52 protein-coding genes and 1 tRNA gene (1 of these 53 cut by a window edge) are annotated in these 57,671 nt (G+C 72.0%); 19 read left to right on the top strand and 34 right to left on the bottom strand.

The window, feature by feature from the left end; genetic code table 11:
- Positions 1-183 carry the beginning of a glycosyltransferase family 4 protein gene (locus tag ACH0A8_RS06130; RefSeq protein ID WP_406906822.1) on the bottom strand. Its footprint begins 837 nt before the window's first position, so only the first 183 of its 1,020 coding nucleotides appear in the window; the start codon lies at positions 181-183; its stop codon lies beyond the left edge, outside the window.
- Positions 184-283: 100 nt separating this feature from the next.
- Between ACH0A8_RS06130 and ACH0A8_RS06125 the strand changes: the two genes are divergently transcribed.
- Positions 284-2,329, top strand: a complete 2,046-nt coding sequence (locus ACH0A8_RS06125; RefSeq protein ID WP_406906821.1) for a glycosyltransferase — start codon at positions 284-286, stop codon at positions 2,327-2,329.
- A gap of 283 nt (positions 2,330-2,612) precedes the next feature.
- Here the strand turns inward: ACH0A8_RS06125 and galE are convergent, their stop codons facing one another.
- Positions 2,613-3,596 carry a UDP-glucose 4-epimerase GalE gene (gene galE, locus ACH0A8_RS06120; RefSeq protein WP_406906820.1) on the bottom strand — a complete coding sequence of 328 codons (984 nt, stop codon included), beginning with the start codon at positions 3,594-3,596 and terminating at the stop codon, positions 2,613-2,615.
- A 101-nt stretch (positions 3,597-3,697) separates the two neighbouring features.
- On the opposite strand from galE, the gene ACH0A8_RS06115 reads away from it, so the two are divergent.
- The 3 genes from ACH0A8_RS06115 (at position 3,698) to ACH0A8_RS06105 (ending at position 6,679) form a co-directional block, all read left to right on the top strand.
- A complete protein-coding gene (locus ACH0A8_RS06115) occupies positions 3,698-4,339 on the top strand; it encodes a sugar transferase (protein WP_406906819.1) in 642 nt (213 codons plus the stop codon).
- Positions 4,340-4,419: 80 nt separating this feature from the next.
- Positions 4,420-5,691, top strand: a complete 1,272-nt coding sequence (locus ACH0A8_RS06110; RefSeq protein ID WP_406906818.1) for a hypothetical protein — start codon at positions 4,420-4,422, stop codon at positions 5,689-5,691.
- Positions 5,692-5,710: 19 nt separating this feature from the next.
- A complete protein-coding gene (locus tag ACH0A8_RS06105) occupies positions 5,711-6,679 on the top strand; it encodes a beta-1,6-N-acetylglucosaminyltransferase (protein WP_311205414.1) in 969 nt (322 codons plus the stop codon).
- Between the two features lie 322 nt (positions 6,680-7,001).
- On the opposite strand, the gene ACH0A8_RS06100 is transcribed toward ACH0A8_RS06105, so the two are convergent.
- A complete protein-coding gene (locus tag ACH0A8_RS06100; RefSeq protein WP_406906817.1) occupies positions 7,002-8,252 on the bottom strand; it encodes a hypothetical protein in 1,251 nt (416 codons plus the stop codon).
- Between the two features lie 499 nt (positions 8,253-8,751).
- Here ACH0A8_RS06100 and ACH0A8_RS06095 point away from each other — a divergent pair, with 499 nt between their 5' ends.
- Together ACH0A8_RS06095 and ACH0A8_RS06090 are read left to right on the top strand one after the other, a co-directional pair.
- Positions 8,752-9,783 carry an alcohol dehydrogenase catalytic domain-containing protein gene (locus ACH0A8_RS06095; protein WP_406906816.1) on the top strand — a complete coding sequence of 344 codons (1,032 nt, stop codon included), beginning with the start codon at positions 8,752-8,754 and terminating at the stop codon, positions 9,781-9,783.
- Positions 9,784-9,848: 65 nt separating this feature from the next.
- A complete protein-coding gene (locus ACH0A8_RS06090) occupies positions 9,849-10,217 on the top strand; it encodes a cupin domain-containing protein (RefSeq protein ID WP_066654334.1) in 369 nt (122 codons plus the stop codon).
- A 314-nt stretch (positions 10,218-10,531) separates the two neighbouring features.
- Here ACH0A8_RS06090 and ACH0A8_RS06085 read toward each other — a convergent pair whose 3' ends face one another.
- From ACH0A8_RS06085 to ACH0A8_RS06070, 4 genes are all read right to left on the bottom strand, one after another.
- The gene (locus ACH0A8_RS06085; protein ID WP_158407754.1) at positions 10,532-10,696 is read right to left on the bottom strand and encodes a hypothetical protein; all 165 of its coding nucleotides are present in this window, start codon (positions 10,694-10,696) and stop codon (positions 10,532-10,534) included.
- Positions 10,697-10,815: 119 nt separating this feature from the next.
- A complete protein-coding gene (locus ACH0A8_RS06080; RefSeq protein ID WP_066654336.1) occupies positions 10,816-11,127 on the bottom strand; it encodes a DUF4190 domain-containing protein in 312 nt (103 codons plus the stop codon).
- Between the two features lie 115 nt (positions 11,128-11,242).
- The gene (locus ACH0A8_RS06075) at positions 11,243-11,698 is read right to left on the bottom strand and encodes an NUDIX hydrolase (RefSeq protein WP_406906815.1); all 456 of its coding nucleotides are present in this window, start codon (positions 11,696-11,698) and stop codon (positions 11,243-11,245) included.
- A gap of 39 nt (positions 11,699-11,737) precedes the next feature.
- Positions 11,738-12,499 (bottom strand): SDR family oxidoreductase, encoded by a 762-nt coding sequence (locus ACH0A8_RS06070; RefSeq protein ID WP_406906814.1) that lies wholly within the window; start codon positions 12,497-12,499, stop codon positions 11,738-11,740.
- Between the two features lie 188 nt (positions 12,500-12,687).
- On the opposite strand from ACH0A8_RS06070, the gene ACH0A8_RS06065 reads away from it, so the two are divergent.
- Positions 12,688-13,158, top strand: a complete 471-nt coding sequence (locus tag ACH0A8_RS06065) for an NfeD family protein (protein ID WP_066654342.1) — start codon at positions 12,688-12,690, stop codon at positions 13,156-13,158.
- Entirely contained in the window at positions 13,155-14,309 is a 1,155-nt protein-coding gene (locus ACH0A8_RS06060; protein WP_066654344.1) for an SPFH domain-containing protein, read from the top strand. The genes ACH0A8_RS06065 and ACH0A8_RS06060 overlap by 4 nt, the downstream gene beginning before the upstream one ends.
- Positions 14,310-14,378: 69 nt before the next feature.
- On the opposite strand, the gene ACH0A8_RS06055 is transcribed toward ACH0A8_RS06060, so the two are convergent.
- The 9 genes from ACH0A8_RS06055 to ACH0A8_RS06015 all read right to left on the bottom strand — a co-directional run bounded on the left by ACH0A8_RS06055 (position 14,379) and on the right by ACH0A8_RS06015 (position 24,853).
- The gene (locus tag ACH0A8_RS06055; RefSeq protein WP_058727838.1) at positions 14,379-14,729 is read right to left on the bottom strand and encodes an RNA polymerase-binding protein RbpA; all 351 of its coding nucleotides are present in this window, start codon (positions 14,727-14,729) and stop codon (positions 14,379-14,381) included.
- 104 nt (positions 14,730-14,833) lie between these two features.
- Positions 14,834-16,510, bottom strand: coding sequence for an apolipoprotein N-acyltransferase (lnt, locus tag ACH0A8_RS06050; RefSeq protein ID WP_406906813.1), 1,677 nt, complete (start codon positions 16,508-16,510; stop codon positions 14,834-14,836).
- A gap of 11 nt (positions 16,511-16,521) precedes the next feature.
- Positions 16,522-18,963, bottom strand: a complete 2,442-nt coding sequence (locus tag ACH0A8_RS06045) for an RNA helicase (protein ID WP_066654346.1) — start codon at positions 18,961-18,963, stop codon at positions 16,522-16,524.
- Positions 18,963-19,715: a twin-arginine translocase subunit TatC gene (gene tatC / locus ACH0A8_RS06040; RefSeq protein WP_066654351.1), complete on the bottom strand. Its 753-nt coding sequence runs from the start codon at positions 19,713-19,715 to the stop codon at positions 18,963-18,965. The genes ACH0A8_RS06045 and tatC overlap by 1 nt, the downstream gene beginning before the upstream one ends.
- Before the next feature lie 208 nt (positions 19,716-19,923).
- Positions 19,924-20,895 carry a helix-turn-helix transcriptional regulator gene (locus tag ACH0A8_RS06035; protein ID WP_406906812.1) on the bottom strand — a complete coding sequence of 324 codons (972 nt, stop codon included), beginning with the start codon at positions 20,893-20,895 and terminating at the stop codon, positions 19,924-19,926.
- The gene (locus ACH0A8_RS06030) at positions 20,888-21,976 is read right to left on the bottom strand and encodes a helix-turn-helix transcriptional regulator (RefSeq protein WP_400429105.1); all 1,089 of its coding nucleotides are present in this window, start codon (positions 21,974-21,976) and stop codon (positions 20,888-20,890) included. The genes ACH0A8_RS06035 and ACH0A8_RS06030 overlap by 8 nt, the downstream gene beginning before the upstream one ends.
- A gap of 72 nt (positions 21,977-22,048) precedes the next feature.
- The gene (locus tag ACH0A8_RS06025; protein ID WP_251160211.1) at positions 22,049-22,975 is read right to left on the bottom strand and encodes an FKBP-type peptidyl-prolyl cis-trans isomerase; all 927 of its coding nucleotides are present in this window, start codon (positions 22,973-22,975) and stop codon (positions 22,049-22,051) included.
- A gap of 40 nt (positions 22,976-23,015) precedes the next feature.
- Complete coding sequence (locus ACH0A8_RS06020) at positions 23,016-24,146, bottom strand: tRNA (adenine-N1)-methyltransferase (protein ID WP_066654362.1); 1,131 nt, start codon at positions 24,144-24,146, stop codon at positions 23,016-23,018.
- Positions 24,143-24,853, bottom strand: a complete 711-nt coding sequence (locus tag ACH0A8_RS06015; RefSeq protein ID WP_271827136.1) for an HAD family phosphatase — start codon at positions 24,851-24,853, stop codon at positions 24,143-24,145. The genes ACH0A8_RS06020 and ACH0A8_RS06015 overlap by 4 nt, the downstream gene beginning before the upstream one ends.
- Before the next feature lie 158 nt (positions 24,854-25,011).
- Between ACH0A8_RS06015 and ACH0A8_RS06010 the strand changes: the two genes are divergently transcribed.
- Complete coding sequence (locus tag ACH0A8_RS06010; RefSeq protein WP_406906811.1) at positions 25,012-25,947, top strand: proteasome assembly chaperone family protein; 936 nt, start codon at positions 25,012-25,014, stop codon at positions 25,945-25,947.
- Between the two features lie 190 nt (positions 25,948-26,137).
- Here ACH0A8_RS06010 and mshC read toward each other — a convergent pair whose 3' ends face one another.
- From mshC to ACH0A8_RS05995, 3 genes are all read right to left on the bottom strand, one after another.
- The gene (gene mshC, locus ACH0A8_RS06005) at positions 26,138-27,382 is read right to left on the bottom strand and encodes a cysteine--1-D-myo-inosityl 2-amino-2-deoxy-alpha-D-glucopyranoside ligase (protein ID WP_209682547.1); all 1,245 of its coding nucleotides are present in this window, start codon (positions 27,380-27,382) and stop codon (positions 26,138-26,140) included.
- A complete protein-coding gene (locus tag ACH0A8_RS06000) occupies positions 27,379-28,209 on the bottom strand; it encodes an undecaprenyl-diphosphate phosphatase (RefSeq protein ID WP_406906810.1) in 831 nt (276 codons plus the stop codon). Before ACH0A8_RS06000 ends, mshC begins: the two co-directional genes overlap by 4 nt.
- Before the next feature lie 61 nt (positions 28,210-28,270).
- Positions 28,271-29,587, bottom strand: coding sequence for a M20/M25/M40 family metallo-hydrolase (locus ACH0A8_RS05995; protein WP_406906809.1), 1,317 nt, complete (start codon positions 29,585-29,587; stop codon positions 28,271-28,273).
- 187 nt (positions 29,588-29,774) lie between these two features.
- On the opposite strand from ACH0A8_RS05995, the gene ACH0A8_RS05990 reads away from it, so the two are divergent.
- Positions 29,775-29,860, top strand: a tRNA-Leu gene (locus ACH0A8_RS05990).
- A gap of 176 nt (positions 29,861-30,036) precedes the next feature.
- Here the strand turns inward: ACH0A8_RS05990 and ACH0A8_RS05985 are convergent.
- From ACH0A8_RS05985 to ACH0A8_RS05955, 7 genes are all read right to left on the bottom strand, one after another.
- Complete coding sequence (locus tag ACH0A8_RS05985) at positions 30,037-30,618, bottom strand: hypothetical protein (protein WP_400429096.1); 582 nt, start codon at positions 30,616-30,618, stop codon at positions 30,037-30,039.
- A gap of 11 nt (positions 30,619-30,629) precedes the next feature.
- On the bottom strand, positions 30,630-31,769 hold the full coding sequence (locus ACH0A8_RS05980; protein WP_406906808.1) for a zinc-dependent alcohol dehydrogenase: 1,140 nt from the start codon (positions 31,767-31,769) through the stop codon (positions 30,630-30,632).
- A 178-nt stretch (positions 31,770-31,947) separates the two neighbouring features.
- Positions 31,948-33,276: an NAD(P)/FAD-dependent oxidoreductase gene (locus ACH0A8_RS05975; protein WP_271826711.1), complete on the bottom strand. Its 1,329-nt coding sequence runs from the start codon at positions 33,274-33,276 to the stop codon at positions 31,948-31,950.
- A gap of 87 nt (positions 33,277-33,363) precedes the next feature.
- On the bottom strand, positions 33,364-33,573 hold the full coding sequence (locus ACH0A8_RS05970; protein ID WP_406906807.1) for a hypothetical protein: 210 nt from the start codon (positions 33,571-33,573) through the stop codon (positions 33,364-33,366).
- The gene (locus ACH0A8_RS05965) at positions 33,570-35,369 is read right to left on the bottom strand and encodes a DEAD/DEAH box helicase (protein ID WP_066658243.1); all 1,800 of its coding nucleotides are present in this window, start codon (positions 35,367-35,369) and stop codon (positions 33,570-33,572) included. The genes ACH0A8_RS05970 and ACH0A8_RS05965 overlap by 4 nt, the downstream gene beginning before the upstream one ends.
- A 164-nt stretch (positions 35,370-35,533) precedes the next feature.
- Entirely contained in the window at positions 35,534-36,784 is a 1,251-nt protein-coding gene (gene dinB, locus ACH0A8_RS05960; RefSeq protein ID WP_066654375.1) for a DNA polymerase IV, read from the bottom strand.
- 46 nt (positions 36,785-36,830) lie between these two features.
- Positions 36,831-37,988, bottom strand: coding sequence for an acyl-CoA dehydrogenase family protein (locus tag ACH0A8_RS05955; protein WP_209682533.1), 1,158 nt, complete (start codon positions 37,986-37,988; stop codon positions 36,831-36,833).
- A gap of 23 nt (positions 37,989-38,011) precedes the next feature.
- Between ACH0A8_RS05955 and ACH0A8_RS05950 the strand changes: the two genes are divergently transcribed.
- Complete coding sequence (locus tag ACH0A8_RS05950) at positions 38,012-38,803, top strand: SGNH/GDSL hydrolase family protein (RefSeq protein ID WP_209682530.1); 792 nt, start codon at positions 38,012-38,014, stop codon at positions 38,801-38,803.
- Between the two features lie 73 nt (positions 38,804-38,876).
- Here ACH0A8_RS05950 and ACH0A8_RS05945 read toward each other — a convergent pair whose 3' ends face one another.
- Positions 38,877-40,274, bottom strand: coding sequence for a serine hydrolase domain-containing protein (locus ACH0A8_RS05945; protein WP_406906806.1), 1,398 nt, complete (start codon positions 40,272-40,274; stop codon positions 38,877-38,879).
- A 10-nt stretch (positions 40,275-40,284) separates the two neighbouring features.
- On the bottom strand, positions 40,285-41,616 hold the full coding sequence (locus ACH0A8_RS05940) for a D-alanyl-D-alanine carboxypeptidase family protein (RefSeq protein WP_406906805.1): 1,332 nt from the start codon (positions 41,614-41,616) through the stop codon (positions 40,285-40,287).
- A 140-nt stretch (positions 41,617-41,756) separates the two neighbouring features.
- Between ACH0A8_RS05940 and ACH0A8_RS05935 the strand changes: the two genes are divergently transcribed.
- Both ACH0A8_RS05935 and ACH0A8_RS05930 read left to right on the top strand, forming a co-directional pair.
- Positions 41,757-42,995, top strand: a complete 1,239-nt coding sequence (locus tag ACH0A8_RS05935; protein ID WP_406906804.1) for an acetamidase/formamidase family protein — start codon at positions 41,757-41,759, stop codon at positions 42,993-42,995.
- A complete protein-coding gene (locus ACH0A8_RS05930) occupies positions 42,992-44,566 on the top strand; it encodes an AtzH-like domain-containing protein (RefSeq protein ID WP_406906803.1) in 1,575 nt (524 codons plus the stop codon). The genes ACH0A8_RS05935 and ACH0A8_RS05930 overlap by 4 nt, the downstream gene beginning before the upstream one ends.
- 36 nt (positions 44,567-44,602) lie before the next feature.
- On the opposite strand, the gene ACH0A8_RS05925 is transcribed toward ACH0A8_RS05930, so the two are convergent.
- Positions 44,603-45,430 carry an RNA methyltransferase gene (locus ACH0A8_RS05925; protein WP_271826714.1) on the bottom strand — a complete coding sequence of 276 codons (828 nt, stop codon included), beginning with the start codon at positions 45,428-45,430 and terminating at the stop codon, positions 44,603-44,605.
- Positions 45,431-45,504: 74 nt separating this feature from the next.
- Here ACH0A8_RS05925 and ACH0A8_RS05920 point away from each other — a divergent pair, with 74 nt between their 5' ends.
- The 3 genes from ACH0A8_RS05920 (at position 45,505) to ACH0A8_RS05910 (ending at position 47,969) form a co-directional block, all read left to right on the top strand.
- On the top strand, positions 45,505-46,443 hold the full coding sequence (locus ACH0A8_RS05920) for a Sir2 family NAD-dependent protein deacetylase (RefSeq protein WP_406906833.1): 939 nt from the start codon (positions 45,505-45,507) through the stop codon (positions 46,441-46,443).
- On the top strand, positions 46,440-47,075 hold the full coding sequence (locus ACH0A8_RS05915; RefSeq protein WP_066654386.1) for a histidine phosphatase family protein: 636 nt from the start codon (positions 46,440-46,442) through the stop codon (positions 47,073-47,075). The genes ACH0A8_RS05920 and ACH0A8_RS05915 overlap by 4 nt, the downstream gene beginning before the upstream one ends.
- A 168-nt stretch (positions 47,076-47,243) precedes the next feature.
- Positions 47,244-47,969, top strand: a complete 726-nt coding sequence (locus ACH0A8_RS05910) for a hypothetical protein (protein WP_406906802.1) — start codon at positions 47,244-47,246, stop codon at positions 47,967-47,969.
- Positions 47,970-48,016: 47 nt separating this feature from the next.
- Here the strand turns inward: ACH0A8_RS05910 and ACH0A8_RS05905 are convergent, their stop codons facing one another.
- The gene (locus tag ACH0A8_RS05905; RefSeq protein WP_406906832.1) at positions 48,017-49,090 is read right to left on the bottom strand and encodes a glycosyltransferase family 4 protein; all 1,074 of its coding nucleotides are present in this window, start codon (positions 49,088-49,090) and stop codon (positions 48,017-48,019) included.
- 5 nt (positions 49,091-49,095) lie between these two features.
- Positions 49,096-50,109: an alpha/beta fold hydrolase gene (locus tag ACH0A8_RS05900; protein ID WP_406906801.1), complete on the bottom strand. Its 1,014-nt coding sequence runs from the start codon at positions 50,107-50,109 to the stop codon at positions 49,096-49,098.
- Between the two features lie 215 nt (positions 50,110-50,324).
- Here ACH0A8_RS05900 and treS point away from each other — a divergent pair, with 215 nt between their 5' ends.
- Both treS and ACH0A8_RS05890 read left to right on the top strand, forming a co-directional pair.
- Entirely contained in the window at positions 50,325-52,037 is a 1,713-nt protein-coding gene (gene treS, locus ACH0A8_RS05895) for a maltose alpha-D-glucosyltransferase (protein ID WP_066654389.1), read from the top strand.
- Between the two features lie 382 nt (positions 52,038-52,419).
- Positions 52,420-53,118, top strand: a complete 699-nt coding sequence (locus tag ACH0A8_RS05890; protein ID WP_066658248.1) for a 3'-5' exonuclease — start codon at positions 52,420-52,422, stop codon at positions 53,116-53,118.
- A 773-nt stretch (positions 53,119-53,891) separates the two neighbouring features.
- On the opposite strand, the gene ACH0A8_RS05885 is transcribed toward ACH0A8_RS05890, so the two are convergent.
- The 3 genes from ACH0A8_RS05885 to glgA form a co-directional block, all read right to left on the bottom strand.
- Entirely contained in the window at positions 53,892-54,140 is a 249-nt protein-coding gene (locus tag ACH0A8_RS05885) for a type B 50S ribosomal protein L31 (protein WP_022905175.1), read from the bottom strand.
- 136 nt (positions 54,141-54,276) lie between these two features.
- Positions 54,277-55,059: an ABC transporter ATP-binding protein gene (locus ACH0A8_RS05880; RefSeq protein ID WP_406906800.1), complete on the bottom strand. Its 783-nt coding sequence runs from the start codon at positions 55,057-55,059 to the stop codon at positions 54,277-54,279.
- Between the two features lie 9 nt (positions 55,060-55,068).
- Complete coding sequence (glgA, locus tag ACH0A8_RS05875) at positions 55,069-56,268, bottom strand: glycogen synthase (RefSeq protein ID WP_406906799.1); 1,200 nt, start codon at positions 56,266-56,268, stop codon at positions 55,069-55,071.
- A 47-nt stretch (positions 56,269-56,315) separates the two neighbouring features.
- On the opposite strand from glgA, the gene glgC reads away from it, so the two are divergent.
- A complete protein-coding gene (glgC, locus tag ACH0A8_RS05870; RefSeq protein ID WP_066654395.1) occupies positions 56,316-57,557 on the top strand; it encodes a glucose-1-phosphate adenylyltransferase in 1,242 nt (413 codons plus the stop codon).
- Positions 57,558-57,671 lie beyond the last annotated feature (114 nt).

Here is a 57,671-nt window from a genome sequence, read left to right as displayed (position 1 = left end):
GTGGTTGAGGTGCACGATGTCGTAGCTTCCCCAGTCCCCGCGGATCGACGGTCCGGCGGTCGTCACGTCGACACCACGTGCGAGCAGGCCGTCCGCGAGCAGGCTGTCCGGCGTCTCCGCCATGTGCGTGGCGCGGTACTCGTCGCTCTGGGCGAAGATGCCGGACAGCATGAGGATCTTCATGGGTGCCTTCCTGGTGGTTGCGCAGTTCCGGTGGGCCCCGAGCATGCGGCGAGTAGCGCAGCTCCCTGGCGCCGGAGCCATCGTAATGTAATATACGAACATGTGCAATGTTGAGGCTCGCGATCAGCCCGAGGACGACCCCCTCCAGCCGGGTCGGCCCGAGGTCTCGGTGGTCATCCCCACGGTCCGGCTGGACGCGGACTTCGTCGCGGCGGTCCGGTCGGTGCAGGTGCAGACGCTCTCGGAGTTCGAGATCGTCGTGGTCCTGGACGGGATCGACGACACCGAGGGCGTCGTGCCCGACGACCCGCGCATCCGGTGTGTCGTCCTCGGATCACGTTCCGGCACGTCGGCGGCACTCAACGCGGGGATCGCCGCTGCGAGCAGTGACCTCATCGCACGACTGGACGCTGACGACCTCGCCGTGCCTGACCGGCTCGCCCAGCAGGTCGCATCGTTCCGGTCACGCCCCGATCTCGTGCTCCTCGGCTCGGCAGGCACGATCATCGACGCAGCAGGCGAGGAGCGCGGTCCCCTGGACGTCCCGCTCGGCGAGGTGTCGAGCGTCCTGCTCCGGCGCAACGCGTTCGTGCACTCGAGCACGATGTTCACTCGGTGGGCCTTCGACGCTGCCGGCGGGTACGACCCCCGCTGCACGCGCATGCAGGACTACGACCTGTGGCTCCGGATGGCCCGACTCGGTCCGGTGGTCAACGCACCCGACCGGCTGGTCCGCTACCGGGTCCACGACGGGCAACACAGCCGTCGGACTCCGGCCCACGGTCCCGCGGTCTCGGCGGTGCTCGAGTCTCGCCGGCAGCTCGCGCGCCACCTCGGACGACGCAGGATCGCCCAGCTCGTCGCCGATCGGACCTGGCTGGCTGCGCAGGTGGTCAGGGCGAGCGGACTGCGTCGCCCGCGTCATCTCGCACGCGTCCGGCGTGCCGTGCGCGACATCCGTCCTGCCGCGCGGCAGGAGCGGGATGGCGTCATCGTCATGACCACGATCGACGTGAGTCTCGACCACCACATGCGTGGTGCGCTGGCGGACCTGAGGCGATCGGGCTTCGGCCCGATCTGCCTGGTGTCGCGCGACACTGGGCGGCTCGGGGCCGTTGCAGAACGCGAAGGCGTCGCATCCGTGGCCGTCCCGATGGAGCGGGAGATCATGCCGGTCGCCGACCTGCGCGCGCTGGCCAGGTTGATCGCGTTGCACGCCCGTCTCCGACCCGCGCTCGTGGTCTACGGCACTCCCAAGGCCGCGCTCCTGGGCGCGATCGCCTCGACCGTGACCCGGGTCCCCGCTCGCGTGCACGTCCTGCACGGACTCCGCCTCGAGACCGTCCACGGGCTCCGCCGCCGCATCCTGCTCGAGAGCGAGCGTCTGACGATGCTCCTGTCGCACTCGAGCATCGCGGTGAGCGCCAGCCTGCGGAAGCGGTGCTCCGAGCTCGGCCTGCCGTCGTCCCGACCCCGTGTCCTCGGTCCCGGGGGCTTCGTCGGGCTGGACCTCCGGCGCCACCAGAGGGCAGCGCGTGCGGACCGACGCCGGGCGACGAGAGTGGCCATCGGGGCATCGCCGTCACTCCCGTTGATCGGCTTCGCGGGACGGGTGACGGCGGACAAGGGCATCGTCGAGTTGCTCGACGCCGTGGCGGCGGTCCGCGCCCGCGGGACAGCTGTGCAACTGGCCGTCGTCGGTGAGGACGAGGGCATCAGCGACCTCCCCGCCAGGACCCGCCGACTCCTGCGTGAACCTTGGGTGCTCCTGCACGGTCACGTGCCGGACGCCACCGAACACATCGCAGCGTTCGACGTGCTGTGCCTCCCGAGTCATCGAGAGGGTCTCCCGACCGTCGTCCTCGAGGCCATGGCAGCGGGGGTCCCGGTCGTGGCGAGTGCAGCCACGGGTGTCGTCGACCTCGTCGAGCACGAGCGCACGGGCCTCCTCGTCCCGGTGGGGGACTCCGATCGCCTCGCCGCGGCCCTGGAGCGGGTACTCCACGACGCTCCCCTCCGACAGCACCTCGTCAGCGGGGCCGCCGAGTCCGTGCAGGCGTTCTCGGAAGGACGGGTCTGGCGGCGCCACCGCGTCCACTACCGGGCTGTGATGCGGGCGGTCCGCTCGACGCGGGCCCGGCACTGAGCAGGTCGAGGTCCGGCGGGGGAGGGGAGCGGCGACGAACACGTGGTCGCCGCGCGCCGGTGTGCTCCGGGATCGCCGTCCCGAGCAGGGTCGCAGCGCCGTTCGTCGGGGACGGGGGCGTCTGACGCCGGGTGCGCGGAGGCCTCCTGGTCGAGCCGAGCCGGAGCGGCCGGGTCGATCAGGAGGCCTCGTGGAGTCGGGCCCTGGCGGCGTGGACGACCGCGTGGTGGGATGCGGGATCGGTCCTCATGCGTGGATCCCCGGACCGGACGCGGCCGTCTCCTCAGGCGGCCAGGGTGTGACGAGCGATCGCCGCACGCCACGCAGATCCGGCGATGTCGTCGAGCGTCCTCGATGCCCTCCAGCCGAGCACGACGTTCGCGTGCGAAGGATCGGCGACCACGCTCGCCGGGTCGCCCGGACGCCGAGGAGCGTCCAGGGTGCGGATCTCGATCCCCGAGCAGACTCGTACCGCGTCGACGACGTCCAGCACGGAGCTCCCGGTCCCGGTCCCGAGGTTGAACACCCGCGCGCCGATCGGGGAACCCGACCGGACGTGGTCGAGTGCGGCGATGTGCGCTTCCGCCAGGTCGAGCACGTGGATGAAGTCCCGGACGCAGGTGCCGTCACTCGTCGGCCAGTCGGTCCCGAAGACCGTCACCGGCTGCGCTGCCAGCGCAGCCTCGACGACGATCGGCACGAGGTTCGTCGCGACGGTGTCGGCGAGGTCGGGCCAACCGGTGCCGGCCACGTTGAAGTACCGGAGGTCGGCCGCGCGGAGGCCCCACGCCGCTGCTGCGTTCTGCGTCATCCACTCGCCGATCAGCTTGGACTGCCCGTACGGGTTCACCGGACGGCAGGGCACCTGCTCGTCGATCACCGCCGGACCCGTCGTCTCGCCGTACACGGCTGCTGAGGACGAGAAGACCAGCTCTCGCACGCCCACCGCCTCCATCGCGGAGAGCAGGTTGGTCATCCCACCGACGTTGCAGCCGAAGTACCGGGTGGGGAAGGTCACCGACTCACCGACCTGCTTCCGCGCAGCGAAGTGCATGACCGAGGTCACACCGTGGTCGGACAGGACCTGACGCAAGGCGCCCTCGGCATCCTCGCCGGCGAGGTCGAGGTGGACGAACGGGACGTCGGGGACCCGAGCGAGACTCCCTGTGGAGAGATCGTCCACGATGACCACCCGCTCCCGTCGTTCGGCGAGCAGACGGACCACGTGGGAGCCGATGTACCCGGCACCTCCGGTCACGAGGGTCACGGGACCATTGCAGATCGTCATACATCTAGTATGTCACGCGTGTAATCTGTTGTGGTACCAACCCTCGCTCTTCTGGAGCGCACGCCTCGTCAGGGAGACTCATGCACACCGCACACCGCCCGTCACACCTCCGTGCGAAGCGCGTCGTCGACGTCGTGCTCGCACTGGTCCTCATCGTGCTCACCGCCCCGCTGATGGTGACCGTGGCCGTCCTGGTCGCCGTTCGTCTGGGTCGCCCGGTCATCTTCCGTCAGTGTCGCCCTGGGCGAGGAGGCCGCCCCTTCGAGGTGCTGAAGTTCCGTTCGATGCTCGAGCCCGACCCCGCGCGTGGCCTCGTCTCGGACGCCGACCGCCTCACCGGCTTCGGGATCGCCCTACGCTCGACCAGCCTCGACGAGCTCCCGAGCCTCGTCAACATCCTCCGCGGGGAGATGAGCTTCGTCGGCCCCCGGCCCCTGATGTCCGACCAGATCGCAGCCACGCCCGACGAGGAGCGACGACGGCACGCGGTGCGACCGGGGCTCACCGGTCTCGCTCAGGTCAGCGGTCGGAACAACCTGTCCAAGCGTGAGCGCCTCCGCCTCGACCTCGAGTACGTCGAGCGGCGGTCCGCTCTGCTCGATGTGCAGATCCTCTTCCGGACCCTGGTCGTGGTCCTGCGCCGAGACGGGGTCACCGCTCCCGGTTACGTGAGCGGGATCGAGCAGCGAGTGAGTACCGATCGCATCCCGACGGCTGCGTGACGAGCGTGGGCGGCAGGTGCGCGGCCCGACCCGTGTCGACCGAGCGTCGACTCGAGTCCGCTCCGCGGGGGAGCGGTGGAGTGCAGCATGCGCCGAGCAGGCTCCGCCCGCCACGGCAGGGCGGGAGGCTCACGCAACTCCTGGTCGTCACGGCACCGACCATCGTCGGTCGCGCCGGCAACTTCCTCGCACTGGTGGTCCTCGGCACACTCGTCACCGCGGAGGAGTACGGCCAGCTGGTCGTCCTGCAGACGGTGCTCCTCGGCATCAGCAGCATCCTCGTCTCGTCGTCGTCGCTCTCGCTGAACGCGGCAACGGCGCGGATCCGTGGCGTGCGAGACCTCCCCGTGACCGCGCTCTACCGGGCGGCACTCCGGGGTCGGCGACGAGTGATCGTGACGGTCAGCCTCGCTGCTGCCGTCCTCGTGCCGATCGGTCACGGCGTCCTCGGCGGTGCGGTGCCGTCGATCCCCGGATCAGTCGCGGTGGCGGCGGTCTCCGCGACGAGTGGGTTCCTGCTGATGGGTGACGCGGTCGTCGCCGTCGTCACAGGGAGTGGACGGTACGTCGTGGGATCGTGCGTCGAGGCCGGTCGCGCAGTCGCCGGCGGTGTGGGAACGCTCATCGGTACCGTCACGCTCGGCCCGGTCGGGGGTGTCGCCGGGATGATCCTCCCCGACGCACTGCTCGTCGGCGTCATCCTCCTGGTCGGGCTCCGCCGGCGCCACCCTGGCGTGCCGGACCTGCGGACAGGATCTGCCAACGAAGGCACCGGCGCAGGTGTGCTGTCGAACGCGCTGGGCCAGGTGACCCAGTGGCTCCTGCTCTTCGGGGTGCAGACCACGGGAGGGCCAGCAGCGGTCGGCGTGTACGGAGCAGCCAACCGTTTCGCGTCCCTCGTCACGATCTTGCCACTCTCCTTCGGCAAGACCGTCCTCGGGCAGCTCGCTGGTGACGAAGGTGGCCACAGCCGCTGGACGTCACGGGCGTTCATGATCGTGCTCTCCGTGCTGTCCCTCGCGACCGCGGTACTGGCCTTCGCGATCATGCTCGTCGGCTTCCCCGCGCTCGCCCACGTCTACGAGGACCTCGAGCGCATCACCGCCCTCCTCCTGGCTGCCTCGGTGCTCCGCGCACTCCTCATGGGGGCCGGGTACATCTGCGTCGCCCGGCGTCGCTGGACGACCTGGGTCCTCGCGGACCTGACGTCCATGGCGATCACTGTCGTCGGTCTCGTGGTCGTGTGGACGCTGGGCACCGGGCTCGGCTCCGTCATCGTGGTCTACGGGCTCGCCAACGCGGCTGGCCTCGCGGTGCGGATCGTCGGCAGCAGCAATCGACGGAGATCATGACAACTGATATTCTGTACACATGATCTGCTACCTCGTCCAGGCGCATCACCAGCCCGAGCACCACCGGCGGCTCGTCGAGACGCTGACGGCCGACGGTGACGTCGTCCTGACGCACGTCGACGCGAAAGCAGACCAGGCGGCCTTCACGACGGGCGAGGGGTCAGCGTTCACCGAGACGCGAACGGCCGTCTCCTGGCGCGGATTCAGTCAGATCACAGCGACGCTGACACTGCTCGAGGAGGGGCGGCGGCGCCATCCGGAAGCCACGCACTACTGGTTCATCAGCGGTGACAGCTACCCGCTCCGTTCGCCGCGCAGGTTGCGCGAGATGGTCGAGGAGCACCCGGACCGGCAGTGGATCAACCTCCTCCCGTTCCCCGCGCCGGAGATGGGGAAGCCGGAGTCACGCCTGTCCGGCTTGTGGATCGAGCACGATCCACGACGACGCAAGGTCCTGTCGCTCGCCCTGCGACTGCTCTTCAGGACCGTCCGGCTGCCGTACCGCGACGCGCTCGGCGGTCTGCGACCGTTGTGCGGCAGTCAGTGGTTCACGCTGACCGCGCCCGCGGTGGACGCTGTCCTCGAGCAGGCACGGATGAGAACCTCCTTCCGACGTCTCTGCAGGCGGACCAACTGCCCGGACGAGCACTTCTTCCACACCCTGCTCGGCGCAACCGAGTACGTCGCACGAACCGCCCCCGCGGGCATGTACGCCGACTTCGAATCGCCCTCGGGTCCGTGGCCGAACGTGGTCACGGCCGATCACCTCCGACGCCTGCGCGACCAGGATCCCGGCGACGTCCGGGAGCGGTACGGATCCGGCGGGTACTACTTCGCAAGGAAGTTCACGGACGAGAACAGCGAACTCCTCACCGCTGCGGTGCGGCAGCAACTGTGGCCGCAGCCGATCCTGGACGCGCAGCGGAACCCGGCGGTCGATCGGCACCTCGGGCTCGAACAGACCTCGCCGACGCACTCGAGAGCGTAGGTCTCCGGGCCACCGGCATCGCCGTCCCGCTCCGTACCCGTACCCGTACCCGTACCCGTACGTCATCAGACGGTTCGATGGTACCGCCCTGCAGACCGATGCGTTCTGACCGGGCGGCTTCGCGCCGATGCAGGCTGCCGACCGGCGTGGCGCTCGCTCGGGTCTTCGCCCAGCGATGAGCACTGCGAGATCCCTCCGCTCAGCAGAGCGAGCATCGGTCAGCGTGGACCTCACGCCGTCCGGCACCGGGCTTCATGCATGACGACCGTGGTGTGGCATCGTCATCCCTCGGCGAGACTCATCGACCTCCGGATGACGTAGCTCAGCTCGCAGCCGGGTGAGGAACCCCTCGCCGGAAGATGCGCGACACGGCGAGCACCACGAGGGCGGGGGCGGCGAAGTAGAGGAAGTTCTGGACGATGGAGTAGGACCCGACGCAGCCGGCTTGCGTCACCCAGAACGCGACGATCGCAGCGGCGAAGGCGGCCGGGAACGAACGCGCGCGGAGACGACCGATGTCTGCGAACGAGATCAGCATGCCCGCAACGACACCGACGAGGACGATCCCCGGCCACCCGAAGGACAGGAACGACTCGAACCAGACGGGGACGAGCTGGTCCTTCCCGATGTAGCTGTGGTACACCGCGTGGTTGTACAACGCGACGCCGGACTGCTCTCGCCATGCGTCGGGATATTTCGGGAGCGGGCTCAGCAACGAGTTGATGAAGGACGCACCCCCGAACGCGTCGGTTGCGGCAGCCCACGGCAGGGCGCCGGCGAGCTGCATCGGGCTCGCCGCGTAGACGAGGACCGACTGCAGCGCTGGGACGACTCCGATCTCGGGCGCATCCAACCCCGTTCGCTCCAGGGCGAGCGTCGAACGGAAGGTCCCGACGAAGAAGAAGAACAGCCCGATCGCGACCAGCACCAGGGCGAGTGGACCGATACGCAGTGCGCGACGAGATCGGTCCGTCGCCGCAAGAGCAGGCGCGAGGCACGCGAAGAGGATCGCAGCCCGGTTCAACCCGAACGAGCCCAGGGCGAAGACCGCAGCGATCGCGAGCGGCGGGATCGTCCTCCGCCACCCGGAACCAGCGCGGTACCGATCCCGGAGCACCATCGCGACCCCGACGACCAGGAGTGGTCGGAGCGACGCACTCACGAACACCAGCGGGCCGTTCTCGAGCGGTCGCTCGAAGAAGTCGCCGGTGACGAAGTCCAGGACCGCGTCGATCGACGGGAAGCGCATGACCGTCCCGACGAGCCCGAGCACGACGAGGACGGAAGCCGGGACCGGACCGGTGACGAGCGGTTGGGGGACCAGACTCCTCGACGAGGACGAAGCCGAGCGGTCAGAGGACGACCGAGAACGCGTACCGGCCACCCCGCACAGCCCTCGCGTCGTCACGACGAACGCCGCGAAGAGCACGCCGAGCCACAACACCGTCGTCGCGTCGCCGACTGATCCGGGGCGCCAGAAGAAGTTGGAACCGGATCCGAACCACTGGATGATCGTCGGCGCGACGCATCCCCGGAGGACTTCCCATCCGAGGAACAGCGTGAGGCTGTCCACGCGGAGCCCGTTCGCAATCGCCCTCGAGAGTGCCATCCCGACGATGAGGACCAGGCACTCCACGAGCACCGGGAGGACGAATCCACCGAACGGCCCCCCTCGGAGGACCGCGTGGGCGAGGGAGAGGACCGTCGCCGGGAGTGCCGCGCCGAGCAGTGCCCGGTGGACGGTTCGGCGAGTCGCATCAGCCGTGCGGAGCTCCGCTTCGGCGTTGCTGCTGCCCGTCTCCAAGGTCACATCCCGAGCGGTCATGCCCACCACCGCCGGGTGTACGGGGCTGCGATGGCACGAGGGCCCGAGCGGCCAGGCACGGTGGAGGACTCCAGGTCGGAGCGTGCGTGCACACCAGCCAAGGAAGATCGGTACGGCACGAGCGACTCCCGGTTCGAGTACGGTTGGTCAACATACAGAATGTTAGCATATCTCCCTCGAGGGCGATCGGAGAGCGCGCGGCGGGGCTCGCTCCGACCTCCGCCGGTGGCTCTGCCAGGATGACGGGATGCGCGCAGTACAGTACGACCGCTTCGGTTCCATGCCCGTCATCGTCGAGCTCCCGACGCCGGAGGCACCCGTCGACGGCGTCGTCGTCACCGTCCGTGCGACCGGGGTGTGCCGGAGCGACTGGCACGCGTGGAAGGGCCACGACGACTCGGTGTCGTTGCCGCACGTGCCGGGCCACGAGTTCTCGGGGACCGTGTCGGCCGTCGGCGACGACGTCATCGGCTTCGCCGTCGGCGACCGGGTGACCGCGCCGTTCGTCTTCGCCTGCGGTACGTGCGAGCAGTGCCGCGACGGGGCCACGCAGGTGTGCACCCGGCAGCAGCAGCCCGGGTTCACGCTGCCGGGCTCGTACGCCGAGGCGGTGGTGGTGCCGCATGCCGACGTGAACCTCGTGGCGCTGCCCGACGAGGTCGGCTTCGCCGAGGCGGCGGGGCTCGGCTGCCGGTTCGGCACCGCGTACCACGCGCTGCACGCACGGGGGCGGGTCGCCGCAGGGGAGTGGGTCGCCGTCTTCGGCTGCGGCGGTGTCGGACTGTCCACCGTGCTGGTCGCCGTGGCAGCGGGCGCACGCGTGGTCGCCGTCGACGTCTCGCCGGCAGCGCTCGAGCGGGCGGCGGCACTCGGCGCGACCACGCTGCCGATGGGCGAGGACGTGGCGGCGACGGTGCACGGGGTGACCGGAGGGGGCGCGCACGTGTCGGTGGACGCCTACGGCAGCCGGGCGACCTCGCTCGCCGCGGTGGGCTCGCTCCGTCCGCGCGGTCGGCACGTGCAGGTCGGCCTGTTGCTCGACGACGAGGCCGTGCCGGTCATCCCGATGGGCAGGGTCATCGCCGACGAGCTCGAGCTGCTCGGGAGTCACGGGATCGCGGTGGGGGAGTACGCCGCGATGCTCGACGACGTGGTCGCCGGTCGGCTCCGTCCCGCCGAGTCGATCGGACGGACGATCGGGTTCGGCGACCTGCCCGATGCGCTCGAGGCGATGGACCGGCCGGCGACCGGGTCGGGGATGACCGTGGCGGTGTTCTGAGACGCCGCCGTCCCGGTCGTCCGCGACCTGCGGACAGCCGGTGTGTCATCTGACATACGGCGGACATGACGTGGGGAAGCGGAACGGGCGTCGAGCTCGCGGAGCTCGCAGTGATCGACGACTGTCGGCTGACGGTGCCACCGCGCGTCGACCGGGCGGACGGAGTCGTCCGCTCCTTCGTGGCGCGGATCCCACCGGGGGCGTCGACGGGGTGGCACCGGCACGACGCCTGGCAGACGGGGATCGTCGCCCGGGGGCGACTGCGACACCGGACGGCCGACGTCGTGCAGTACCACGAACCCGGTCAGGTGCTCGTCGAGGCACCCTTCGTCGACCACGAGGCGACGAACGTGTCCGACGAGGAACTGGTGCTCGTGTTCGTCGCGGCGCAGGTCGACGACTGCCCGCTGGTCACGCCGAGACCTGCGCCCTGACGCAGGGCGGGGCGATCAGGGGAGCCGCACAGACGGGAGTCCGCCCGTCTCGAGTCACCTGAGTTGACATAATATGCATTATCGGCGCTCAGTGCTGAACAGCCAGGCAGCCGATGAACTCGCGTCCACGCACCGTTCTCGTCGCACGCCGCGCCGCCGTTCGCCCGCCGTGGGTGCACGACATGCCGCTCACGATCGACGTGAACGGCATGTCGTGCGACCTGGGCGTCGTGACCGGCGGCGCATCGTGGCCGGCTCCGCGGTGGCGTTGCGGGTCCGGCGGACCTGCGCGGTCGGCGGCGACGGCCGGGTCGTCAGTGCTCGGGCGTCTCGTCGCCGGTGGGCACGTCGTCGGCGTCGATCTCGAGGGCGGCCTGCTCGCTGCCGTCCTCCTCGACCTCGGAACGGTCGGTGTCCGGCTGCTCCGGCTGCTCGGCCTGGGTGGTCTCTTCTGCGGGGTCCGGCTGGCTGTACGTCATGGCGGGGACGCTACTCGGCACGGCCTGTGTCGGTCCGGGCGGTGCGGTCGTCGACGGTGACCGGACAGACGGACGGGAGGCGCGCCGCGGTGCCGCCACGCGCCTCCCGTCCGGTGGTGCTACTGGTTCTGCAGCATCTGCGTCGCCAGCACGGCGCCGAAGATCATGAAGATGATCGCGATGACGATGCCGATGACGCTCAGGACGATGCCGGCGAGGACCATGCCGCGGTTCAGGCCCCGGCGACGCGCGACGAAGCCGAGGATCAGGCCCACGATGCCGGCGATCAGACCGATGATCGAGAACAGGAAGCCGAAGACGACGGCGACGATGCCGAGCACCAGCGACCCGATGGCGAGGCCGTTGCCGCCGTTCGTCGCGGGTGCCGCGCCGGGCGTGTTCGGTGCCGGCGGGAAACCGTTCGTGGACATGGGAGCTCCTCGTGTCAGGGCCGCTGGCACGGGTTGCGTGCGGCCGTCAGCGCACACGGTAGGCGCTTCCTGCGAAGTGCGTTCACATCAGCTGTACGCACCCGGTGCTGCCGGATCAGACGGCACGGTGCCGCCGGACCAGGTCCGGAAGCTCCGCCGGCTCGAAGGGCTCGTCGGTGGCGTCGAGCTCCTCGGCGGTCCACCACCGCGAAGCGAGGATGTCGACGCGCTCGTCGTCGGTCCACTCGGCGTCGGACAGCTCGAACCCTGGCGTCCGGACGACGTAGAACTCGCTGTGGCCGCGGTCGTGGTCGGCCAGGTCCCACTCGACCGTGAAGTCCCAGCTCCACACGGGGTCGCCCGGATCGTCGACGACGACGCCGGTCTCCTCACGGAGCTCGCGGACGGCGGCGTCGCGGTGCGACTCCCCCGGGTCCACGCCGCCACCGGGGGTGATCCACCGGTGCGCGTGGTCGGACGACGGCGACCGCGTGTCCATGAGGAACACGCGGCCGTCCGGGTCGAGCAGGAGGATGCGGGAGGTCAGACGGAGGCCGGGCTTCGCTGTCATCCGCCCGAGGCTACCCGTCGCGCCGTCCCCCGCCCCGTGTCAGACCGTGAAGCCGCTCGTGTCACCGACGAGCTTCGTGTGGTCGGCCGGGATCGGCTCGACGGCGGCCAGGGCGATCTCGGCCGCGAACTCGGACACGCTGTAGAGCTTCCCGACCTCCTGGCGCCGACCCTCGATCGCACCGGGGTTCAGGCGGTTGAGCAGCGTCGCCGTGATGGTGCCCTCGATCATGTCGCCGGAGACGGTCACGAACTCGATGCCGGCGGCCTCGAGCTGCGGGATGAGCTCGCGCAGCGCGAGTTCGCCGGCGCGCTTGCTCTTGGCGACGGGGACGTACTCGTCCATCGTCTCGGCGGTCTCGACGAAGTGGGCCTGGTGGCTCGTCACGAAGACGACACGCGAGCCGGCCGGCATGTGCGGCACGGCGGTCTGCAGCATGTCGACCTGTGCGTCGCGGTTCAGGCGGAGTGCGTAGTCCTCCCCCAGGTCGGCCTCCATGCCGCCGGAGGCGTTGAGCACGAGCAGGTCGATCCCGCCCCACTCGGCCACGACGCGGTCGACCATCGCCTGGACGGAGTCGTGGTCGGTCAGGTCGGCAGCCACGGCGATCGCGGAACCGCCGGCAGCGACGACCTTCTCGACGATCTGCTCGGCGCGCCGGGCCTTGTTGCGGTAGTTCACGACGACCTTCGCGCCGGCCTCGGCCAGGTAGCCGACGGTGTCGGCGCCGATACCGCGCGACGACCCCGTGACGAGGGCGCGCTTGTCGGCGAGGGATCCGGGGGCGAGGGGGTTCGTCACAGGCGTGTTCTCCAGGTCGCTGCTGTGGCCGGTCGGCCGCCGACGAGCCTACCAACCACGCGGCCCGCGCCGGGCGAGCGTCAGTCGCACCCGCGCGGACCCGAGCGTGACTTGATATGTTGAACGGAGTTGGACCGGCCGTCGCGACGCTGCACGCCGGAGCGCGCGATGCAAGGGAGGGAGATCGCGTGAACATCGACTGGATCCAGACCGTCGTCTGGATCGGACTGACACTGCTGCTGGGCGTGGTCGAGATCTTCACGCTCGACTTCATCTTCCTGATGCTCGCCGCGGGCGCGGCCGGGGGTCTGATCGCAGCGCTGGTCGGCGCGCCGTGGTGGCTCTCCGCGATCATCGCGGCCGTCGTCGCACTCGTGCTGCTCTCGCTCGTCCGCCCCCGGCTGCTCGTGGCGCTCGGCCGGAACGCCGACCCCCACCGCACCAACATCGAGGGGCTGATCGGCCTGCGCGGCACCGTCGCGGTGGCCTTCACGTCGTCGTCCCCCGGGCAGGTCCGTCTCGCGAACGGCGAGACCTGGAGCGCCCGGCTCGCCGCAGGCTCCCCCGACCGCACACCACCGCTCGGCACCCCCGTGGTCGTCGAGTCCATCGAGGGGTCGACCGCGGTCGTCCGCCTCGGAGAAAGGGCCACCTCGTGACCATCTCAGCCGGGACGATCGCCCTGATCGTCCTCGTCCTCGTCGTCGTGATCTTCGTGATCGTCGTCCTGTCCCGCGCGATCCGGATCGTGCCCCAGGCGACGGCCGGAATCGTCGAACGACTCGGCAAGTACCACAAGACGCTCAGCCCCGGACTCAACATCCTGGTGCCCTTCATCGACCGGCTCCGCCCGCTCATCGACATGCGCGAGCAGGTCGTGTCCTTCCCGCCGCAGCCGGTGATCACCGAGGACAACCTGGTGGTCTCGATCGACACCGTCGTCTACTTCCAGGTGACCGACGCACGCGCCGCCACCTACGAGATCGCGAACTACCTGGGTGCGGTCGAGCAGCTCACCACCACGACGCTCCGCAACGTCGTGGGTGGCCTCAACCTCGAAGAGGCACTGACCAGCCGCGACAACATCAACGGCCAGCTCCGGGTCGTCCTCGACGAGGCGACCGGCAAGTGGGGCATCCGGGTCGGTCGTGTCGAGCTCAAGGCGATCGAGCCGCCCGTGTCGATCCAGGACGCCATGGAGCAGCAGCTCCGCGCCGAACGGAGCCGTCGAGCCGCGATCCTGCAGGCCGAGGGCACCAAGCAGTCGGCGATCCTCGAGGCCGAGGGCCAACGGCAGGCCGCGATCCTCGCCGCCGAGGGTGACGCGAAGGCCCAGGTGCTCCGCGCCGAGGGTGAGGCGCAGGCCATCGCGACCGTCTTCGACGCGATCCACACCGGTGACCCGGACGACAAGCTGTTGTCCTATCAGTACCTGCAGACCCTGCCGAAGATCGCCGAGGGCACCGCGAACAAGCTCTGGATGATCCCGAGCGAGTTCACCGAGGCGCTGTCCGGCATCGCCAAGGGCTTCACCGGCGGGCGGACCGGCAGCGGTCCGGTCGCGGGAGCCGGTGGGGGCACGGACTTCCTGTCGCGCATCTCGAAGCTCGCGAACGAGAGCCTGGCGAACACCGCGACCGCGGACGGCGCGGCGGCGGCGAACCCCCGACCGGACGCCACCGCGGCCGACATCGTCCCGGACGCGGCGCTCGACGAGCGGCTCGAGGAGTCGAACCGCAGTGTCGACGCGCGCCTCGCCGCGGCCGACGAGGCCTCGCAGACCGCGCTCGGGGACGACCGCCAGCCGTAGGTCCCGCCGCACACGACGACGCCCGCCCCGGATCTCCCGGGGCGGGCGTCGTCGTGTCGGGGGTGGTGCTCAGGCGCCGCGACGTGCACGCAGGAACGCGAGACGCTCCTCCAGGAGCTCCTCGAGTTCCTCGCGCGAGCGACGCTCGAGCAGCATGTCCCAGTGGGTCCTCGGCGCCTTGACGTCCTCGGCAGCGACCTCGACGGGGATCCCGTCGTCGCCGAGCAGCCGTCCTTCGCGCCCCGTCCGGGGTTCCGACCACGTCTGCGGTACGTCCGCCTCGGCGGAGAAGACGACGTCGAACGTCTCCCCCGACTCGGTCTGGTAGACCGCGCGCTTCCGGTCGGAGAGCTCGACGCCCTCCTCGCTCTGGAGACTCTGGCTCCCGAGCCGCATCCCGCGGAGACTCCGATCAGCCATGTGTGTGCTCCTCTCGCTCGTCTGCCCTCCTCAACACTGTCCCACGCGGGATGCATCCCGACTGGGCGCATTCACAGAGCGTTCCCAGTGGGAGGTGGCGGTGTTCAGGAATCGCGGCGGAGCGACCGTGTCGATCGACGGCCCCACGGTGCGCACGCGAGCAGGGCGAGGAGGGCCCCGAGCGACACCAGGAGGGTGACCGACCCGGAGACGATCGTGGCGGGGGTCGTCCCGGTGCCGAGCGGCACGTCCGTGACCATCGAGGTCGCCGTGTACTCGGGGACGCGGTCGATGGTCCGCCCCGACGGGTCGATGACCTGGGACGCACCGACCGTCGAGATGTTGACGAGCGAGCGACCGGTCTCGACCGCCCGGAGCCGGGCGATCTCGAGCTGCTGCAGGTTCTCGTCGGTCCCGGAGAAGTCGGCGTTGTTCGTCTGCGCGAGGATGACCTGCGCTCCCCCGCGAGCCATGTCGGACGTGAGTCCGTCGTCGACGATGTCGAAGCAGACCGCGATCCCCGCCCTGATGCCGGCGACATCGAGCACGTTCGGCCTGGTGCCCGGCGTGTAGTCGCGCTGCAGCAGCCCGATGAGCGACGGCGCGAGCTTCGAGAAGAACCAGCGGTCGGGCACGTACTCGCCGAAGGGGACCGGACGTTTCTTGTCGTAGGACGACTGCCAGCCGTCGGCGGTCCACACGAACGACGTGTTGTGCAGGACGCCGGACGGTGTCTGCGTGATCGCCCCGGCGACCAGCGGCGCCCCGACCGTGTCGACCACGGAGTCGAGGGCGCCTGCGACGGCCGGGAAGCGCCGCGGGTCGGCCTCGGCGGCAGCCTCGGGCCAGACGACCAGGTCGACGCCACGCGCCTCGACGTCGGTCGCGGCGACCTGCGCGGCCAGGACCTCGCCCGGCTGGGCGCGGTCGAAGTACCCGGCCGGACCGTTGCCCTGCACCGCCTCGACGCGGATGCTGCCGTCGATGCGGGTGGGCCAGGCGGGCACGGCCAGGACCACGGCGACCAGGAGCCCGGCGGTGGCCACGCGCGTGGACGCGGCGACGCCCGAGCCGGGTGTGCGAGGCACGACGAGCGCGAGCGACAGCACGACCGCGACGCAGTAGACGACGACGAACGTCACGCCGAGCACGCCCACGTACGCCGCGAGGTGCGTGAAGGGTCCCTGTGACTGGGACAGCCCGACCCGGCCCCACGCGAAGCCCTCGTACGGCCAGCTGCCGGAGAACCACTCGCGTCCGGTCCAGAGTCCGGCGACGACGGCCGGGAGGCCCCACACCCGCCAGGCGGTCGACGGCAGGACGCGCGCGATCCAGCGGTACGCGAGGGCGATCGCCACGCTGCCGAGGGCGAAGTACGCGGCCTCGAACAGCGCGAGCGCCAGCCACGGGACCGGACCGAGGTACCGCCCGGCCCAGGAGATCGCGGGCAGCCAGAAGGCCGCGCCGGCCACGTACCCGAGCCAGGCTGCACGTCGGGCGCGCTGCCCCATCGCGGCGAGCAGCATGCAGGCCATCGCCGGGTAGGCGAGGAACCACCAGCCCGGGGACGGGAACGACAGGGCGAAGAGCAGGCCGCCGACGACCGCGAGCGGGAACGCGAGGCGCAGCGGCAGCGCGGCGAACTCGTCGCGCCGCCCGTCCGGCAGGATCCCGGTCCCGGTCGGGGACACCGTCGACGCCCGCGAGGCGGCGCGGACGACGCGGCGTCCCGTGGTGGAAGCGCCGGTCTGCGGGCGCGTGGCCGCGTCGGGGACGTGCACCGGGCCTCCCGTCAGACCGTCGCGTAGGCGACGATGCCGCGGCGCACCGCGTCCGTCGCCCGTCGCGCGGTCTGGGCGAGCTCCTCGTCGCCGGCGTTCCGGACCTGGTCCAGCAGGTCGATGACCTGCTTCGACCAGCGCACGAAGTCGCCAGCGGGCATGTCCAGGGTCCGGAGCACGTCGTCGAGCGCGGAGCCGGACGCCCAGCGGAACATGCCGACCGACATCGCCGGGGTCGGCGGCTGCGAACCGGCGAGCCGCGCATCGCGCTCGATGTCGTCGAGCCGCGCCCAGATGGTCAGCGTCTCGTCGAGCGCCGGCCGGAAGGCTCCGCGGGGCAGGGCGTGCTCGGTCCCCGGGGCGTCCTCGCGCCGGGGCTGGTACACGATGGTGGCGGCCATGGCGGCGAGCTGCGCCGGGGTCAGTTCCTTCCAGACGCCGGCCTCGAGGCACTCGGCCACGAGCAGGTCGCGCTCACCGTAGATCCGCTGCAGGCGACGTCCGCCCGCGGCGACGGTCGCTTCGTCGTCCCCGGTGGCGACCAGGTAGCCGAGCTGCAGGAGCACGTCGGTGACCCGGTCGAACGTCGTCGCGACGGCACCCGTGCGGGAGCGGATCTGCTGGACGAGCTTGTCGTTGGCGCGCTTGAGCTTGTACCAGCGCTCGGCCCAGCGGGCGTGCGCCTCGCGGTCCGGGCACGCGTGGCAGGGGTGGCGCTGCATCTGCCGACGGACCTCGGTGATCGCCGCCTGGCGCTCCTGCCGGGCGCCGTGCGAGGCCTCGCGACCGCCGGGGACGTTCGTGCGCTCGAGGTCCGACAGGCGACGGCGGAGCGCGGCGTACTCGGTGAAGTCGCCGAGGTGGCACTGCATCGCGCGCTGGTAGCCGTCGAGGGACTCCTGCTGCGACCGGACCTTGCGTGCGAGGTCGACGACGGAACGGTCCGCCTGGAACTGCGCGAACGAGGTCTCGAGGACCTCGCGCGTCCGCTGCCGACCGAACTGCTCGATGAGGTTCACGGCCATGTTGTACGTGGGCTTGAACGAGGAGTTGAGCGGGTACGTGCGACGGCTCGCCAGCGACGCGACGGCCTGCGGGTCGAGGCCGTCCGACCACTGGATGACCGAGTGGCCCTCGACGTCGATGCCACGGCGTCCGGCACGACCGGTGAGCTGTGTGTACTCCCCCGGCGTGATCGGCACCCGGGCCTCGCCGTTGAACTTCTCGAGCTTCTCGAGCACGACCGTCCGGGCCGGCATGTTCACGCCGAGCGCCAGGGTCTCGGTCGCGAACACGACCTTGAGGAGCTTGCGCTGGAACAGGTCCTCGACGACCTCCTTGAACGCGGGCAGCAGGCCGGCGTGGTGTGCGGCCACACCGCGCTCGAGACCCTCGAGCCACTCCCAGTAACCGAGCACCGCGAGGTCCTCGTCGAGCAGGGTCCGGCAGTGGTACTCGGCCGTCTCGCGGATCTCGTTGCGCTCGTCGGCGGTCGTCAGCGAGATGCCGGACCGGAGGACCTGACGGACGCCCTGGTCGCAGCCGTTGCGGCTGAACACGAAGAAGATCGCCGGCAGGAGCATCCGCTCGTCGAGCACCTTCGCGATCTGCTCGCGGTACATCTTCTCGGTACGAGGGCCCCGGCGCTCGGGGTAGCCCCCGCGCCCGCGACGACCACGGTGGCCGCCGCCGTGCCGCTCGCTGCGCGAGGCGCCACCGACGAGTCGGAGCAGCTCCGGGTTCACCCGGTTCGTGGCCGCGGCACCGCTCGAGTCGAACAGGTCGACCATCTTCGAGCCGACGAGCACGTGCTGCTCGAGCGGGACCGGCCGGTCCTCGGACACGATGACGTCGGTGTCGCCGCGGACGGTCTGCAGCCAGTCGCCGAACTCCTCGGCATTGGACACCGTCGCGCTGAGGGAGACGAGCCGGACCTCGGTCGGCAGGTGCAGGATCACCTCTTCCCACACCGCTCCCCGGAACCGGTCCGCCAGGTAGTGGACCTCGTCGAGGACGACCCACGCCAGGTCGTCGAGCAGGTCGGAGTCCGCGTAGATCATGTTGCGGAGCACCTCGGTCGTCATCACGACGACACGGGCCCGCGGGTTGACGTTCGTGTCGCCGGTGAGGAGCCCGACCTCGGACTCGCCGTAGTCGGCGACGAGCTCGTTGTACTTCTGGTTGCTCAGCGCCTTCATCGGCGTCGTGTAGAAGACCTTCGCGGTGGGCTGCCGCATCGCGAGCCAGATCGCGAACTCGGCGACGATCGTCTTGCCGGCACCGGTCGGTGCGGCGACGAGGACGCTCCGGCCCTGGTCGAGTGCGTCGCAGCCGGCGACCTGGAACGGGTCGAGGTCGAAGCGCAGGTCGGAACGGAACAGCTCGAGGTTGCGCGAGCGGTTCCGGACCTTCGCCGCCTGGTAGCGCTCGGCGGCAGTGGGTCCGGCGGTCATCAGCGTGCGTACTCCTCGTCGAGCTTCGCCTGCTGCTTCGCCAGCCTGCGGTCGTGGAGCCAGGTCACGAGACACGCTGCTGCGTAGAGCACCGTCATCGGGATCGCCAGCAGGAACATCGAGATGACGTCGGCCGACGGGGTCACGATCGCGCAGAACACCAGGATGCACACGATCGCGACGCGCCACGACCTGATGATCGAGCTGGCCGACAGCACCCCGACGAAGTTCAGCAGCACGAGGAACACCGGCAGCACGAACGCGATGCCCACGGCGACGATGAGCTTGATGACGAAGTCGTAGTACGCCTTGGCGTCGACGATCGACGTGTCCTGCGCCGACACGAAGCTGCCCAGGATCCCGACGATGTGCGGCAGGACGTACCAGCCGAACCAGCAGCCCGCGAAGAACAGCGGGATCGCGGTGCCCAGGAACCCGAACACGTACTGCTTCTCGCGCCGCACCAGCGCCGGGACGATGAACGCCCAGACCTGGTAGAGCCAGACGGGGCTCGAGATGACGACACCGATCGTGATCGCGATCTGCAGTCGCAGGTCGAACGCGCCGGTGATCTGGGGGAAGTTCAGCTCAGCCGTGTGGCCGCCGACCTCGGCCAACTGGGTGACCGGCTGCCGCAGGGCATCGAGCACGAACGGGGTGAGGAACCACCCGCCGACCGCGCAGAGCGCGACCGCGACGACGGCCTTGAAGAGACGGTTCCGCAGCTCGATCAGGTGCTGCCCGAGCGACATGCGACCCTCGGTGTCCTTCTCCGGACGGCCTGGTCGCCTCGCTCGCCCGCTCGCGGTCGTCGAAGCCATGGCCCGATCCTACGGGACCGGGGCCGACAGTCGGGCCGTCGGCGGCGGACCCACAGGCGGACGACCGGACGGGAGGCGCACGGCGGCCCCGCCCCGTGCCTCCCGTCCGTCAGGGTGAGCGGCGGGCGCGGTGCGCGCGCTACTCGGCGGACAGGGCTGCTTCGGCGAACGCGCGGACGGCGGCACGGGCCGCCGGCGGGTCGAGGACGACCGCGCGGCCCGGCAGGCCGGCCACCAGCCGGACGACCCCGTCGAAGCCGTTCGATGCCGCGAGCCGGATGCGGACGCGGCCGTCTGCGTCCTCGGCGTCGGCGGTGTCCGCCAGGAAGTCCGCGACGAGGGGCAGCGCCGAGCAGTCGAGCTCCACCGTGACGATGACGTCGCCGCCGGACTGCTGGAAGAGCGTGTCCGGGATCACGACGTCGCCGATGGTCTTCTCGGCCGGGCGGTCGTCCACGCGCACGCTCGTCATCCGGTCGAGCCGGAAGGTCCGGAGCGCCTGCCGGTCGAGGTCCCAGGCACGCAGGTACCAGTCGGTGTCGATCGACTCGACGCGGAGCGGGTCGACACGGCGGGTCCCGCCGCGGGTGCGCGGCCCGGCGTACTCGAACGCCAGACCACGACCGTCGGCGACGGCACGGCGGATGGTGGCGAGCGCCGCGTCGTGCAGGTCCTGACCGACCGCGACGTTCGACGCCGCTCCCCCGGCACCGCGGGAGAGCTTCGCCATGAGGGACCGGATCGCGTCCCGGTCGGCGGCCTCGGGCAGCGCGGACAGGTACTGCAGGCCGGCGATCAGCGCCGAGGCCTCACGCGCCGACAGCCGGGGCGAGTCGTCGATCGCCACGAGGTTCGTCAGCACGATCATGTCGTTCTGCTCGAAGTCGTCCCAGGCGATGTCGAACAGGTCACCGTGCTGGTACTGCATCGTCTCGCCGGGCACCCCGGACACCGCGATGAGCTCGACCGCACGGCGGATGCGCTGCTCGGGGACGCCGAAGTGCCGTGCGGCCTCGGCCACGGACACGCGCTCGTGGTCGATGAGGTACGGCACGAGGACGAGCAGGAACGCGAGCTTGTCCTGTGCCTGGAGCGGTTGCTGGTCAGGCACGGGTACCTCCGGCGTCGGCGGTCTGGTCGGCGGCGGCGGTCTGGTCTGCGTCGGCTCGGCCGGCCTCCGCGTGGTCGGCGACGAGGGCGCGCAGGCGGGCGACCACGAGCTCGCGGACCGCGGCGGGCTCGAGCACCCGGACCTCGGGACCGAAGGCCGCCAGTTCCTCGGCGAGGATCTGCGGGTCGACGTGGTGCACGACGAGCACGCCGTCGTCGTCGACCTCGGTGCCGCGTCGACGCTGGAGCCGGCGCTCGGCATCGGAACCGGGCACGACCGCGATCCGCGCCGTCCGTTCGGCCCACACCCGGTCCAGCTCGGTCAGGGCACGTTCGGCGGCGCCGGCGGGAGCGGGGTGCTGCCCGACCTGGTGCACGCTCACCGGCCCGACGATCCGCGAGAGCAGGTAGTTCTTCGTGCCGCCGGTGGAGAACTCGTGCGCTGCGAGCATCCAGCGACCGCCGTGCTGCACGAGCGCGAGCGGTGCGAGGTCACGTCGGCGGGGCGCGTGCTCGCCCGGCGTGATGTAGTCGAAGCGCACGGCGGCGCCACGGTCGAGCGCTGAACGCAGGGGTTCGAACGCGGTGTCACGGGCGCGGAGCCGGGGCGAGTAGGCGGCCATGCCGGCGACGCCCTGCGCCGTGGTCGTCCCTCCGTCGTCGGCACCGGCGGACCGGACCTTCAGCAGCGCCCGTCGTGAGTCGGTGGACAGTGCACCCTCGCGCCAGGCCATCGCCGCGAGCGACAGCAGCGCGGACTCGTCCGGGGTGAAGCGGACGTCGAGCGGCAGGTCGTACTCGCCCTTCGGGATGCGGTACCGGAGCGTCTGGTTGTTGCCGGCGGCACCGGGCGTCTCGATCGTCTCGAGCGGGATGCCGAGGTCGCGGACGTCGTCCTTGTCGCGCTCGAACTGCCGCTCGAGCGACGCGTTGTCCCCACCGGACGTGTACCGCTGCCGGTAGCCCTGCACGTTGGCCAGGATCTCCGCCTTGGTCAGCCCGGCCTCGGTCGAGAGCAGCGCGAGCACCAGGCTGAAGAGCCGCTCCTCGGCGGGGACGCGGGGGGCTCGGGTGGCTGGCACGAGCCCGATCCTACGGCAGCGCGGGTGCACCGGAGTGCACCCGCGCGCGGTCGGTGGACGGACCGTCGAGGGTCAGGCGGGCATCTTCCCGAGCACGTCGATGACGTACGCGGTGGTGCCGTCCTGCTGGTGCACGATCGCCAGGACCTGGTCGCCGACACGGTGGCCGAGGACGGCGTTCCGCACGCCGTCGATGACCTGGCCCTTCGCGAGCGGGATCGCCTGTGCGCCCGATCCGTCGGTCCAGCTCGAGCCGACGACGGACGAGTCGCCGTTGCTGCCGGCCCACGAGACGGCCGTGTACTTGATGACCGCGGTGTCCTTCGCGGTGAGCTCCGCCCCAGACCCCTTGCGGAGCAGGTGCAGCGCGTCGTCCTTCGGGGCGCTCCACGACGGGATCGTGATGCCGGGCGCACCCGACGGCGCGAGGACGACGGCGGGCATGCCGTCGCCGGCGAGCTGCGGCGTGCCGGTCGCCCGGGCGTCGAAGGCCTGCTTGACGTCCATGACCGCGATCACGGCGTCCTCGGCCTTGCGCGACGTGCCGGATCCGGCGGTCGCGCTCCCGCTCAGCTCGCTCTTCGGCAGGGCGACGGCGAGCCGGTCGCCCACGTGGGCGCACTCGAGCGCGGTGCCCAGGGGGCCGTAGTTCGCAGCGCCCGCGGTGATCGGGGCGGTCTGCCCGGAGTACCCGCTGGTCTGCGCGACCTGACCGGTGCTGCCGTCGACGAGGGTGTACTCGACGAGGACCGGCGTCCCCTCCTCGATCTGGCGGCCGTCGCCGGAGCGCAGGACCGACACCTGCGTGCCCGTCGTGGTCAGCCCGGACGGCACCGACACCTTCGGCTCCTTGCCGAACGCACCGGACGCCGTCACCGCTGCCGACGCGGCACCGGGAGCCGGGCAGGAGGACGCGGCCGTACCGGCCCCGCTGGCGGCGCACCCCGTCAGGGACGCGGCGAGGCCGATGGTGACCAGGAGTGCGGGGATGGTGCGCACGGACCCTCTTTCCGTTCGGTGCTGGACGGGCATGCGTAGCCTAGCGGTCGCCGTCGGCGGCATCGTGCGAGGCATCCGGGGTGCCTTCGGCGCCGCCGTGCGCGATCCCCTGCGCGTCCGTCCCGGCCTCGGCAGCGGCGACCCTGCGCGCCTGGGCCGCTGCCTGACGGGCGACCTTCCGGAGCTTCTTGTCGCTGGCGGACCGCTCGCCGACGGCGCCGGGGGTCCAGGCCTCGACGTCCTCGTCCGAGAACTCGGCCTTGCCTGCACGACGCTTCAGGTTCGGCAGCACGACGCCGTCGGCGAGGCGTCGGGCGGTCACGAGGAACCCGGTGTGGCCGACCATCCGGTGGTCCGGACGGACGGCGAGACCCTCCACGTGCCAGGTGCGCACGAGGGTCTCGCTCGACTGCGGGTCCGTGAAGCGCCCGGTGTCCCGCAGCGCCTCGGCCGTGCGGGACAGCTGCGTGACCGTCGCCACGTAGCAGACGACGAGCCCGCCGGGGACGAGCGCGTCCGCCGCGGCGTCGACGCACTCCCACGGCGCGAGCATGTCGAGGACCACGCGGTCGATGCTCTGCGGTCCGGTGGCGCCGGGGAGCTCCTCGACGAGGTCGCCGACGGTCACCGACCAGTTGTCCGGCACGGCGCCGAGGAACGTGCCGACGTTGCCGCGCGCGATGGCGGCGAACTCCTCGCGGCGCTCGAACGACTGCAGCCGGCCGGTCGGGCCGATCGCCCGGAGGAGGAAGAGCGAGAGTGCTCCCGAGCCGACGCCGGCCTCGACGACCCGGGCGCCCGGGAAGACGTCCGCGAAGGCGACGATCTGGGCGGCGTCCTTCGGGTAGACGATGGCCGCGCCCCGGGGCATCGACATCACGTAGTCGTTGAGGAGCGGCCGGAGCGCGAGGTACTCGTCGCCGGTGCTCGCCCGGATCACGGAGCCGTCGGGCTGCCCGATCACGTCGTCGTGCCGGAGCACGCCGCGGTGGGTGTGGTACTCGCCGGCGGTCTCGAGCGAGAGCGTCGTGAGCTTGCCCTTCGGGCCGGTGAGCTGCACGCGGTCACCGGCGCGGAACGGACCGCGCGGCGGGGTGTGCGGGGCGCCACCGGCGGTGTGCGGCAGGGCGACGACGTCGTCCTGCGAGGGCTGCTGGGTCTGCTCGGTCATCGGCTCGCCGTCTCGGTACGGGCCGCGAGGGCCGGGCTGGTCAGTTCGACGAGGCGGTCGACGTCCACGTCCGCCAGCGTCGTCAGGTGCACGTCGCCACCGGCGATCTCGGACAGCGGCACGATGTGCTCGACCGCGACGGTGACGGCGCCGGAGGCCACGGCCGAGGCGACCCCAGTGGCCGAGTCCTCGATCGCGATGCACGCGGTGGGGTCGACCCCGAGCTGCGCCGCCGCGGCCAGGTAGGCGTCCGGGTGGGGCTTCGGACGGTCGACGTCGTCGCCGGCGACGACCACGCGGAAGCCACGGGCCCCGAGGGCGTCGGCGGTGACGAGCGCCATCGTGCGGCGGGACATCGTCACCAGCGCGGTCGGGATGCCGCGGTCGTGCAGCTCCTCGACGAGTTCGCGGGCGCCGGGACGCCAGGGGAGCTCACCGCCCTGCAGGCGCTGCGTCACGTAGTCGGTCATCCACAGGACGATCTCCTCGACGTCCATGTCGACGCCCCGGTCGCGGAGGATCTCACCCGACCGCTCGAGCCCGCTCCCGACCAGGGAGAGGCCGTCCTCGTGGGTCCACTCGGCGCCGTACCGGTCGGTCAGCTCGACCTGGGACTGCTGCCAGATCGGTTCGGTGTCGATGATCGTGCCGTCCATGTCCCACAGCACGGCTGCGGGGAGGACGCGTTCGGGGTGCTGGGCGGTCACGGGCGACGAGTCTACCGGGGCACCGACCGGCGCCGCGGTTCCGCTCGGGGCGGACGGAGGGGTGCCGCGGGCGGCTCCGGCATATCCTGGGTGATCGACCGTGTCCGGCCGCGCGCGATCACCGTGCGCGCCCCGCTCCACCACCAGGAGGCCCCTCCGTGCCACAGCACTCCCCCTTCAGCGACGGCCGACTGCTCGTCGTCGCCTTCGAGGGCTGGAACGACGCCGGCGAGGCTGCGAGCGGCCTCGCCCGCCGGATCGTCGACGCGCTGGAACTCGACGAGCTGCGCGAGATCGACGGCGAGCGGTACGTCGACTACCAGTTCAACCGGCCGGAGGTCGGCACCGCGGAGGACGGTTCCCGAGTCATCCGCTGGCCCCGCATCGTCCTGCACGGGCCCGGCGCCGAGGGGCGTCCGGTCATCGGCGCGGCCGGTTCCGAGACCGAACGCGACGTGTTCGTCCTGGTCGGGCCGGAGCCGTCCCGGACCTGGCGGGGGTTCTGTGCGGAGGTCATCGACCTCGCCGACGTGTACTCGATCGACGCGGTGGTGTTCGTCGGCGCGATGCTGGCGGACGTCCCGCACACCCGACCGATCTCGGTGTTCGTGTCGAGCGAGAACGCCGGTGTCCGTGCGGCGTTCGACGTCGACCGGTCGACGTACGAGGGACCGACCGGCATCCTCGGCGTGCTCTCCGACGCGATGGACACCGCGGGGCTCACCACGCTCTCCCTGTGGGCCTCGGTCCCCCACTACGTGCACAACTCGCCGTCGCCGAAGGCCACCCTGTCCCTCCTCGACAAGATCGAGGAGCTCGCCGACGTCACGGTCCCGCGGGGCAGCCTGCTCGACGAGGCCACCGAGTGGGAGGAGGGCATCGACGCCCTCGCCGCCGACGACGAGGACATGGCGAGCTACATCGGCCAGCTCGAGCAGGCCCGCGACACGGTCGACTCCCCCGAGGCGTCGGGGGACGCGATCGCGCAGGAGTTCGAGCAGTACCTCCGCCGGCGCGAGCGCAAGGACGGCAAGGACGGCGGCACTGCCGGCGGCGAGGGTCCGTGGCGGCCCCCGCAGCCGCCGCAGCAGTAGTCGCGACCACGGGACGGACGGGAGGCGCGGTGCCGGCTGGCACCGCGCCTCCCGTCCGTCCCGTCGTCGGCACGCGCTCCGGTCGCACGACGTGCCGCTCACCTCTGGGGTGAGCGGCACGTCGTGCGACCGCGACGGCCACCGGCGGCACGTCGCGCGACCGGGAGAGCGCCTGCCCGAGCCCCCGGTCTCAGGCCAGGCGGATGCCGAGCAGGGCGTCGACGAGGTCGACGAGCTCCGGTGTCGCGCGGGTCCCCGCGGCGATCGCGGTGTCGACCGCGGCGACCGCACCCGGTGTGTCGAGGTCGTCGGCGACACGCGCGCGGATGCGGGCGATCGCGTCGGCGGCGTCGTCCTCGTGACCCGGAGCGTCACCGGACGCCCAGGCGTCCCACGTCGCGAGCCGTGTGGTCGCGCTCGTCAGTTCGCCGTCGAACCACTCCCAGTCGTCCGAGTACCGGTGCGACAGCAGCGCGAGCCGGACGGCCCTCGGGTCGGCGCCGTCGTCGAGCAGGCCGCGCACGGTGACGAGGTTGCCGAGCGACTTCGAGATCTTCGACCCCTGGTAGGCGATCATCCCGGTGTGCACGAAGGCGTTGGCGAGCGGCTGGTGCGCGAGTGCGGCGGCGTGCCCGGCGCTCATCTCGTGGTGCGGGAAGACGAGGTCGCTGCCGCCGCCCTGCACGCTGATCGGCAGGCCGAGCTTGTCGCCCGCGATCACGCTGCACTCGATGTGCCAGCCGGGTCGTCCCGGGCCCAGCTCGGTGTCCCAGCTCGGCTCCCCGGCGCGCTCGGCACGCCAGAGCAGCGGGTCGAGCGGGTCGCGCTTGCCGGCGCGGTCCGGGTCCCCGCCCCGCTCAGCCGACAGCACGAGCATCGTCTCGCGGTCCAGGCGGCTCTCGTCGCCGAGCGTCCACGCCTCGGTGGGGCGGTTCACGTCGAAGTAGACGTCGTCGCCCTCGGAGTCGTCGGTCGGCACGTCGTAGGCGTACCCGGTCTCCTGCAGGTACGCGACGGCCTCGGCGATGCGCTCGACCTCGTCGGTCACCGCGACGAAGTCGTCCGGCGGCAGGACGCGGAGTGCCTCCATGTCGCGGCGGAACAGGTCGATCTGCGAGGCGGCGAGCTCGCGCCAGTCGATGCCGTCCCGCTCGGCGCGCTCGAGCAGCGGGTCGTCGACGTCGGTGGTGTTCTGCGCGTACTCGACCTCGAGCCCCGCGTCCCGCCAGGCGCGACCGAGCGTGTCGAACGCCAGGTAGGTCGCCGCGTGGCCGAGGTGGGTGGCGTCGTACGGCGTGATGCCGCACACGTAGAGCGTCGCGCCCTCCGCGCCGTGGGTCGGGTCCACGGGCCGCCCGGCCGCGGTGTCGTGCACCACGGGTCGGGGCGCGTCACCGGGGACGGACGGGACGGACGGGACCTGCCAGGCCCTCACGGCTGGATCACTCCGAGCGACAGCAACACGATGAGCACGATACCGAGTGCGATCCGGTAGACCACGAAGGGCATGAAGCTGCGCTTCGAGATGTAGTTCATGAACGCGGCGATGACGACGAACCCGACGACGAACGCGACGACGGTCGCCACCAGCGTGTCGACGAGACCGAAGGGCGCGCCGTGGTCGCCGAGGCTCGTCGCGGCCTCGTAGAAGCCGGACAGGAAGACCGCGGGGACGGCGAGCAGGAACGCGAAGCGCGCCGCGGCCGGTCGGGTGTAGCCGAGGGCGAGTCCCATCGACACCGTGGCGCCGGAGCGCGAGACGCCCGGGACGAGCGCCAGCATCTGGGCGACGCCGATGAGCAGGCCGTTCCGGAACGTCATCTGCTCGATCGGACGGACCTTGCGCCCGACGACGTCGAGCACGCCGAGCACGACGCCGAAGACGATGAGCACGATCGCCACGATCCAGAGCGACCGGAACGTGGTCTCGATGGAGTCCTTGAGCAGGAGTCCGGCGACCCCGATCGGGATCGTGCCGAGGATGACCAGCCAGCCGAGGCGGACGTCCGGGTCGCCCTGCGGCACGTCGCGCCGGAACACCGAGCGGAACCACCGCCCGACGATCCGGGTGATGTCCTTCCAGAAGTAGATCAGTACGGCCGTCTCGGTGCCGAGCTGCGTCACCGCGGTGAACGCGGCACCCGGGTCCTTCGCATCGGGCAGGAAGAGCCCGACGATGCGCAGGTGCGCGCTGGAGGACACGGGCAGGAACTCGGTGAGTCCCTGCACGAAGCCGAGGAAGATCGCCTCGAAGATGTGCATCGAGCGGGGCCTTTCGTGCCGGTCGTCGCGGGTCGCCGCCGAGGGGCGACCCGGCAATGTATCAGTACGTGGCGAGCAGGTCGCCGAGGACGCGCCGCCCGAAGGCGAGGGCGTCGAGGGGCACGCGCTCGTCGACGCCGTGGAACATCGCCGGGAAGTCGACGTCCTCCGGCAGCTGCAGCGGGACGAACCCGTACCCGGCGATCCCGAGCCGCGACATCGCCTTGTTGTCGGTGCCGCCGGACAGCAGGTAGGGCAGCACGGGCGCCCCGGGGTCGTGGCGCTCGAGCGTCCCGCGCACGGCGTCGACGAGGGGTCCGCCGAAGTCCTGCTCGAGGCCGACGTCCCGGTGCGTCATCACGACCTCGACGTCGTCGCCCGCGAGTTCCCGGACCCGCTCGAGCACGGTCTCCTCGTCGCCCGGCAGGCAGCGGAGGTCGACGAGGGCCTCGGCAGCGTCCGGGATCACGTTGTGCTTGTACCCGGCGCGGAGGACCGTCGGGTTGGTCGTCGTGTGCAGCGCCGCGTGGATGAAGCGCGAGGCGGACCCGGTCGCGAGGGCGACCTCGTCCGGCCCGGTCGTCACGGGGTCGACGCCGAGGAGCCGCGCGATCTCGCGGACCATCGCCTCGGTGGTGCCGGAGAGCCGGACCGGCCACTCCTCCGCTCCGATGCGCGCCACCGCGGCGGCCACCTTGGTCACCGCGTTGTCCCGCATCACGTGCGAGCCGTGCGCCGCGGTGCCCCGCGCGGCGAGCTTGATCCACATCAGGGCCTTCTCGCCGGTCTGCAGCAGGTAGGCCCGCTGCCCGCCGAGGGTCACCGAGTACCCGCCGACCTCGCTGATCGCCTCGGTCGCGCCGGCGAAGACCTCCGGGTGCGTGTCGACGACGTGGTGGGCGCCGAGCACCCCGCCCGCCTCCTCGTCCGCGAAGAACCCGATGACGAGGTCACGCTCGGGTGCGCCCTGACCTTCGACCACGTCGCGCAACGCCGTCAGCATCATCGCGTCCATGTTCTTCATGTCGACCGCGCCGCGGCCCCAGAGCATGCCGTCGCGCACCTCGCCGCCGAACGGGTCCACCGTCCAGTTCGCGGGGTCGGCCGGCACCACGTCGAGGTGCCCGTGCACGACGAGACCCGGCTTGTCGGCGTTCCGCCCCGCCACACGGGCGACGACGCTCACCCGGCCCGGCTCCGACTCGAAGAGCTGCGGCGCGAAGCCCAGGTCGCGCAGCTCCGCCTCCACGTACTGCGCCGCCTCGGTCTCGCCGACCGACCTGCCCTCGCCCCAGTTCGTGGTGTCGATGCGGATGAGGTCCCGCGCGATGGCGGCGGTGGCCTCGAGGTCCGGCTCGGTCGGCTGGGCGTCGCTCATGCCACCAACGCTACCGGCAGCCCGCGACGCACCCGCGTACGCCCCCTGCTCGCCCGTCGTTCCGAAGGACTCGCCCGGGATGCGCGCCCGTGTTCATCGTGCGTTCAGAGCCGTGCTAGTGTCTTCTCTCGGCAGGAACGCCGGGAAAACAGCCCGGAACGACAGCCGAACAAGTGCAGAACACCCTGTCCGGGTGGCGGAATTGGTAGACGCGCTAGCTTGAGGTGCTAGTGCCCGTATTAGGGCGTGGGGGTTCAAGTCCCCCCTCGGACACAAGAAGAGAAGAGCCCCCTGGCCTGTCGGCCAGGGGGCTCTTCTCGTCCGTGCTCGCCCGGCGAGCATCGCGGGCCCGATGACCCGATGCACGCGCATCGTGCGACATCACCGCTGTCGAACGACGAGCGCGGTGTCGCAGGAGGCGCGCGGCGCGAGGGCCTCCGCCCCGCGTCTCAGTGACGCCGCAGGCGACGCACGACCAGCACCAGGCCGCCGAGGGCGGCGAGCCAGCCCCAGTTCGCCACGACCGGGTCGAGCAGCTGGTGGCGCCCGTCCCGTCGCGAGGAGCCCAGACGCGTCGAGACGGGCCGGTTGCCGAGCTCGGCGCGCCACCCGGTCTCGTGCACGACCCGGTCCGGTCGGCCGCGGAGCGCGTCCGTCACCCGGTGGGTGGCCACGTCGATCCGGTCGCCCAGCACGAGGAGCAGCCAGTGCGCCAGCCGGCCCTCGCTGAAGCGTCGGTAGGCGAACCGCTTCACGACCCCGGCGAGCCCGGACAGCGGTTGCGCCGTCCCGAACACGGGCGTGACGTGGGCGTGCTCGATCGACCGCTCGCGGCCCTCGCCGCCGGGCTGTGGCTCGGGGACGTCCCAGTGGGCACACGAGGCGAGTCCGACCTCGCGGGAGAGCTTCGGCACCGACGGACGGTCGGCCGGGTCGAGGTCGCTCCCCCACCCGGGGATGCGCTCACGGAGCTCCGCCGACGAGGGCACACGTCGGGGCGGGTCGGCGATGTAGGGCGTGTGGTCGGTCACGGGTGTCTCCTTCACGGCACGATCACCGTCTTGATGCAGTCGTCGAGCTTCGACGAGAACAGGTGGTAGGCCTCGTCGATGTGCTCGAGCGGGACCCGGTGCGTGATGATGTCGCTCGGACGGAAGTGTCCGGCCTGGATGTGCTCGAGCAGCCGGGGCCACTGGCGCTTGACCGGCGCCTGGTTCGTGTGGATCGTCAGGCCCTTGTTCATGGCGTCGGCGAACTTCACCGCGCTCGGGATCGGTCCGTACGCGCCGACGGCGGAGATCGTCCCGCCCTTGCGCACACCGTCGATCGCCCAGTTGAGCGCGGTCGGTGACCCGCCCTGCAGCTTGAGCTTCGACGCCGTGACCTGCTGGGTGAAGTTGCCGTCCGCCTCGGCACCGACGGCGTCGATCACGCTGTCCGCTCCGAGGAAGTCGGTCTGCTGCTTCATCTCGAGCACGACGTCGTCGACCTCGGCGAAGTTGATGGTCTCGGCGTGCGCGAAGGTGCGCGCCTTCTCGAGCCGGTACTCCAGCTGGTCGATGACGATCACGCGGCCGGCACCCATGAACCACGCCGACCGAGCAGCGAACAGCCCGACCGGGCCGGCGCCCAGCACCACCACGGTGTCGCCCTCGCGGATCGAGGCGAGCTGTGCGCCGAAGTAGCCCGTGCTCAGGGCATCGGTCATCAGGAGGGCGTCCTCGGCGTCCAGCCCCTCCGGGATGACGGACGGGCCGACGTCGGCGAACGGTACGCGGACGCGCTCCGCCTGCCCGCCGTCGTAGCCGCCCGTGGTGTGCGAGTACCCGTAGATGCCGCCGACGGCCGTCGCGTTCGGGTTCACGTTGTGGCAGTTCGAGAACAGCCCCCTCGCGCAGAACCAGCAGGAGCCGCAGTAGACGTTGAAGGGCACCATCACGCGGTCGCCGACGGCGAGTGACGCCACCGACGAACCGACCTCCTCGACCACGCCGATGAACTCGTGGCCGAAGGTGTGCCCGACGCGGGTGTCGGGCATCATGCCGTGGTACAGGTGCAGGTCGGAACCGCAGATCGCGGCCCGTTCGACCCGGACGACGGCGTCGTTCGGGTGCTCGATCCGAGGATCGGGCTTCTCCTCGACACGGACCCGGTACGGTCCGCGGTAGGTCATGGCACGCATGGGCGCTCCTCTCGTTCGTGGAGCCCACGCTCGCCTCGGTGCCGTGCGAGGCGATCCAGGACCGCGCGATCTGAGCAGAACGACCGGGACCGTCGACGACGGACCGGCGAACGGACGGAAGGCGCGGTGCCGACCGGCACCGCGCCTCCCGTCCGTCACGTGGTGACGTCGACCTGTGTCAGCTCTTCGAGGCCTCGACGAAGTTGCGTCGCGGGTCGGTCTCCTTGATGAGGCTGGTCGCGTCGCGACCGGACACCGCGCCGGTGATCCAACCGATGACGATGCGGACCTTCCGGTTCAGCGTCGGCATCGCGTACACGTGGTACGAGCGGTGCGCGAGCCAGGCGAGCAGGTTCGTCATCTTGACGCCCTTGATGTTGCCGGCGCCCTTGCCGACGCCGTACGACGCGACGGTGCCGATGGAGGGGTGGCGGTACTCCTCGAGCGGCTTGCCGGTGATCGAGGCAACCACGTTGTCCGCGGCGACGACGGCCTGACGCACGGCGTTCTGGGCGTTCGGCGGGTAGTAGGCCGGCTGCTTCTCAGCGGTCAGGTCGGGGACCTGCGCGACGTCGCCGAGACCCCAGACGCCCGGGACGACCTCGTGGGTGTCCTCGGCCTCGACCTGGAGCTTCGCGTTCGCAGCGAGGTGACCCTTCGGACCACGCGGCAGGTCCGTGGCGTCGAGGAGCGGGTTCGGCTTGACGCCGGCGGTCCAGACGAGCAGCCCGGTGGCGAACTCGTCGCCGTCGGAGAGCTTGATGACCCCGCCCTCGGCGCTCGGCATGGTGGTCTTCAGACGGACGTCGATGCCGCGGGCACGGAGCGACTCGAGGGTCCACTTCGAGAGCTCCGGGCCCACCTCGGGCGCGACGCGGTCGAGCGCGTCGATGAGCACCCAGCGCGGCTGCTCACCGGCGAGCGACGGGTAGGTCTTGATGGCGGCCTGCGAGACGTCGAAGAGCTCACCGATCGCCTCGACGCCGGTGTAGCCACCGCCGACGAAGATGCTCGTCAGCAGACGGCGACGCTCGTCCTCGTCACGGGTGGCAGCGGCCTTCGCGATGTTGTCGAGGAGCTTCGCGCGGACGTAGGCGGCCTCCTCCACGGTCTTGAAGCCGACGCCGTACTCCTCGAGCCCGGGGGTCGGGAACGTGCGGGTCACCGAGCCGAGCGCGACGACGAGCTGGTCGTAGCCGAGCGTGCGGTCGTCGCCGCCGGCCGTGGCGATGGACACGGTCTTGTCCTTCGACGAGATGCCGGTGACCTTGCCCTGGATGACGCGGGTCTTCTTCAGCGCGCGACGGAGCTCGAAGGTGACGTCCTTCGGGGCGATGTGCCCGCCCGCGACCTCCGGCAGGAACGGCAGGTACGTGTAGTACGTGTTCTGGTCCACCAGCGTGATCCGCATCGGCACGGTCGCGGCGTGCTTCTGGAGCTGCTTGACCGTGGTGTAGCCGGCGGAGCCGCCGCCGAGGACGAGGACGTGAGGGATGGAGTCTGCCATGCACCCGGTCTACCGGAAGAACCCCTGTGACGTCACCAAGCCGCGCCGCCCGGTCCGTGCACCGCAGCCGGATCGGTCGCCGGGCGATCACCGTCCGGGTGGACGGTCCTGCAGGCGCCACCAGGCGGTCTCGGCCAGCTCGGGGCCGGTGTGGACGCCGTACGGGGTGCGACGGCACTCGGTGAGCGAGAACCGGCGCAGGCGGTACCCGCCGCCGAAGCGGTCGATGATCGCCTCGGGCGAGGACTCCGGCGTGCGCTTCACCAGCCACGTGCGGTCGTCGACGGGCTCGATCACCGTCGGTTGCCGATCCGCGAGCGCAGCACGTCGATCCGCTTCTGGATCTGTTCGATGCTCGCCTGCGCCACGGCCGGCCCACCGCTGATCCGACGGAGCTCGGCGTGGATGGCCCCGTGCGGTTCGTTCGCGTGCCGGGACCAGATCGAGACGAGCCGTGCGAGCTCGGTCCGCTGCTCCTTGATGGTCTGGTACATCGGGCGCGACTCGTCGGGCTTGGGCTTGGGGAGGCCGTCCTTCGCCGCGCGGCCCTTCGACCGCTTCGCCTGGGATGCCTGACGGGCCCGCAGGAGATCGCGCACCTGGTCGGGCTCGAGGAGCCCCGGGATGCCGATGAAGTCGAGTTCCTCGAGCGAGCCGACCTCTCCCCCGGTGCCGAACTCGCCGCCGTCGTAGAGCACCCGGTCGAACGACGCCTGCGAGTCGAGCGCCTCGAACGGCTGCACCTCGAGCAGGCTCTCCGACGCCCGGTCCTCCTTGTTGGCCTCGGCGACCATGGCGTCCTCGGGGTTGTACATCCCGTCGTCGCTGTCCTTCGGCCGGTCGAGGGCGTGGTCGCGCTCGAGCTCGAGCGACGCCGCGAGGGCCATCAGCCCGGGCACGCTCGGCAGGAACACGCTCGCGGTCTCGCCGCGGCGGCGGGCCCGGACGAAGCGCCCGATCACCTGCGCGAAGAACAGCGGCGTGCTCGCGCTCGTGGCGTACACGCCGACGCAGAGCCGGGGTACGTCGACGCCCTCGGACACCATGCGGACGGCGACCATCCAGCGCGAGGTGTCCTCGGCGTACGCCTGGATCCGGCTCGATCCGGCGGCCTCGTCGGAGAGCACCACGGTCGGCCGCTCGCCGGTGATCTGCTGCAGGATGCGGGCGTAGGCGCGCGCGGTCGTGGTGTCGGTCGCGATCACCAGGCCGCCGGCGTCCGGCACGCCGCGACGGACCTCGGTCAGCCGCTTGTCGGCGGCCGACAGCACGGCGGGCATCCACTCGCCCTCCGGCGAGAGCGCGGTCCGCCACGCCTGTGCGGTGATGTCCTTCGTGACCTGCTCGCCGAGGGACGCCGACATCTCGTCGCCCATGCGCGTCTTCCAGCGCATCTGCCCGGCGTAGGCCATGAACAGCACCGGGCGGACGACGCCGTCCTTGAGCGCGCGGCCGTACCCGTAGTTGTAGTCGGAGATCGAGGTCCGGATGCCCTGCTCGTCGGGGGCGTACTGCACGAACGGGATCGGGGCCGTGTCCGACCGGAACGGGGTGCCGGAGAGGGACAGCCGACGGGTCGCCTTCGTGAAGGCCTCGCGGATGCCGTCGCCCCAGGTGAGTGCGTCGCCGCCGTGGTGGACCTCGTCGAGGATCACCAGCGTGCGACCGCCCTCGGTGATCTTCTGGTGGACCTCGGGGTTCATGCCGACCTGCGCGTAGGTGATCGCCACGCCCTGGTAGTGCCGCCCGAACATCCCGTCGCCGTTCTTGAACATCGGGTCGATCCGGATGCCCACGCGGTCGGCAGAGTCCGCCCACTGCCGCTTGAGGTGCTCCGTCGGGGCCACGACGACGATGCGGTCGACGGTGCCGCGGGCGAGGAGCTCCGTGGCGAGGCGGAGCGCGAACGTGGTCTTGCCGGCGCCGGGGGTCGCGGCGGCGAGGAAGTCGCGCGGCTCGGTCTCGAAGTACTTCGTGAGCGCCTCGACCTGCCACGCACGGAGCTTCGACGCGGTTCCCCACGCAGCCCGCTCCGGGAAGGCCGGTGACAGGTGCTCGGCGGCCGCGTTGCCGGCGTTCTCCGCCTGGACCACGGCCTCGTCGTGGGGTCGAGCAGCGCCCGGCGCGGCCGGTTCACCACCGACCGCGGACTGCTCCCGCGTCGCCCGGTCGTCGCCGTCCGGGGCGTCGCCCCACAGCGTCGCGGGCTGCTGCTGGTCGTCGTACTCCGCTGCGCTCACTTCACGCGATCCTACCGTCAGGCCGGGTCCTGCCGGGCGTGCGGCGGACGCTGCTCGGGCGTGCCGCGCACGAGCGAGGCGGGCCGGAGCACGCCGGCACCGAAGCGTGCGGCGACCGCGTCGACCGTCGTCTCGGTCTCCCGCCACGGCGCGTCGTCGTCCCACAGCGCGTTGCTCGCCGCTGCCGGGACGAGGTTCTCGCCGCGCACGCCGATCAGACGGATCCGGTTGCCGGGCCGGTGCAGGACGTCGTAGAGCTCGACCGCCTCGTGGTGGAGCCGCTTCGCCACGTCGGTCGGTTCGGCGAGCGTCCGGGACCGGGTGAGGGTGCTGAAGTCGGTGTACCGCACCTTGAGCGCGACCGTGCGGGCCTGCACGTCGGCGCGGCGCAGGCGCACGGCGACCTTGTCGGCCAGGCGCAGGAGCTCGCGGGCGACGTCGTCACGCTCGGTCAGGTCACGTCCGAAGGTGACCTCGTGCCCGATCGACTTCTCGCTGACGCCGGTGTCCACCACGCGCGGGTCGCGGCCCCAGGACAGGTCGTGCAGACGCTGTCCGCCGGCGGGTCCGAGTGCGGCGACGAGTGACGGCAGCGGCGTGTGGGCGAGGTCCCCGACCGTGCGGATGCCACGGCGCTCGAGCTTCTCCTGCGTCGTGCCGCCGACGCCCCAGAGCGCCGCGACCGGTTGGGGGTGCAGGAAGGCCACGGTGTGCGCGGCCGGCACGACGAGGAGCCCGTCCGGCTTGGACCGGCTCGACGCGAGCTTGGCGACGAACTTGGTGGAGGCCGCGCCCACCGAGCAGTGGAGACCCGTCTCGGCGAGGACCGCGGCGCGGATGGCGGTGCCGATCTGCCACGGGGTGCCGTAGAGCCGGAGCGCACCGGCGACGTCGAGGAACGCCTCGTCGATCCCGAGCTTCTCGACCTTCGGGGTGAACTGCCCGAAGACGCGCATCACCGCGGCCGACTTCGCCGCGTACTTCTCGAAGTGCGGCTCGACGATGACGGCGTTCGGGCACCGGCGCTTCGCCACGGCCATCGGCATCGCCGAGTTCACGCCGTAGCGACGGGCCTCGTACGTGGCGGCGGTGACGACGGAGCGGTCCGAGTCGTGTCCGACGATGACGGGGAGCCCGCGCAGGTCGGGACGGTCCAGCAGTTCGACGGAGGCGAAGAAGGCGTCCATGTCGACGTGCAGGACCGTCGCCGTCACGTCGTCGACCGGACGCTCGGAGACGAGCCGGTTGCGTCCGTCCTGCTTGCTCACCCGGCGATGATGCCACGCACCACCGACACCCGAGCCGGGCTCCGGCTCAGGCGAGCGGCCCGAGCTCCGCGGCGGCGATCGTCCGCGCCGCCGCGTCCCGCGTCGACGGGTGGTACTGCCCCGCACGGACGTCCCGCGCGAGCCGGGCGAGTTCCGACGACGCCCGGAACGCCGAGCCGCCGGCGAGCCGCAGCGCCTCGTCCACGACGTGCTGCGCCGCGTCCACCGTCCGCGCCTTGGTGCCGACGAGCAGCGGGAACCAGCGGGGGCCGAGGTCGTCCAGCTCGTCGACCGACCGGGCCAGGGCGGACACCTGCAGGGCGACCGCGTCGACCGCGCCGCGCAGGTCGGCGACCGCACGGCGGACGTCGGGGTCCTGCGACCGCGGGACGCCGTCGCGCCCGCGTCGACCGGACACCGCTGCGACGGCCAGTCCGAGCGCCCGTTCGGCGATCCCGACGTACACCGACGCCACGAGCAGCTCGAACGCCGCGAACACCCCGAAGACGAGCGGGTCCTGCGTCGGACCGACGGGGAGCACCCGGACGATCCGCGACGCCGGCACGTGCACGCCGTGCAGCAGCGTCGTCCGGCTCTGGGTCGCGCGCATCCCGAGCGTGTCCCAGTCGTCGAGGTGCTCGACGTCGCCGTCGGACCGCAGCACGAAGCCGTGCACGAGCCGTGGCTCCGGACCACTGGTGTCCTTGCCGAACACGCTGAGGACGTCCCACGCCGGGGCGAGCGAGGTGGACACCTTCGTGCCGGTGAAGCGGTAGCCGCCGTCGCCGTCCGGCTCCGCCGTCGTCGACGAGTCGAACAGCACGGCGTCGTTGCCCGGTTCGCTCACCCCGAAGGCGAGCAGGTGGTCGTCCGCCGCGTGGTCGGTGACGGTCTGGAGGAACGACCCGCCCCGCGCCGTGACGGCGCGCGCCGCCTGCACCCACACCTGGTGCATCCCGAGCCCGAGCGCGGTCGCCGGCGCGGCCTGCGCGAGCCGCCGCTGCAGGGTGCTCGTCGCGGCGAGGCCGAGCCCAGCGCCGCCCTGCTCGACCGGGACGCCGATGCGCAGCCAGCCGGCCGCGCGCAGCTCCTCGAGGTCCTCGGCGCAGAACGCGTTCTCGGCGTCGTACCGCGGCGCGCGGGCGGCGATCCGCTCCAGCAGGTCCTGCGACAGCGTCCACCCGGGTTCGTCGGCCAACGTCATGCCACGAGACTACGGTCGGAGGCGTGTCAGCTCGTCATGCGTGGTCCAGGTACGTCGCGATCGGTGACTCGTTCACCGAGGGGATCGGTGACCCGGACCCCACCGTCCCCGGCGGCAACCGTGGGTGGGCCGACCGCGTGGCCGAGGTCCTCGCCGGACGGGCGGACGGGTTCGCGTACGCCAACCTGGCGATCCGCGGGCGCCTGCTCGGGCAGATCGTCGACGAGCAGGTCGAGCCGGCCCTCGCGCTCCGCCCCGACCTCGTGACGGTGTCCGCGGGCGGCAACGACATCATCCGCCCCGGTTCGGACCCCGACGAGCTCGCCGAACGGTTCGACGGCATGGTCGGGCGACTGCGGAGCGACGGCGCCACCGTGGTACTCTTCACCGGCCCCGACGTCGGCATGACACCCGTGCTCGGCATGGTCCGCGGCAAGACGGCGATCTACAACGAGAACCTGCACGCGATCGCGCTCAAGCACGGTGCCCTCGTCGCCGACATGTGGGCGCTCCGGGTCCTCCGCGACCCCCGGATGTGGGCGCCGGACCGCCTGCACCACTCCCCGACCGGCCACGCGACCGTCGCCGCGGCCGTGCTCGACGCCCTCGGGGTCGAGCACGGGCTCGACCCGGTGACGCCGGAGCCGCTCGAGGCCAGACCGTGGCGCGAGGCCCGCGTCGAGGACCTCGGGTGGGCGCGCGAGTACCTCGTCCCCTGGGTCGTGCGGCGCATCCGGCACACGTCGTCCGGCGACGGCATCAGCGCGAAGCGGCCCGACCTGCAGCCCGTCGAGGTGACGTCCGACACGCCCTGACCCGGGATGCACCCTCGGTCGGAGGCCGCACCCCGGTGTGCGCAGCGCGGTGTCCGCCAGGGGGCGCGATCGGTCAGTCGACCGGGCGGCGCAGCGTGAGCGGCCCGTCGTGCAGCGGCTGCGTGGTCCACTCCCCCGTCGCCGTCCCCGCGGTCGGGTCGAGCCGGAGCCGGGCGGCGTGCGGGGTCTCGACGAAGCGGACGACGACCTCGACGGTGCCGTCGGGTCCGGTCGCACCGCTCGCGGCGAGCGGCCCCTCGACCGACCACGCGCCCTGACCGACCGGGACCGACAGCAGCCCGCCGTCGACGTCGACCGTGAGTCGCCAGCCCTCGGCGTCGGACTCCAACCGGAGCCCCTCGAGCACGCCGTCGGACTCGTAGGACCCGGCCACTGCGTCGGCCAGGCGACCGCCCTGCACCGGGGGCAGCCCGAGGGAGGCGAGCCGTGCCTCCAGACCGGGGTCCGCGTCGACACCGGCGGCCGTGCCCGCAGCGCCCCCGTCGCCGTCCTGCGGCGCGATCGCCGGCAGCAGGTGCTGCCAGGCCGCGTCGAGCACCGCCTGCATGTCGAGCGACTGCCCGGTCAGGGCGAGCACGACGTCCTGCTCCGGCAGCACGACGCAGAACTGGCCGTACGCGCCGTCGCCGCGGAAGCCGTGGCGGGCCATCCAGAACTGGAAGCCGTAGCCCTGCCGCCAGTCCGCGTTCTCCTCGTGGGGGTTGTCGACCTGCGTGCTCGTGGCGGCGTCGACCCAGTCCTCGTCGAGGATGCGCTGCCCGTCCCACACGCCCCGCTGCAGGTACAGCTGGCCGAGCGCTGCGACGGCGGCCGTCGGCGCGTACGCACCGCTGAACCCGAGCTCGGCGCCCGTGTCGTCGCGCTTCCACGCGAGGTCGTCGATGCCGAGCGGGTCGAGCAGGCGCGGGCGCAGGTAGTCGACGAGGGACTCGCCGCTCGCCCGGCGGACGATCGCGGCGAGCGTGTACGTGCACGGCTGGTTGTACGCGAAGACCGTGCCGGGTTCCTCGTCCGGCGGGGTGAGGAGGAACCCGCGGACCAGGTCCTCCGGGTCGGTGGCCTCGGCCCGCTGCAGGGTCTCCTCGCGGTGCCCGGACGCCATCGCGAGCAGGTGTCGGACCCGGATCCGGCGACTGCGCTCGTCGGTGACGTCCGCGTCGAGCTCCGGGAAGCACGACAGCACCGTGGCGTCGAGGTCGACGAGCCCCTCACGGACGGCGATGCCGACGGCAGCGGCGGTGAAGCTCTTGCTGAGCGAGTAGAGCAGGTGGACGCGGTCCGCGGCGTAGGGGGCCCACCATCCCTCGGCGGCCACCCGGCCGTGTCGCAGCAGCACGATGCTGTGCGGCTCGACGTCCGGTGTCGACTCGAGGGCGTCGAGGAACGCGGTGATCCCGCGTGCGTCGATGCCGAGGGCGGACGGGGTGCTGCGCGGGAACGTCGTCGTCACGCTCGAGAGCCTACGCGGCGAGCCCCCAGCGCTGCGGTGGCGACGCGGGGTCGAGCGACGTGGCGGCCGCGCGCGGGGCTGCGCCGGCGACGGCTGCCGACGGACTGGTCTCGACGCCGCGGAACGGGTTCGTCCAGCGCCACCAGAGCCCCGGGTCCTCGATGGAGCGCTCGAGCTCGAGCGGCACGGTCACGGGGTCGTGGTGCTCGATCGAGAACCGTACGGAGCCGACCCGCTCGCCCCGCTCGCCGAGCGTGACGCTGTCGAGCCGGGTGCGTGCGGTGACCGTCGTGTCGCCCCAGACCAGGACCTCGGCGGCATCGGCGGCCACCGCGTCGGCGTCGTCCCGCCAGGGCGTCGAGTAGGTGCCGAAGGTCTGGCCGGCGTGCGTGAGCGTGACCGTCTGGAAGTTGTCGGCCACCGAGCGGAGCAGGCGGCGGACGTCGACGTCGAGTGACGGGTGGTCCCTGCCGCCGAGCATGACACCGACGACGGTGACCTGCCGGCCCCCGCGCTGGTACGTGGCGGCGAACAGCAGGCAGGCCCCCGCCTCGTCGAGCGTGCCGGTCTTGATGCCCTCGATGCCGTCCATCCCGAGGAGCTTGTTCGAGTTCTCGATCTCGCCCGCCCCGGGCACGGTCACCTGCTCCGTCCCGACGATCTCCTTCACGACGGGGTCAGCCAGTGCGAGCTGTCCGAGCCGCACCAGGTCGGTCGCCGTCGAGCGGTTCGCGGGGTCGAGGCCGGTCGGCTCGTGGATCGTCGTGTCGTCCAACCCGTGCTCGTCCAGCCAGGCCGAGGCGGCGCGCTCGTAGCCGTCCATCGACCCGAAGGCCCAGAGCGCGAGTGCACCGGCGTAGTTGTTCGCCGACTTCATCAGCATGACCTGCATGGTCTGGTGCTCGGACAGCCGCAGGCCGTCCGGCATCGGCGCCACCTCGCCGTTCTGCGCCAGGTACTCGGCGTAGAGCGCCTGCATCTGCGCGTCGAAGCGGATCGTCGGGCCGGACTCCCCGCGGTCGAGCGGTCTCGCATCGAGCACGACCAGGGCCGTCACGACCTTGGTGATGCTCGCGATCGATCGGGCCTTGGTGTCCCCGCTGGTGCGCAGGCTCTCCGGGAACCCGGTGGCCTGGACCGCGGTCGCCCCGTAGCCCGGGAACCGCAGGTCCGGCAGGGTCGAGGTCGGGGCGGAGTACTTCGTCGTGGTGGCGCTCGCCGGCGCGAACGGCACGACGGCGACGGCCACCAGGTACCCGACGGCGAGCAGGAGCACCGCGACGACGCCGATCGTCACGGGCCTCCTGACGGCGGAGCGGGGGCTGCGGACGACACGGGGCACGGGAACCGAGGGTACCGGGCAGTCCCGGGGTGCCGGCCGACAGCGAGCCGCCGGTCGTCCCCCGACCGTCGTGTGACGAACACGTAAAACATCGCGCTCCGGGATCCGTGCGTCGCCCGGCAGCCCCTAGCGTGCTGGACATGCACCACGGAACCACCCCGGGCGCCACGCGTGGCGGCCGCACCACCGCCCCGTCCACCGGCCCGGCCACCGACCCGGCCGAGGGCAAGACGACCGCACCGGGCCCGGCTCCGGCCGCCGCTCCGGCTCCGGCTCCGGTGCTCCAGCCCGGCACCGGCCCGGTCCGGTCGTCGCGGTACCTGCCGGCCGAGGCCGACCGGGTGCTCTGGGGACGGCTCCCGAACGGCGACGACCGCCCGGTCGTGACGCTCGCTCCCGGTGACGACCTGACGATCGACACCGTGAGCCACGAGGGGCTCCTGCCGGACCAGGGCAGTGACCCCGTCGCCTTCTTCGGCCGCCACGGCGTCGCGCCGGAGCACGTGCTCGCCGACGCGGTCGCGATCGCCCGGACCGGTCGCCGCGACCCGGAGCAGGACGGCCCGCACGTGGTCACCGGACCGATCGCCGTCGACGGTGCCGAGCCGGGCGACGTCCTGACCATGACCGTGCTCGAGACGCTCCCCCGCGTGCCGTACGGCGTGGTGTCGAACCGGCACGGCCGCGGAGCCCTGCACGGCGAGTACCCGGTCGACGGGCGCACCGTCAGCGTCTTCGCCGACGTGGTGCCCGCCCACGACGCGCCCGGCGACGACGGACCCGGCGACGACCGGCTCCTCGGACGCATCCCGCTCACCGAGCGCGGCGACCGGTACGCCCGGTTCCCGCTCGCGCCCTTCCTCGGCATCATGGGCGTCGCGACCCCCGGCGAGCGGCTGCACTCGGTCCCGCCCGGACGTCACGGCGGCAACATCGACGTCAACCTGCTGCAGGCCGGTGCGCAGCTCCACCTGCCGGTCCTCGTGCCGGGTGCCCTGGCCTACGTCGGCGACCCGCACTTCGCGCAGGGGGACGGCGAGGTCGCGCTCACCGCCATGGAGGCCTCCCTCCGTGCGACGGTGCGCTTCGACGTCACGCCGGCCGCCGAGGCAGCGCAGCAGTTCGGGGAGCTCGTCTGGCCGCTCGTCGAGACGCGGGACCACCTGGTGCCGACCGGACTCGACCCCGACCTCGACGAGGCCGTCCGGGCCTGCGTCCGGCACGCGATCGCGATCCTCGGCGCGCGGTACGGCATGGAACCGCACCTGGCGTACGCCTACCTCAGTGCGGCGACGGACTTCGACGTGTCGCAGGTGGTCGACCTGGTGACCGGGGCGCACGCCCGCATCCGCAAGGCCGACTTCGCGGACGTCCGGTGACGGCCGCGGCACGGCCGACCGACGGTCCGTCGGCACCGACCGGCCTGCTCGACGCCCTCGACGCCTACGAACGGGCACTCGCCGACGACGACCTCGCGGCGCTCGACGACGCGTTCGTCCGCTCCGCCGACACCCTGCGCGGCGACGACCGCGGCCTGCTCGTCGGGCACGACGCGATCAGCACCTTCCGCGGTGCGCGGGGTGGAGTGGCACCGCGCCACCTGTCCCGCACCGAGGTCCGGCTGCTCGCCGAGGACCTCGCGCTCGTCGTCTCCGTCGCCGCGTTCCGCGACGGCGGCTCGGGTCTGCAGACCCAGCTCTGGCGCCGTCAGGCCGACAGGTGGCGCATCGAGGCGGCGCACGTCACCGGCCGATCCCGACCCCTCGACACCACCGTGTGGCGCGTCGTCGGCGACCCGCTCCTGCCGCCGACCGGCCGCGGCCGTCTCGACGGCGCCACGGTGGCGGTCAAGGACCTGTACGCCGTCGCCGGCCACCGCGTCGGGGCCGGCAACGCGACGTACCTGCAGGAGTCCGTGCCCGTCCCCGCCTCCGCAGCGGCGGTCGCCGCCCTCCTCGACGCCGGCGCGTCGGTCCGCGGCATCGCGCGGACTGACGAGTTCGCCTACGCCCTGACCGGACGCAACGAGCACCACGGCACCCCGCCGAACGGCGCCGACCCGTCGCGTGTGCCGGGAGGCTCGTCCAGCGGATCAGCGTCGGCCGTCCGTTCCGGGGTGGCGGACGTCGGACTCGGCACGGACACCGCGGGATCGCTGCGGATCCCCGCCTCGTACCAGGGGCTCTGGGGCCTGCGGACGACCCACGGCGTCGTCGACCACGCCGGACTGCTGCCGCTCGCACCGTCGTTCGACACCGTCGGGTGGCTGACCAGGGACGCCGACACCATGGTCCGTGCCCTCGACGCCTCGGTGCCGCACGGGTCGCACCCCGTGTCGGAGGCCGGGGCGCCGGTCGTGCTCGCGGAGCTCCTCGCCGCCGCGGACCCGGCGACGCAGGACGCCGTCCACGCCGTCGTCGGTGACCTGCCGGTCGTGACGCTCGACGACCTCGGGCTCCCCGCGCTCGAGGACCTCCGCGAGCTCCTGCGGCTCGTGCAGGGTGCCGAGGCGACGGCGGCGCACGGGAAGTGGATCGCGGCCCACCCCGGCGCCCTCGGGGCCGTCGTCGGGCAGCGGTTCGCCGCGGCCGCCGCGAACCCGCCGGACCTCGTCGCGGAGGCCCTCCGGCGCTTCCCCGGGGTCCGAGAAGCGATCCGAGCGGCCCTGGTCGACCGGGTGCTCGTCACGCCGACCGCTCCGGGCCCGGCCCCGTCGCTCGGCGCCGGCGCGGAGGAGCTCGAGCGCGTCCGCACCGCGACGACCACCATGACCGCGCTCGCGAGCGTGGGCGGGGTGCCCTCCCTGAGCGTGCCGGCGCTCACCGTCGACGACGCACCCGTCGGCCTGTGCCTGACCGGCGGGACCGGCACCGACCGAGCACTGGTGACCACGGCGGACCGCTGGCTGCGCGACGGGGTCGGCACGGGCCTCCCGGCCGGCGCTGCCTGAAGCGGTACGCCGGGCCGTCGACGAGCGGTCAGCTGGTCAGGTGGTCGGACGTGCAGCGCGCTGCGCGTGCGTGACCGCCCAGAGCCCCACCGCGCTCGCCGCCGCCACGTTGAGCGAGTCGACGCCGTGCGCCATCGGGATGCGGACCGTCGTGTCGGCGGAGGCGATCGCGGCGTCGGTCAGGCCCTGCCCCTCCGTGCCCATCACGAGCGCGACCCGCTCGGGGACGTCGGCGACGAACGCGTCCAGGTCGACCGAGCGGTCGGTGAGCGCCATCGCGGCGAGGTGGAAGCCCTGCGCGCGGAGTTCCTCGCCGGCGGCCGGCCACTCCCCGATGCGGGTCCACGGCACCTGGAGCACCGTGCCCATGCTCACCCGGACGCTCCGGCGGTACAGGGGGTCCGCGCAGCGCGGGCTCACCAGGACCGCGTCCGCCCCGAGGCCGGCGACGCTGCGGAACACCGCGCCGACGTTGGTGTGGTCGACGACGTCCTCGAGCACCACGACGACCTTCGCGTCCCGGACCACGTCGGCCACCGACGGCAGCTCCGGTCGGTGCATCGCGGCGAGGGCACCCCGGTGCATCCGGAAGCCGGTGAGGTCCTCGAGCAGCGCATCCGGTCCGACGAAGACCGGGCCGTCGTGGTCCGCCACCAGGGGCAGCACGCTGTCGAGCCACTTCTCCTGCACGATGACGCTTCGCGGGACGTGCCCGGCGCGGACCGCGCGCTCGATGACCGTGTTCGACTCGGCGATGTACAGCCCGCCCTCGGGCTCCGTGACCCGCCGCAGCGCCACGTCGGTGAGCCGGGCGAAGTCGTCGAGTCGGGGGTCGTCGAGGGAGTCGATGCGGACGGCGTGCACGGGGCTCGTTTCGTGGGAAGGCGGCTGGGCGTTCGGCTGTTGAGGGTACCGTGGACGACGTGCTGACCGACCCGATGACGGACGAGCTCGACCGCGTCGTGGAGCTGCTGACCGGCAAGCGCGTCGCCGTGCTCTCCGGCGCCGGGCTGAGCACCGACTCCGGCATCCCCGACTACCGCGGCGCGGGCCGGGTGGTACGGAAGCCGATGACCTTCCAGGAGTTCCGCTCCGACCCGGCGAAGCGCCAGCGCTACTGGGCCGGTTCGCACCTGGGGTGGCGCACCTTCGCCGCCGCCCGGCCGAACACCGGTCACCGCGCGCTCGCCGCCCTCGAGGACGCCGGCATCGTCACCGGGGTCGTCACGCAGAACGTCGACGGCCTGCACCTCCGCGCCGGGTCCCGGCGGGTCGTGGAGATCCACGGCTCGATGGACCGCGCGGTCTGCCTGACGTGCGGGCAGGTGTTCTCGCGCGCCGACCTCGCCGGTGTGCTCGACCGCGAGAACCCCTGGATCGACGAGCCGGGCACGGTGCAGCTGCAGCCGGACGGCGACGTCGAGATCACCGACGTGCAGCGCTTCCGGGTGCCCGACTGCTCCGTGTGCGGCGGGGTGCTGAAGCCGGACGTCGTGTTCTTCGGCGAGTTCGTGCCCGCCGAGAAGTTCCGCGAGGCCGTCTCGATCGTCGCGGACGCCGACGCGCTGCTCGTCGTGGGCTCGTCGCTCACCGTGAACTCCGGCGTCCGACTGGTCGACCACGCCACCCGGCGGAAGCTCCCGGTCGTCATCGTGAACCGGGGAGCCACCCGCAGCGACCGGCGCGCGGTGGCGAAGCTCGACGCCGGCACCACGGAGACACTCGAGGCACTGGCCGCGCGGCTCGTCCCGTCCGCCGCGGCGTCGGCTGCACCGGCGCCGCCCGCTGCGGAGTCGTCCGCTGCGGTGTCGGCTGCTGCGGAGTCGTCCGCTCCGGTGTCGGCTGCTCCGGAGCGCTCTGGCAGGATCGACGGGTGACGACGCTCCTCACCCTGGTCCGGCACGGCGAGACCGACTGGAACGCGCAGCGGCGCATCCAGGGATCGACCGACATCCCCCTCAACGACACCGGGCGTTCCCAGGCCGCGGCCACCGCGCTGCTCCTCGGTCGCCGACGGTTCGACGCGGTCGTCGCGTCACCGCTGTCACGCGCGTTCGAGACCGGCGCGATCATCGCCCGCCACCTCGGGCTGCCGGAGCCAGCCACCCACCCGGGTCTCGCGGAGCGCTCGTACGGCGAGGCCGAGGGGCTCACCGACACCGAGGTCGCCCAGCGCTACCCGCACGACGACGTCCCCGGACGGGAGTCCCGCTCCGCGCTGCTCGCACGGGCGACCGAGACGCTGGCCGAGATCGCCGTCCGCTTCGACGCGGGGTCGGTCGTGGTCGCCACGCACGGTGCCGTCATCCGGGCCGTCGTCAACGCCGCGGCTCCCGGCACGGCGGACCGGTACACGACGCCGATCCGCAACGGGTCCGTGCACTCCTTCCGCTGGGACCCCGAGCGGTTCCGTGCCGAGCTCGTCCGCTTCGACGACCCGCTCGACGAGGTCTCGGAGCAGACGGGCGACGAGTCCTTCGCCGAGCAGAACCCGCTCGAGCGCCGGTAGCGCGGGCGGCGGCCCGTCGTGCACGGTGGACCGGTACCGGACGGTGGACCGGTACCGGACCGTTACCTGCGGCTCCGCGAGCGCGGGGACCCGCTCGGACTAGGCTCCGGTCCACGGGCGGCCCGACCACCGTCCGGTGGTGCTCGCACCCGCGCGCGAGGAGGGGCCGTGACGAACCAGGGACCGGTGGACGACCGAGTCGACTCGTCCGACGACCTCGACCGGGCGTTCGGCCCCGACACGGCCTCCGTCACCCGGCCGTCCACCGGCCAACGACTCCGACGCGGCACCGTCATCACGCTGTCCTTCGTCGCGGTCGGCGTCGTCATCGCCGTCGTCCTGTCGACGATCGTCGGCAGCATCCAGACCGGGGTCGGTGGGGTGTTCCCGCGACCCCAGGCGGCGCTCGACCGGTTCCGGACCGTGGCGGCCGACGTAGCGGGCGTGCTCGCCGTCCGTGACGAGGAGACCACGCGCGACTCCCTCGCGGCCTACCGGGTGTCCGCCGTCGTCGAGGCGTCACCGGACCTGTCGCCCGGTCAGCAGGTCGACCTCGTCCGCGCCCTGAGCGCCGCGGCGGCCGACGCGGACGGCAGCGGAGTCGTCGTGTCGGCGGAGGCCCGCTTCGACACCCTGGTGGTCGGGGTCACGACGGACGCCGAGGTCACGCGACAGCGGCTCGAGGTCGCTCGCTCGGTCGCGGCGATCGGCGGGGTCGTCGCGGTGCGCAGCGACTGGGGTCCGGGGGCACCGTCGGACGAGCCGGACGCGCAGCGCGTCGAGCTCGCCACGGTCGGCACCGGTGTGGCCCTCGCCGCGATCATGGACGTCGCACAACGTGAGACGCACGGGGTCTTCCCCGGCGCCGAGGTGACCTCGCGTCAGCCGTCCTGACGACACCGCTGCTGTCGGCGCCGCCACCACTCGTGCGCCGGTCCCGGTCAGCGCTGCTCTCGGTCCTGCACCGCGCGCTCGACGGCCCGGGTCACCTGTTCCGCCGAGTCCTGCCACCGGAACCGGGCCGCCCGCTCGAGCGAGGCCCGCGATGCCTCGTCCCAGCGGTTCTCGAGTCGCCGCACCGCCGCTGCCACCGCGGACGGCGACGACGGGTCGAAGTACTCGGCGGCGTCCCCGCCGATCTCGCGGAAGATCGGGACGTCGCTGACGACCACCGGGGTCCCCACACCCATCGCCTCGACGAGGGGGATGCCGAAGCCCTCGTCGAACGAGGCCGTCGCCAGCGCCGTCGCCCCGCGCAGGGTCGCCAGGTACTCGTCGTCGGAGGCACCGTCGTGGAAGACGATCGCCCCGGTCGGCGCCAGGGCCTCGAGCCGTCGTCGGTCCGCGTCGGACACCCGCGACATGCAGTGCAGCGTCCAGTCGGCTCCGAGCAGGGGCAGTGCGGCCGCGAGCGTCTCGACGTTCTTGTACGGCATGAACGACCCCATGTAGACGAGCGTCCGGGCACGGCTCCCGTCGGGGTCGCGGGGCACGGCCGGGTCGGCCGCGTTGTACGCCACCGTGACGGGGCGCTTCGTCAGACGGTGTCGCTCGATCAGCCCCGCGGTGGTCTCGGAGACCGTCACGACGCCGTCCGCACCGTTCAGCAGCAGGCGTTGCGGCGCCCAGCTCAGGTGGAAGAGCCGCCAACCGAGCCGGATCGGCCACGAGAACTCCCGCGGAGGCGTGCGGTTCCGGTAGTAGATGAGGTCGTGCAGCGTGAGCACGAGGGCGTAGCGGCGACCGCGGGACCCCATGGTCTGCATCGGTGAGAAGACCGCGTCGAGACCGAGCCGGTTCACCGTCCGGGCCACGAGCGGCTCCCCCGCGTCCGTCGGGGCCGGGATGCGTTCCCACGGGACGCCGTCGGGCAGCGACTCGAGTTGCCGTTCGTCGTGCACGAGCAGGACGTGGTCGTGCCGGTCGGGCAGGTGCGCGACGATGCCGGCGGTGAAGCGGCTGATGCCGTCGTGCCGACCGATCCGGACGTACCGGCAGTCGATGCCGATCTGCAGGCGCCTCACGACGCGGACTCCCCCGGGGTGCCGTCGGCCGACGGTGACGCCGCCGACGTGTCGGGAGCCTGCTGCGGTGCGGTGGACCTCGTCCTGCGCGGGTTCCCACGTCCGGCACGACGGCGGGCCGTCGGCTCGGCCATGCGACGGAGCACCGCGTCGGCGGCGGCTCCGGGCGTCTCGTAGTGCACGAGGTGTCCCACGTCGGGCACCACGACGAGCTCGGCGTCGCGGAGTCGGGAAGCGAGTGCACGCTGCTCGGGCAAGGCCGTGATGTCGTCGTGCTCCGCGGCGACCAGCAGCACGGGGACGTCGATGCGGTCGGCGTACTCGGACACGTCGTGCGTGACCGAGGTGCGGAACGCCTCGAGCACGCTCGTGCGGTCCGCGAACGCCGAGAAGTACCGGTCGTGCTGGTCGTGCACCCATCGCCGCAGGTCGCGGTCGCGTGACTTCAGCATGGCGAGGCTCATCGCCCGCACGATCGCGCGGTTCCGGAGCAGCCCGAGTCCGAGCGGCCTGGGGAGCACCGCGCCGGCCCGGTAGTAGCCGATCGCGATGCCGGTGCCGACGGCCCGGGGCCCCTGCAGCGCGGGTGCCGCGATCGGGTTCACCAGCACGAGCAGCCGGGTGTCGAGGCCGGCCGCGACGGTGGCCGCCGTGACGATCGACCCGAAGGAGTGTCCGAGCACCACGGTCTCGGGACCCAGGGCGAGCGCGCGGTGGAACCCGGTGAGCCACCCGACGTAGGCGTCGACGTCGGAGACCGGCAGCGGGTCGGAGATCCCGAAGCCGGGCAGGTCGGGGACGACCACGCGGACGCCCCGGAGGTGGGCGGCGATCGTCTCGAGTCCGTGGTGGTCGCCGCGGAACCCGTGTACGGCGAGGACCGTCTCGGTGGCGTCGGCCGGCCCGTACTCCCAGTAGTGCGTGGTGCGGCCGTCGAGGGTCACGGCCCGGTGCACGACCGGCGTCGCGGCGACGAGCGACTGGTACGGGGAGATCACGGGTGGTTGCATCGCGGCCAGTCTACGAAGCGGCGACCGGGCGGGGTGCGCCCCGCGCCCCGCTGTGGAGGACGACTGCCGGGAGGGACGCTGTGGAGGGGTGTCGCGCCTCCCGTCCGGCCACGTGACGCGGTCGTCACGGCGACCCGCGGACAGCAGCAGGAGCACGCGCCTACTGTGGCCGTGGTCGGGCCACGCCGCCGGCCCGCCGACGACGAGGAGCACGCTTGACCTTCACGGCCCCGATCCAGCTGCCCGGCCTGACCCTGGACCCGCAGTGGTACAAGCGCTCGGTCTTCTACGAGTGCATGATCCGCTCGTTCGTCGACTCGAACGGCGACGGCATCGGGGACATCCAGGGCGTCATCGGCAAGCTCGACTACCTGCAGTGGCTCGGCGTCGACGCCATCTGGCTGCCGCCGTTCTTCCAGTCGCCGATGCGCGACGGCGGGTACGACATCTCCGACTACCGGGCGATCCTGCCCGAGTTCGGCACGCTCGACGACTTCCGCGAGCTCGTCACGAAGTCGCACGAGCGGAACATGCGCATCGTCATCGACATGGTGATCAACCACACCTCCGACCAGCACGAGTGGTTCCAGCAGTCCCGCGAGGACCCGGACGGCCCCTACGGCGACTTCTACGTGTGGCGTGACACCGACGAGCACTACGAGAACATCCGCATCATCTTCGTGGACACCGAGGAGTCGAACTGGACCTTCGACCCGGTCCGCCGGCAGTTCTTCTTCCACCGGTTCTTCTCGCACCAGCCCGACCTCAACTTCGAGAACCCGGCCGTGGTCGAGGCCGTCTACGACGTCGTGCGGCACTGGCTCGACCTCGGTGTGGACGGGCTGCGGCTCGACGCCATCCCCTACCTCTTCGAGTCCGAGGAGGGCAACGGCGAGGGCGAGCCGGAGACCCACGAGTTCATCAAGAAGCTCCGGGCCATGGTCGACGACGAGTACCCCGGGCGTGTCCTGCTCGCCGAGGCGAACCAGTGGCCGCGTGAGACCGCCGCGTTCTTCGGCACCGACGAGGAGCCGGAGTGCCACATGGCGTTCGACTTCCCGGTGATGCCGCGCATCTTCTACTCGCTCCGCGCGCAGCACGCCGCCGAGCTCAAGGCGATCCTGTCCGAGACCCTCGACGTCCCCGAGAAGGCCGCCTGGGGGGTGTTCCTCCGCAACCACGACGAGCTCACGCTCGAGATGGTCAGCGAGGAGTACCGCCAGGCGATGTACGGCTGGTACGGCTACGACCCGCGCATGCGGTCGAACATCGGCATCCGTCGTCGTCTCGCTCCCCTGCTCGACAACTCACGGGCCGAGCTCGAGCTCATCCACGCCCTGCTGTTCTCGCTGCCCGGGTCGCCGTTCCTGTACTACGGGGACGAGATCGGCATGGGCGACAACATCTGGCTGTCGGACCGCGACTCCTCGCGCACGCCGATGCAGTGGACCCCGGACCGCAACGCGGGCTTCTCGACCGCCGACCCGGGCAAGCTGTACCTGCCGGTCGTGCAGTCGCTCGTCTACAACTACGCGCAGGTCAACGTCGAGGCGCAGCTCGCCCAGTCCCGCTCCCTGCTGCACTGGGTCCGCAACGTCATCCACGTCCGCAAGGCGCACCCGGTCTTCGGCCTGGGCTCGCTGCACGTGCAGGACACCACCAACGACTCGGTGCTCGCGTTCGTCCGGTCGTGGGAGGGGTCCGGGCAGCAGTTCGGCCCGTCCGCCGAGGACGTCCTCTGCGTGTTCTCCTTCGCCACCAACCCGACGTCGGTGACGATCTCGGCGCCGGAGTTCGCCGGACGGCCGCTGTACGACCTGTTCGGCGGCGGGTCGTTCCCCGCGTTCGACGAGGACGGCAACGTCACCCTCACCATGGGGACGCAGTCGTTCTACTGGCTGCACGTGGGCGCGCCGGTCGGCGTGTAGCGAGCGTCGGCGGGCGGCCGCCGGTCGGGGGCGACCGTCCGTCGGAGGGCGACCGTCCGTCGGAGGGCGGCCGTCCGTCGGAGAGCGACCGTCCGTCGGAGGGCAACCGTCCGTCGGAGGGCGACCGTCCGTCGGGGAGGCGCTGCCGGCCTGGAGGCTCGACTCGCCCCCGCCGGGTGGCTCACCACCCGCTCGTCGCCGCGTCCGGCGCATCGACCGGGGCGCACCGGCCGCGCTCGTCGACCAGGACGCGGGCGGGTCGCGGCGTGCCCGCCAGGCGGGTCGCGTGGAGCGTGTCGGACCGTCCCGTTAGCCTCGTGCCGTGACGTACTCCCCAGCAGCGCTCGACACGCCCGCACCCGCCGCCCCGGCCGTGCAGGACCTGAGCGGTCGTCCCTGGTGGCACGCGCTCGGCGTGTTCGACCTCGAGACCACCGGCGTCGACGTCGAGACCGCCCGCATCGTCACGGCGCACGTCGGCCTGATCGACATGACCGGACGCTCCATCGCGGAGGGTGCCTGGATCGCCGATCCCGGGATCGCGATCCCCGAGGGCGCTGCCGCCGTGCACGGCTACACGACCGAGCGCGCCCAGGCCGAGGGGCGCCCGGCCGGCGAGGTCGTCGCCGAGATCGTGGCAGCGGTCGAGGCCGTGTTCGCGCGCGGCATCCCGCTCGTGATCTACAACGCTCCGTACGACCTGACGGTGCTCGACCGCGAGGCCCGACGGCACGGCATCGCCTCCCCCGTCATCGGCAACGTCGTCGACCCGCTCGTGATGGACAAGGCGCTCGACACCTACCGCAAGGGCAAGCGCACGCTCGAGGCAGCGTCCGAGCTCTACGGCGTGACGTTGTCCGACGCCCACGACGCCGCCGCGGACGCGATCGCTGCCGGGCGTGTCGCGCAGGCCATCGCGGCGAAGTACCCGGAGGAGCTCGGTGTCTCCGCCGAGGAGCTGCACCGCAAGCAGGTCGGCTGGTGTGCCGAGCAGGCCACCTCGTTCCAGGACTACATGCGGAAGAAGCGCGACCCCTCGTTCACCGCCGACGGTCGCTGGCCGCACCGCAACGGCTCGTAGCGCGGCGGGCGCAGCGGCGCCGTCTCCGCGCCGCCAATGAGCCGCTGTCGCCGCGCCGCCACTGAGCCGGTGTTGCCGCGCCGGCGCTGAGCCGCTGTCGCCGCGCGCCGCAGCTGGGCCGCCCAGCGAGCGGTGCCGCACATCGGCGCTCCCTGCCAGCGCCGGGCGCCGGCGTCCGGCACCCGCCTGCTGTCCCGCAGAACCGGAAGCACGTCGCGCCGTGGAATCACGTGGTGCGACGTGCTCTACGTGGTGCGCGAGCATCGCGCACCGCGCACCGCGCACCGCGCACCGAGGCTGCGTCGCACGGTGCGCTGCCGGCCGTCGGGCGGCGCGACGCTGCCACCTCGACCGGCGAGCGTTCCCGGCGGTCCCACACCGAGCCTCCCGGCCGTGACCGCGGTTCGCGCCCGCAGTACGCGCACAGCCAGACGCACCTCGAACCACGTGAACGCCTGGCGCGACGTGCTTCGTGTTGCGCGCGAGCACCACGCGCCACGGCGCGACAGCACGACGACGCCGTGCGCGCATGCTGGACGCCGCGCCCGCGCCCGCGCCGCGCCCGCGCCGCCCGTGCGCTGTCGTGCCCCGTTCCGGACCCTGCGCCCCGGTGCACCGGGGCGCAGCATCCGCAGCAGGGCGCGTCTCGCGTTCTCACCGACCACAGCGCGCCGTACCCGGACCCGGCGCCACACCCCGACACCACCGTCCGGGCAACGCAGAACGGGCGGCCCTCCCGAAGGAGGGCCGCCCGTCCGAGCGCGAACGCAGACTTACTTGCTGAAGCCCTTGAAGCGCTGGTTGAACTTCTCGACGCGACCGGCCGAGTCGAGGATGCGCTGCTTGCCCGTGTAGAACGGGTGCGACGCCGACGAGATCTCGACGTCGATGACCGGGTAGGTCGCACCGTCGAGCTCGATGGTCTTGTCGCTGGTCGCGGTCGAACGCGTCAGGAACGTCTCACCGGAGGCCAGGTCGCGGAAGACGATGGCGTTGTACTCGGGGTGGGTGTCGGTCTTCATGGAGATTCCTCGGTTGGAGATGGTGGGAGGTACGCGGACGGCCGGTTCGAGCGGACTCGATCGGGACCCCCGCGCGGGAAGTCTGCGGCGTGCGCCAGCCGTCCACGTTACCAGACGACGGGCAGGATCGGGAGCGTCAGGCCGCGCGCGCCGTGTACCGACCGGCGTCCTTCGACACGGTCAGCTCCACGCCGAAGGCCTGGGACAGCGTGGGAGCCGTCAGGACCTCGTCGATGGGGCCGGCGGCCTGGATCCCACCGTCGGCGAGCACGAGGGCGTGCGTGAAGCCCTCGGGGATCTCCTCCACGTGGTGGGTGACGATGACGATCGCCGGCGAGTCGCTGCTCTGCGCGTAGCCGCCGAGCGTGCGCACCAGGCTCTCGCGCGCACCGAGGTCGAGCGACGCAGCCGGCTCGTCGAGGAACAGCACCTCGGGATCGGTCATCACGGCGCGCGCGATCTGCACGCGCTTCTGCTCGCCGTCGCTCATCTCACCGAACGTGCGGTCGGTGAAGTCACCGAGGCCCCACTCGTCGAGCACCCGCTGGGCGCGGCGGACGTCGAGCTCCTCGTACTCCTCGTTCCAGCGACCGGTGACCGAGTACGCGGCGGTGAGCACGACGTCGACGACCTTCTCGGTCACCGGGATCCGGCGGGCGAGGGCGGTCGACGCGAAGCCGATGCGCGGACGCAGCTCGAACAGGTCCGCGCCGCCGAGCTCGGTGCCGAGCACCTCGACACTGCCCGACGTCGGGAACGTCTGGGCACCGGCCACCTGCAGCAGCGTGGTCTTGCCGGCGCCGTTGGCACCGAGCACCACCCAGCGTTCGTCGTCCTGCACCTCCCACGAGATCCCGTCGAGGATGGTGGCCCCGTTGCGGACCACGGAGACGTCTGACAAGCGCACGACCGAGGGCATGGCTCCAGCCTACGGCTTCCGGGCGAGCACCTCGTCGTAGACCTGCCGCGTGCGGTGCGCGATCGCGTCCCACGTGAACTCGCTCTCGACGCGGAGGCGTCCTGCGCGTCCCATGAGCTTGGCGAGCCCCCCGTCGGCCAGGACCTCGTCCAGCGTCCGGGCGAGGTCAGCCACGAAGCGGTCCGGGTCGTTCGGCGTGCCGGTGCCGTCCTGCGCCTGGTCGATCGGGACGATGCGCCCGGTCAGCCCGTCGGCGACGACCTCGGGGATGCCGCCCGTGCGCGTGCCGACCACGGGGATGCCACAGGCCATGGCCTCGAGGTTGACGATGCCGAGCGGCTCGTAGATCGACGGGCAGACGAACACGGTCCCCGACGACAGGACGTTCACGACCTCCTGGTGGGAGAGCATCCGGTCGATCCAGACCACACCGTCGCGCTCCGCGCGCAGGGACTCGACGAGTCCGGTCACCTCGGCCATGATCTCCGGCGTGTCCGGAGCGCCCGCGCACAGCACGATCTGCACGTCCGACGGCAGCGACGCCACCGCGCGGAGCAGGTACGGCAGGCCCTTCTGCCGGGTGATCCGGCCGACGAACACGACCGAGCGGCGCGACGGGTCGATGCCGAGCGCGCGCACGGCGTCCTCGTCGACGGTCGGCTTCCACTCGTCGATGTCGATGCCGTTGTAGACGACGTGGACCTTCGCCGGGTCGATGGACGGGTAGGAGCGCAGGATGTCCGCCCGCATGGCCTTCGAGACCGCGATCACGCCGTCGGCCTGCTCGAACGCCTCACGTTCCATCCAGCTCGACAGGCGGTAGCCGCCCCCGAGCTGCTCGGCCTTCCACGGGCGCAGCGGCTCGAGGCTGTGGGCCGTGACCACGTGCGGGATGCCGTGGGTGAGCTGCGCGATGCGCCCCGCGGCGTTGGCGTACCAGGTGTGGGAGTGCACCAGGTCGGCGCCCGCGACGTCGGCGGCGATGCGGACGTCGGTACCGAGCGCCTGGAGCGCGCCGTTCGCGTCCTCGAGGCCCTCGGGCGTGCGGTACGCCCACACGCCCTCCTCGTCGCGGAACGCCCCGAAGGCGCGCACCCGGACGTCCGTGTCCGTCCCCGACCGCAGCGCAGCCGTGAGCTCGGCCACGTGGACACCCGCTCCGCCGTAGACCTCCGGCGGATACTCCCTGGTCAGTAGATCGACTCGCACGCACTCAACGTAACGGGTTCGCCGTCCGGACGCCTACTGTGAACCACATGGCACCAAAGAAGGTATTCGGCATCGTCCTCGCCGGCGGCGAGGGCAAGCGGCTCATGCCGCTCACGGCCGATCGCGCGAAGCCCGCCGTCCCGTTCGGCGGCAACTTCCGTCTCATCGACTTCGCGCTCTCCAACCTCGTGAACTCCGGGTTGCAGAAGATCGTCGTCCTGACCCAGTACAAGTCGCACAGCCTCGACCGTCACGTGGCCGAGACCTGGCGCATGGAGGGGCTCCTCGGGTCCTACGTCGCGTCGGTGCCGGCGCAGCAGCGACTCGGCAAGCGGTGGTTCGCCGGTTCGGCGGACGCGATCCTGCAGTCCCTCAACCTGCTCCGCGACGAGCGCCCGGACATCGTGGTCGTGGTCGGTGCGGACCACGTCTACCGCATGGACTTCCACCAGATGATCGAGGCGCACATCGCCTCCGGCCGCAGTGCCACGGTCGCGGCGATCCGGCAGCCGATCGGCCTCGCGGACCAGTTCGGCGTCATCCAGGTGGACCAGGACGACCCGACCAAGATCGACGCGTTCCTCGAGAAGCCGAAGGACGCCGTCGGCCTGGCCGACTCGCCGGACGAGATCCTCGCGTCGATGGGCAACTACGTGTTCAACGCCGACGCCCTCGTCGACGCGGTGCTCCGCGATGGCCAGATCGAGTCGAGCAAGCACGACATGGGCGGCGACATCGTCCCCGACTTCGTGGCCCGCGGCGACGCCGGCGTCTACGACCTGCAGCGCAACGACGTGCCCGGCTCGAACGACCGCGACCGGTACTACTGGCGCGACGTGGGGACGATCGACTCGTTCTTCGACGCCCACATGGACCTCATCGCGCCGGTCCCGGTCTTCAACCTGTACAACCAGGACTGGCCGATCTTCAACCAGCAGACGAACCTGCCGCCGGCGAAGTTCGTCCGCGACGCGAACGGCAACACCGGCTCGACGGTCGACTCGATCGTGGCGCTCGGGTGCCTGCTCTCCGGCGCCCAGGTGGAGCGCAGCGTCATCGGTCCGTGGTGCGGGATCGACTCGGGCGCGAAGGTCCTCGACTCCATCGTGTTCGAACGGGCGTCCATCGGCGCCGGGTCGGTCGTGAACCGCGCGATCCTCGACAAGGACGTGGTCATCGCGCCCGGTGCGCAGGTCGGCGTCGACCGCGAGACCGACGAGGCCCGCGGCTTCACCGTCACGGAGTCCGGCATCACGGTCGTCGGCAAGGGCGTCCGCGTCGAGGCCTAGTCCGGGACGGTCGCCGAGTCCGGGCTGCACCTACCGACGTCGGCAAGGGCGTCCGCGTCGAGGCCTAGTCCGGGACGGTCGCCGAGTCCGGGCTGCACCTACCGACGTCGGCAA

The organism is Curtobacterium sp. 179-B 9B NHS (assembly GCF_045370965.1).
Lineage (GTDB): Bacteria > Actinomycetota > Actinomycetes > Actinomycetales > Microbacteriaceae > Curtobacterium.
Note: the sequence above shows the minus strand (reverse complement) of the source record. Positions and strands in the feature narration are given on the sequence as shown.

Excerpts from the sequence above, each read along its gene's own strand:
- ACH0A8_RS06125 (WP_406906821.1), top strand. The coding sequence starts at position 284 with ATGTGCAATGTTGAGGCTCGCGATCAGCCCGAGGACGACCCCCTCCAG.
- ACH0A8_RS06115 (WP_406906819.1), top strand. The coding sequence starts at position 3,698 with ATGCACACCGCACACCGCCCGTCACACCTCCGTGCGAAGCGCGTCGTC.
- ACH0A8_RS06105 (WP_311205414.1), top strand. The coding sequence starts at position 5,711 with ATGATCTGCTACCTCGTCCAGGCGCATCACCAGCCCGAGCACCACCGG.
- ACH0A8_RS06095 (WP_406906816.1), top strand. The coding sequence starts at position 8,752 with ATGCGCGCAGTACAGTACGACCGCTTCGGTTCCATGCCCGTCATCGTC.
- ACH0A8_RS06090 (WP_066654334.1), top strand. The coding sequence starts at position 9,849 with ATGACGTGGGGAAGCGGAACGGGCGTCGAGCTCGCGGAGCTCGCAGTG.
- ACH0A8_RS06085 (WP_158407754.1), bottom strand. The coding sequence starts at position 10,696 with ATGACGTACAGCCAGCCGGACCCCGCAGAAGAGACCACCCAGGCCGAG.
- ACH0A8_RS06080 (WP_066654336.1), bottom strand. The coding sequence starts at position 11,127 with ATGTCCACGAACGGTTTCCCGCCGGCACCGAACACGCCCGGCGCGGCA.
- ACH0A8_RS06075 (WP_406906815.1), bottom strand. The coding sequence starts at position 11,698 with ATGACAGCGAAGCCCGGCCTCCGTCTGACCTCCCGCATCCTCCTGCTC.
- ACH0A8_RS06055 (WP_058727838.1), bottom strand. The coding sequence starts at position 14,729 with ATGGCTGATCGGAGTCTCCGCGGGATGCGGCTCGGGAGCCAGAGTCTC.
- ACH0A8_RS06045 (WP_066654346.1), bottom strand. The coding sequence starts at position 18,963 with ATGACCGCCGGACCCACTGCCGCCGAGCGCTACCAGGCGGCGAAGGTC.
- tatC (WP_066654351.1), bottom strand. The coding sequence starts at position 19,715 with ATGTCGCTCGGGCAGCACCTGATCGAGCTGCGGAACCGTCTCTTCAAG.
- ACH0A8_RS06020 (WP_066654362.1), bottom strand. The coding sequence starts at position 24,146 with ATGACCGAGCAGACCCAGCAGCCCTCGCAGGACGACGTCGTCGCCCTG.
- ACH0A8_RS06000 (WP_406906810.1), bottom strand. The coding sequence starts at position 28,209 with ATGCACATCTTCGAGGCGATCTTCCTCGGCTTCGTGCAGGGACTCACC.
- ACH0A8_RS05995 (WP_406906809.1), bottom strand. The coding sequence starts at position 29,587 with ATGAGCGACGCCCAGCCGACCGAGCCGGACCTCGAGGCCACCGCCGCC.
- ACH0A8_RS05980 (WP_406906808.1), bottom strand. The coding sequence starts at position 31,769 with ATGCGTGCCATGACCTACCGCGGACCGTACCGGGTCCGTGTCGAGGAG.
- ACH0A8_RS05975 (WP_271826711.1), bottom strand. The coding sequence starts at position 33,276 with ATGGCAGACTCCATCCCTCACGTCCTCGTCCTCGGCGGCGGCTCCGCC.
- ACH0A8_RS05955 (WP_209682533.1), bottom strand. The coding sequence starts at position 37,988 with ATGACGTTGGCCGACGAACCCGGGTGGACGCTGTCGCAGGACCTGCTG.
- ACH0A8_RS05935 (WP_406906804.1), top strand. The coding sequence starts at position 41,757 with ATGCACCACGGAACCACCCCGGGCGCCACGCGTGGCGGCCGCACCACC.
- ACH0A8_RS05920 (WP_406906833.1), top strand. The coding sequence starts at position 45,505 with ATGACGGACGAGCTCGACCGCGTCGTGGAGCTGCTGACCGGCAAGCGC.
- ACH0A8_RS05900 (WP_406906801.1), bottom strand. The coding sequence starts at position 50,109 with ATGCAACCACCCGTGATCTCCCCGTACCAGTCGCTCGTCGCCGCGACG.
- ACH0A8_RS05885 (WP_022905175.1), bottom strand. The coding sequence starts at position 54,140 with ATGAAGACCGACACCCACCCCGAGTACAACGCCATCGTCTTCCGCGAC.
- ACH0A8_RS05880 (WP_406906800.1), bottom strand. The coding sequence starts at position 55,059 with ATGCCCTCGGTCGTGCGCTTGTCAGACGTCTCCGTGGTCCGCAACGGG.
- glgC (WP_066654395.1), top strand. The coding sequence starts at position 56,316 with ATGGCACCAAAGAAGGTATTCGGCATCGTCCTCGCCGGCGGCGAGGGC.